Source organism: Mycobacterium sp. pW045, from assembly GCF_041287085.1.
Classification (GTDB): Bacteria; Actinomycetota; Actinomycetes; order Mycobacteriales; family Mycobacteriaceae; genus Mycobacterium; species Mycobacterium algericum_A.
In genome coordinates this window covers 1-55,678 of sequence record NZ_JBGGKU010000013.1, presented here as the reverse complement: position 1 = coordinate 55,678, position 55,678 = coordinate 1, and the positions used below count along the sequence as shown (strand labels likewise).

Annotated in this window: 56 protein-coding genes and 1 pseudogene (1 of these 57 cut by a window edge); 23 read left to right on the top strand and 34 right to left on the bottom strand. The window is 68.4% G+C overall.

Annotated features, from left to right (window positions below; all coding sequences use genetic code 11):
* Nucleotides 1-571, bottom strand: the beginning of a protein-coding gene (locus ACAG20_RS19065) for a hypothetical protein (protein WP_370493705.1). The gene continues 950 nt to the left of window position 1, outside the view; only the first 571 of its 1,521 coding nucleotides appear in the window; it begins with the start codon at nt 569-571; its stop codon lies off the left edge, out of view.
* Nucleotides 572-635: 64 nt separating this feature from the next.
* Entirely contained in the window at nt 636-2,012 is a 1,377-nt protein-coding gene (locus tag ACAG20_RS19060; RefSeq protein ID WP_370493704.1) for a PE-PPE domain-containing protein, read from the bottom strand.
* A gap of 206 nt (nt 2,013-2,218) precedes the next feature.
* Between ACAG20_RS19060 and ACAG20_RS19055 the strand changes: the two genes are divergently transcribed.
* Nucleotides 2,219-2,995 carry an SDR family NAD(P)-dependent oxidoreductase gene (locus tag ACAG20_RS19055; protein ID WP_112688398.1) on the top strand — a complete coding sequence of 259 codons (777 nt, stop codon included), beginning with the start codon at nt 2,219-2,221 and terminating at the stop codon, nt 2,993-2,995.
* A 253-nt stretch (nt 2,996-3,248) separates the two neighbouring features.
* Entirely contained in the window at nt 3,249-4,343 is a 1,095-nt protein-coding gene (locus ACAG20_RS19050; RefSeq protein ID WP_112688395.1) for a class I SAM-dependent methyltransferase, read from the top strand.
* A gap of 22 nt (nt 4,344-4,365) precedes the next feature.
* Here the strand turns inward: ACAG20_RS19050 and ACAG20_RS19045 are convergent, their stop codons facing one another.
* The 8 genes and pseudogenes from ACAG20_RS19045 to ACAG20_RS19010 form a co-directional block, all read right to left on the bottom strand.
* Entirely contained in the window at nt 4,366-4,776 is a 411-nt protein-coding gene (locus ACAG20_RS19045) for a DUF4267 domain-containing protein (RefSeq protein ID WP_112688392.1), read from the bottom strand.
* Nucleotides 4,777-4,812: 36 nt separating this feature from the next.
* Entirely contained in the window at nt 4,813-5,532 is a 720-nt protein-coding gene (locus ACAG20_RS19040; RefSeq protein WP_370493703.1) for a CoA pyrophosphatase, read from the bottom strand.
* A gap of 11 nt (nt 5,533-5,543) precedes the next feature.
* Nucleotides 5,544-6,515 carry a glycoside hydrolase family 6 protein gene (locus tag ACAG20_RS19035; protein WP_370493702.1) on the bottom strand — a complete coding sequence of 324 codons (972 nt, stop codon included), beginning with the start codon at nt 6,513-6,515 and terminating at the stop codon, nt 5,544-5,546.
* 64 nt (nt 6,516-6,579) lie between these two features.
* Nucleotides 6,580-7,839, bottom strand: a complete 1,260-nt coding sequence (ftsY, locus tag ACAG20_RS19030; RefSeq protein ID WP_112688386.1) for a signal recognition particle-docking protein FtsY — start codon at nt 7,837-7,839, stop codon at nt 6,580-6,582.
* 228 nt (nt 7,840-8,067) lie between these two features.
* Nucleotides 8,068-11,661, bottom strand: coding sequence for a chromosome segregation protein SMC (gene smc / locus ACAG20_RS19025; RefSeq protein WP_370493701.1), 3,594 nt, complete (start codon nt 11,659-11,661; stop codon nt 8,068-8,070).
* A 19-nt stretch (nt 11,662-11,680) separates the two neighbouring features.
* Nucleotides 11,681-11,959 carry an acylphosphatase gene (locus tag ACAG20_RS19020; RefSeq protein WP_370493700.1) on the bottom strand — a complete coding sequence of 93 codons (279 nt, stop codon included), beginning with the start codon at nt 11,957-11,959 and terminating at the stop codon, nt 11,681-11,683.
* Entirely contained in the window at nt 11,956-12,372 is a 417-nt protein-coding gene (locus ACAG20_RS19015) for an OsmC family protein (RefSeq protein ID WP_370493699.1), read from the bottom strand. Before ACAG20_RS19015 ends, ACAG20_RS19020 begins: the two co-directional genes overlap by 4 nt.
* Before the next feature lie 49 nt (nt 12,373-12,421).
* Nucleotides 12,422-12,810 (bottom strand): annotated as a pseudogene (locus tag ACAG20_RS19010) (nuclear transport factor 2 family protein).
* 128 nt (nt 12,811-12,938) lie between these two features.
* Here ACAG20_RS19010 and ACAG20_RS19005 point away from each other — a divergent pair.
* From ACAG20_RS19005 to ACAG20_RS18995, 3 genes are all read left to right on the top strand, one after another.
* The gene (locus tag ACAG20_RS19005; RefSeq protein WP_370493698.1) at nt 12,939-13,181 is read left to right on the top strand and encodes a helix-turn-helix transcriptional regulator; all 243 of its coding nucleotides are present in this window, start codon (nt 12,939-12,941) and stop codon (nt 13,179-13,181) included.
* Nucleotides 13,182-13,262: 81 nt separating this feature from the next.
* Complete coding sequence (locus tag ACAG20_RS19000; RefSeq protein WP_370493697.1) at nt 13,263-13,892, top strand: DJ-1/PfpI family protein; 630 nt, start codon at nt 13,263-13,265, stop codon at nt 13,890-13,892.
* Between the two features lie 17 nt (nt 13,893-13,909).
* Entirely contained in the window at nt 13,910-14,683 is a 774-nt protein-coding gene (locus ACAG20_RS18995; protein WP_370493696.1) for a PIG-L deacetylase family protein, read from the top strand.
* 112 nt (nt 14,684-14,795) lie between these two features.
* On the opposite strand, the gene mutM is transcribed toward ACAG20_RS18995, so the two are convergent.
* The 4 genes from mutM to sepIVA are packed head-to-tail and all read right to left on the bottom strand — an operon-like array spanning nt 14,796 to nt 17,707.
* Nucleotides 14,796-15,632: a DNA-formamidopyrimidine glycosylase gene (gene mutM / locus ACAG20_RS18990; protein WP_370493695.1), complete on the bottom strand. Its 837-nt coding sequence runs from the start codon at nt 15,630-15,632 to the stop codon at nt 14,796-14,798.
* Nucleotides 15,633-16,334, bottom strand: coding sequence for a ribonuclease III (rnc, locus tag ACAG20_RS18985; RefSeq protein ID WP_370493694.1), 702 nt, complete (start codon nt 16,332-16,334; stop codon nt 15,633-15,635).
* Nucleotides 16,331-16,930, bottom strand: coding sequence for a DUF177 domain-containing protein (locus ACAG20_RS18980; protein WP_370493693.1), 600 nt, complete (start codon nt 16,928-16,930; stop codon nt 16,331-16,333). The genes rnc and ACAG20_RS18980 overlap by 4 nt, the downstream gene beginning before the upstream one ends.
* A 39-nt stretch (nt 16,931-16,969) precedes the next feature.
* Nucleotides 16,970-17,707 (bottom strand): cell division protein SepIVA, encoded by a 738-nt coding sequence (gene sepIVA / locus ACAG20_RS18975; RefSeq protein WP_112687628.1) that lies wholly within the window; start codon nt 17,705-17,707, stop codon nt 16,970-16,972.
* A 142-nt stretch (nt 17,708-17,849) separates the two neighbouring features.
* Between sepIVA and purU the strand changes: the two genes are divergently transcribed.
* Nucleotides 17,850-18,752 carry a formyltetrahydrofolate deformylase gene (gene purU, locus ACAG20_RS18970; protein ID WP_370493692.1) on the top strand — a complete coding sequence of 301 codons (903 nt, stop codon included), beginning with the start codon at nt 17,850-17,852 and terminating at the stop codon, nt 18,750-18,752.
* 36 nt (nt 18,753-18,788) lie between these two features.
* Complete coding sequence (locus ACAG20_RS18965) at nt 18,789-19,343, top strand: DUF4334 domain-containing protein (RefSeq protein ID WP_370493691.1); 555 nt, start codon at nt 18,789-18,791, stop codon at nt 19,341-19,343.
* Here the strand turns inward: ACAG20_RS18965 and ACAG20_RS18960 are convergent.
* Genes ACAG20_RS18960 through ACAG20_RS18950 form a run of 3 tightly spaced genes read right to left on the bottom strand, consistent with a single transcriptional unit; the run spans nt 19,340 to nt 22,655 of the window.
* Entirely contained in the window at nt 19,340-21,325 is a 1,986-nt protein-coding gene (locus ACAG20_RS18960) for a 5-oxoprolinase/urea amidolyase family protein (protein WP_370493690.1), read from the bottom strand. The two genes, ACAG20_RS18965 and ACAG20_RS18960, sit on opposite strands and share 4 nt — an antisense overlap.
* Complete coding sequence (locus tag ACAG20_RS18955) at nt 21,322-21,927, bottom strand: urea amidolyase associated protein UAAP2 (protein ID WP_370493689.1); 606 nt, start codon at nt 21,925-21,927, stop codon at nt 21,322-21,324. Before ACAG20_RS18955 ends, ACAG20_RS18960 begins: the two co-directional genes overlap by 4 nt.
* Nucleotides 21,921-22,655, bottom strand: a complete 735-nt coding sequence (locus tag ACAG20_RS18950; RefSeq protein WP_370493688.1) for a DUF1989 domain-containing protein — start codon at nt 22,653-22,655, stop codon at nt 21,921-21,923. Before ACAG20_RS18950 ends, ACAG20_RS18955 begins: the two co-directional genes overlap by 7 nt.
* 74 nt (nt 22,656-22,729) lie before the next feature.
* On the opposite strand from ACAG20_RS18950, the gene ACAG20_RS18945 reads away from it, so the two are divergent.
* A complete protein-coding gene (locus tag ACAG20_RS18945; protein ID WP_370493687.1) occupies nt 22,730-23,419 on the top strand; it encodes a TetR/AcrR family transcriptional regulator in 690 nt (229 codons plus the stop codon).
* Nucleotides 23,420-23,566: 147 nt separating this feature from the next.
* Nucleotides 23,567-25,084 (top strand): DUF222 domain-containing protein, encoded by a 1,518-nt coding sequence (locus ACAG20_RS18940; protein WP_370493686.1) that lies wholly within the window; start codon nt 23,567-23,569, stop codon nt 25,082-25,084.
* 16 nt (nt 25,085-25,100) lie between these two features.
* Here the strand turns inward: ACAG20_RS18940 and coaD are convergent, their stop codons facing one another.
* Nucleotides 25,101-25,577, bottom strand: coding sequence for a pantetheine-phosphate adenylyltransferase (coaD, locus tag ACAG20_RS18935; RefSeq protein ID WP_112687410.1), 477 nt, complete (start codon nt 25,575-25,577; stop codon nt 25,101-25,103).
* A 211-nt stretch (nt 25,578-25,788) separates the two neighbouring features.
* Between coaD and ACAG20_RS18930 the strand changes: the two genes are divergently transcribed.
* Genes ACAG20_RS18930 through ACAG20_RS18910 form a run of 5 tightly spaced genes read left to right on the top strand, consistent with a single transcriptional unit; the run spans nt 25,789 to nt 29,096 of the window.
* Complete coding sequence (locus ACAG20_RS18930) at nt 25,789-26,094, top strand: hypothetical protein (protein WP_370493685.1); 306 nt, start codon at nt 25,789-25,791, stop codon at nt 26,092-26,094.
* Entirely contained in the window at nt 26,094-27,563 is a 1,470-nt protein-coding gene (locus tag ACAG20_RS18925) for a hypothetical protein (RefSeq protein WP_370493684.1), read from the top strand. The genes ACAG20_RS18930 and ACAG20_RS18925 overlap by 1 nt, the downstream gene beginning before the upstream one ends.
* Nucleotides 27,560-28,162 (top strand): hypothetical protein, encoded by a 603-nt coding sequence (locus ACAG20_RS18920; RefSeq protein WP_370493683.1) that lies wholly within the window; start codon nt 27,560-27,562, stop codon nt 28,160-28,162. The genes ACAG20_RS18925 and ACAG20_RS18920 overlap by 4 nt, the downstream gene beginning before the upstream one ends.
* Before the next feature lie 14 nt (nt 28,163-28,176).
* Nucleotides 28,177-28,452, top strand: a complete 276-nt coding sequence (locus ACAG20_RS18915; protein WP_133258957.1) for a hypothetical protein — start codon at nt 28,177-28,179, stop codon at nt 28,450-28,452.
* On the top strand, nt 28,449-29,096 hold the full coding sequence (locus tag ACAG20_RS18910; protein WP_370493682.1) for a metal-dependent phosphohydrolase: 648 nt from the start codon (nt 28,449-28,451) through the stop codon (nt 29,094-29,096). Before ACAG20_RS18915 ends, ACAG20_RS18910 begins: the two co-directional genes overlap by 4 nt.
* Nucleotides 29,097-29,106: 10 nt before the next feature.
* Here ACAG20_RS18910 and rsmD read toward each other — a convergent pair whose 3' ends face one another.
* From rsmD to ACAG20_RS18885, 5 genes are all read right to left on the bottom strand, one after another.
* Nucleotides 29,107-29,661 (bottom strand): 16S rRNA (guanine(966)-N(2))-methyltransferase RsmD, encoded by a 555-nt coding sequence (rsmD, locus tag ACAG20_RS18905; RefSeq protein ID WP_370493749.1) that lies wholly within the window; start codon nt 29,659-29,661, stop codon nt 29,107-29,109.
* Nucleotides 29,658-33,041, bottom strand: coding sequence for a pyruvate carboxylase (locus ACAG20_RS18900; RefSeq protein WP_370493681.1), 3,384 nt, complete (start codon nt 33,039-33,041; stop codon nt 29,658-29,660). Before ACAG20_RS18900 ends, rsmD begins: the two co-directional genes overlap by 4 nt.
* A 10-nt stretch (nt 33,042-33,051) precedes the next feature.
* A complete protein-coding gene (locus tag ACAG20_RS18895; RefSeq protein WP_370493748.1) occupies nt 33,052-33,609 on the bottom strand; it encodes a vitamin K epoxide reductase family protein in 558 nt (185 codons plus the stop codon).
* A 56-nt stretch (nt 33,610-33,665) separates the two neighbouring features.
* Nucleotides 33,666-34,421: a DsbA family protein gene (locus ACAG20_RS18890; protein WP_112687424.1), complete on the bottom strand. Its 756-nt coding sequence runs from the start codon at nt 34,419-34,421 to the stop codon at nt 33,666-33,668.
* Nucleotides 34,422-34,487: 66 nt separating this feature from the next.
* On the bottom strand, nt 34,488-35,612 hold the full coding sequence (locus ACAG20_RS18885) for an alpha/beta hydrolase (protein ID WP_370493680.1): 1,125 nt from the start codon (nt 35,610-35,612) through the stop codon (nt 34,488-34,490).
* Between ACAG20_RS18885 and ACAG20_RS18880 the strand changes: the two genes are divergently transcribed.
* Nucleotides 35,611-36,456 (top strand): aldo/keto reductase, encoded by an 846-nt coding sequence (locus ACAG20_RS18880; RefSeq protein ID WP_205868903.1) that lies wholly within the window; start codon nt 35,611-35,613, stop codon nt 36,454-36,456. The genes ACAG20_RS18885 and ACAG20_RS18880 overlap by 2 nt on opposite strands.
* A 1-nt stretch (nt 36,457) precedes the next feature.
* On the top strand, nt 36,458-37,297 hold the full coding sequence (locus ACAG20_RS18875; RefSeq protein WP_370493679.1) for an aldo/keto reductase: 840 nt from the start codon (nt 36,458-36,460) through the stop codon (nt 37,295-37,297).
* Nucleotides 37,298-37,332: 35 nt separating this feature from the next.
* Here the strand turns inward: ACAG20_RS18875 and ACAG20_RS18870 are convergent, their stop codons facing one another.
* From ACAG20_RS18870 to ACAG20_RS18860, 3 genes are read right to left on the bottom strand one after another with little or no spacing between them, the layout of a single operon-like run.
* The gene (locus ACAG20_RS18870) at nt 37,333-38,049 is read right to left on the bottom strand and encodes an HNH endonuclease family protein (RefSeq protein WP_370493678.1); all 717 of its coding nucleotides are present in this window, start codon (nt 38,047-38,049) and stop codon (nt 37,333-37,335) included.
* Nucleotides 38,046-40,274, bottom strand: a complete 2,229-nt coding sequence (gene recG, locus ACAG20_RS18865; protein ID WP_370493677.1) for an ATP-dependent DNA helicase RecG — start codon at nt 40,272-40,274, stop codon at nt 38,046-38,048. Before recG ends, ACAG20_RS18870 begins: the two co-directional genes overlap by 4 nt.
* A gap of 2 nt (nt 40,275-40,276) precedes the next feature.
* On the bottom strand, nt 40,277-41,956 hold the full coding sequence (locus tag ACAG20_RS18860; protein ID WP_370493676.1) for a DAK2 domain-containing protein: 1,680 nt from the start codon (nt 41,954-41,956) through the stop codon (nt 40,277-40,279).
* A 173-nt stretch (nt 41,957-42,129) separates the two neighbouring features.
* Between ACAG20_RS18860 and rpmB the strand changes: the two genes are divergently transcribed.
* Entirely contained in the window at nt 42,130-42,321 is a 192-nt protein-coding gene (rpmB, locus tag ACAG20_RS18855; protein ID WP_083039039.1) for a 50S ribosomal protein L28, read from the top strand.
* 90 nt (nt 42,322-42,411) lie between these two features.
* Here the strand turns inward: rpmB and ACAG20_RS18850 are convergent, their stop codons facing one another.
* The 3 genes from ACAG20_RS18850 to ACAG20_RS18840 are packed head-to-tail and all read right to left on the bottom strand — an operon-like array spanning nt 42,412 to nt 44,354.
* Nucleotides 42,412-43,092 (bottom strand): uracil-DNA glycosylase, encoded by a 681-nt coding sequence (locus ACAG20_RS18850; RefSeq protein ID WP_370493675.1) that lies wholly within the window; start codon nt 43,090-43,092, stop codon nt 42,412-42,414.
* Nucleotides 43,089-43,379, bottom strand: a complete 291-nt coding sequence (locus tag ACAG20_RS18845) for a DUF1330 domain-containing protein (protein ID WP_370493674.1) — start codon at nt 43,377-43,379, stop codon at nt 43,089-43,091. Before ACAG20_RS18845 ends, ACAG20_RS18850 begins: the two co-directional genes overlap by 4 nt.
* A gap of 9 nt (nt 43,380-43,388) precedes the next feature.
* Complete coding sequence (locus tag ACAG20_RS18840; RefSeq protein WP_370493673.1) at nt 43,389-44,354, bottom strand: thiamine-phosphate kinase; 966 nt, start codon at nt 44,352-44,354, stop codon at nt 43,389-43,391.
* A 38-nt stretch (nt 44,355-44,392) separates the two neighbouring features.
* Here ACAG20_RS18840 and ACAG20_RS18835 point away from each other — a divergent pair, with 38 nt between their 5' ends.
* The gene (locus ACAG20_RS18835) at nt 44,393-44,938 is read left to right on the top strand and encodes a DUF3515 domain-containing protein (protein WP_370493672.1); all 546 of its coding nucleotides are present in this window, start codon (nt 44,393-44,395) and stop codon (nt 44,936-44,938) included.
* A 69-nt stretch (nt 44,939-45,007) separates the two neighbouring features.
* On the opposite strand, the gene ACAG20_RS18830 is transcribed toward ACAG20_RS18835, so the two are convergent.
* The gene (locus ACAG20_RS18830) at nt 45,008-46,123 is read right to left on the bottom strand and encodes a D-alanine--D-alanine ligase family protein (RefSeq protein WP_370493671.1); all 1,116 of its coding nucleotides are present in this window, start codon (nt 46,121-46,123) and stop codon (nt 45,008-45,010) included.
* Between the two features lie 27 nt (nt 46,124-46,150).
* Nucleotides 46,151-47,149 (bottom strand): NAD(P)H-dependent glycerol-3-phosphate dehydrogenase, encoded by a 999-nt coding sequence (locus ACAG20_RS18825; protein ID WP_370493747.1) that lies wholly within the window; start codon nt 47,147-47,149, stop codon nt 46,151-46,153.
* Nucleotides 47,150-47,311: 162 nt separating this feature from the next.
* Here ACAG20_RS18825 and cofC point away from each other — a divergent pair, with 162 nt between their 5' ends.
* The 3 genes from cofC (at nt 47,312) to ACAG20_RS18810 (ending at nt 51,177) form a co-directional block, all read left to right on the top strand.
* Nucleotides 47,312-47,977 carry a 2-phospho-L-lactate guanylyltransferase gene (cofC, locus tag ACAG20_RS18820; protein ID WP_370493746.1) on the top strand — a complete coding sequence of 222 codons (666 nt, stop codon included), beginning with the start codon at nt 47,312-47,314 and terminating at the stop codon, nt 47,975-47,977.
* A complete protein-coding gene (locus ACAG20_RS18815; RefSeq protein WP_370493670.1) occupies nt 47,970-50,177 on the top strand; it encodes an RNA degradosome polyphosphate kinase in 2,208 nt (735 codons plus the stop codon). The genes cofC and ACAG20_RS18815 overlap by 8 nt, the downstream gene beginning before the upstream one ends.
* A gap of 67 nt (nt 50,178-50,244) precedes the next feature.
* Complete coding sequence (locus ACAG20_RS18810) at nt 50,245-51,177, top strand: NUDIX domain-containing protein (RefSeq protein WP_370493669.1); 933 nt, start codon at nt 50,245-50,247, stop codon at nt 51,175-51,177.
* Nucleotides 51,178-51,225: 48 nt separating this feature from the next.
* Here the strand turns inward: ACAG20_RS18810 and ACAG20_RS18805 are convergent, their stop codons facing one another.
* The 3 genes from ACAG20_RS18805 to leuC form a co-directional block, all read right to left on the bottom strand.
* Nucleotides 51,226-51,918 (bottom strand): HU family DNA-binding protein, encoded by a 693-nt coding sequence (locus tag ACAG20_RS18805; protein WP_370493668.1) that lies wholly within the window; start codon nt 51,916-51,918, stop codon nt 51,226-51,228.
* A 188-nt stretch (nt 51,919-52,106) separates the two neighbouring features.
* Nucleotides 52,107-52,703: a 3-isopropylmalate dehydratase small subunit gene (gene leuD / locus ACAG20_RS18800; RefSeq protein WP_370493667.1), complete on the bottom strand. Its 597-nt coding sequence runs from the start codon at nt 52,701-52,703 to the stop codon at nt 52,107-52,109.
* Nucleotides 52,704-52,731: 28 nt separating this feature from the next.
* The gene (gene leuC, locus ACAG20_RS18795) at nt 52,732-54,150 is read right to left on the bottom strand and encodes a 3-isopropylmalate dehydratase large subunit (protein WP_370493745.1); all 1,419 of its coding nucleotides are present in this window, start codon (nt 54,148-54,150) and stop codon (nt 52,732-52,734) included.
* A 56-nt stretch (nt 54,151-54,206) separates the two neighbouring features.
* Here leuC and ACAG20_RS18790 point away from each other — a divergent pair, with 56 nt between their 5' ends.
* Both ACAG20_RS18790 and ACAG20_RS18785 read left to right on the top strand, forming a co-directional pair.
* Nucleotides 54,207-54,908, top strand: coding sequence for an IclR family transcriptional regulator (locus ACAG20_RS18790; protein WP_370493666.1), 702 nt, complete (start codon nt 54,207-54,209; stop codon nt 54,906-54,908).
* Between the two features lie 120 nt (nt 54,909-55,028).
* Nucleotides 55,029-55,529, top strand: a complete 501-nt coding sequence (locus tag ACAG20_RS18785) for a pyridoxamine 5'-phosphate oxidase family protein (protein WP_370493665.1) — start codon at nt 55,029-55,031, stop codon at nt 55,527-55,529.
* The last annotated feature ends 149 nt before the right edge of the window (nt 55,530-55,678 follow it).

Here is a 55,678-nt window from a genome sequence, read left to right as displayed (position 1 = left end):
TTCCGGCGTCGCCACCGACACCGCCCATACCGTCGTTGATCCCGGCCACCCCCGCCACACCGGTGCCGCCGTCACCGAACAGGAATCCGCCGTCGCCGAGGTCGCCCAGTCCGAGCCAGCCGAACAGCGAGGTGTTGGTGCCGGTGAACCCATCGATCCCGTCACCGATCAGGTCCCGGCCGAACATCAGGACCCACGGGGTGTTGATCAGATCGATGGTGAGTTGGTTGCCCGCGTCGTGCATCCAGACCTGAATCGCACTGTGCAGCGGCAGGTAGAAGCTGTCGTGGTAGAGCTCGGACCAGTCGCCCGGCGAGAATATGTCGAAGTCGGCCGGCCCGATGTCGATCGGATCGGCGCTGGCCATGCCCACGTCGACCGGATCGAACACCGACGGGTCGAACCAGCTGCTGGGGTCCAGGAGGTCGAAATCCGCCTGCGCCGAGGGCGCGGTCGCCACCGGTGTCAACGCAACGGCGAGGGCCGCTGCGGCGCCACCCACCGCCCGACACCACCGACCGGTTGCGGTGACCCCACGCTTGCCGATTCCGCGGCGATGACGACGGTTCATTTTCCCAAGACCTTTCTGCGACAAATCCGTGGTGACGAATGCGTGGTAACGGGCCGGATCGACCTCAGGCGGGGCCGATCATGTCCAGCCCGAAGAGGTCGGCGATCCAGGACAGGTCGGGATTGCCGTCCACCAGCGAACCGAGGAAGTCGGTGAAGTCCGACGTGCCCGCCGGATCGGTGGCCATCGCCGAACCGCCGAACAGCGACGTGGGGTCCTGGATGTCGAAGTAGACGCGCTGCGCGGCGTTCCACACCGTCGAGAAGGGCTCCTCCGCCATGAATCCGCCCAGGAAGTAGGTCTTCGGGTCCTGCAGTTCCTTGATCGCGTCCTGAACTCCCTCGGTCCAGGCGTTGGCCAGTGCGGCGTTGATGTCCGTCCAGCTGATGTTGCTCGGCAGCAGGTCCCAGCTGATGGTGGTCGGCACGTTGGCCGGCCCCTGATTCCAGCCTTCGGTGAGACTGCCGTAACCCAGGTTCACCAGGACACGCATGCTGGGCTCCAACAGGGCCGCCAGCGGGCTGCCCCAGACCGGGTTCAGCCGCAACAGATCCAGGAGCGGCAGCGTCTCGGAAGGGATCATGTAGTAGTTGGTCAGGCTGTCGGGGTCGGTGGTTTCCAACGTGATCGCGTTTGCGATGTCGTCTTCGCTCAGCCCGAAATATCCGATATGGGTCACGAACATGCCGGCGATGGCATTGAGCGTTGACAGCAGGTTCAGCGGGTACCGGGGAAAATCGGCGTAGCCGTCGTATTCCATCGTGTAGACGTCGGTGGTGAAGTAGTCCGGAGTCGGATGACCAAGGGTCATTCCGTTCCAAAAGCTGAGGTTCCCGCCCCAGAAGTTGAGCATTTCGACAATACCGCCGTTGGGGTTGGCGGCGTTTCCGACCAGCACGAAGTGGACGTCCTCGGCCGGCACACCCTGGTGGTAGAGCTGCTCCATCGTCATCGACGACATCGCCGAGCTCTGCGAGTAGCCGAACACGTACACCGGGTTGTCGGGGCCGGCTTGGCCGGTGGCGATTTGCTCGTTGATCGCTGCGGCGAGGATCTGCGCCCCTTGGACTTCCGAGACATTGCCCGGGAAGTAGAGCTGGGGGGTGAACAGTGACTCCGCGGTCCCGGTGAAGCCGTGCGGCCGCAGGTACATGATGTCGGCGGCGTTGACGTATCCCTCCGACGGCAACGGAATACCGCTGCCGCCCATGACGAATGCAGTTCCTCCGCCGGCTGCCGCGGCGACATCATCGGAGGCGGCGAGCTGGACCTGGGGTGACACGGCAACCGCCGCTGACGCCGCCGACGACGGCGACGTCGCACCGCTGACGCCGACCACAACGCCGAGCACGACGAAAACGCTTATGGCGGCGAGGACCGCACGCAGGTGACGAGATGACCCTGTGCCCCGCAAGCCCGACATCGCCGTGATATCAGCCATGGAAACTCCCTGAAAGCGCTCGAACATGTCACCAACACGATGCGGAACTGCAACCGAAATTACATCACGCGCAACAGTTTTAGTCAGGGGAACCGCAGAAAGCCAGCCAACTGACATAACTTGCGTTATTGGGACGTGATGATAATTTTTTCTATTTCGCCGTGCCCGAAACATCGGAGGACTATCGTCCGCGTAAAGTGTCCAGCGTGGATATAACTGGAGCAAGCGCGATCGTCACCGGTGGCGCATCAGGAATCGGCGCGGCTACGGCCCGCCAGTTGGCCGACAAGGGTGCCCGGGTCGTCGTCGCCGACCTGCAGGCCGACAAGGGGGAGGCGCTCGCCCACGAGATCGGCGGCGTGTTCGTGTCCGTCGACGTGACCAACACCGACCAGATCATCGATGCGGTCAACACCGCCGCCGACCTCGGCCCGCTGCGGGCGCTGGTGAACTCCGCCGGCATCGGCTGGGCCCAGCGCACCATCGGCAAGGACGGCGAGTTCGAGTCGGCGCACAGCCTGGACGCCTACCGGAAGGTACTGGCGATCAACTTGATCGGCACCTTCGACTGTATCCGGATCGCGGCGACCGCGATGAGCCGCAACGAGCTCACCGACACCGGCGAGCGGGGCGCGATCGTCAACATGACTAGCGTCGCGGCCTTCGACGGTCAGATCGGGCAGGCCGCCTACTCGTCCTCCAAGGGCGGCGTGGTCGGGATGACTCTCCCGGTCGCTCGCGACCTGTCGGCCGTCGGGATCCGCGTCAACACCGTCGCGCCCGGCCTGATCGACACCCCGATCTACGGGGAGGGCGAAGCCTCGGAGGCATTCAAGGCCAAGCTCGGCGAGTCGGTGCTGTTCCCGCACCGGCTCGGCAAACCCGAGGAGCTGGCGTCGATGGTGATCGAGCTGCTCACCAACTCCTACATGAACGCCGAGGTCGTCCGGGTGGACGGTGGCATCCGGATGCCACCGAAGTAATCGCACCGCTGAGCAAGAGGGCCCCCGTTGCGTTTCTTTTTCGAAGGGGGCCTTCTTCGTCGGTCATCGGTCACCTCAGCCCGCGGCCCATAGGGTCGATGATCTCCACGATCCTGACATCGCCGTGCTGCAGCAGCCGGTTCTCCTTCCACCGACATCGCCACTGTAATCCGCCGACGCGGCCCCGTTCGTTACCGTGGGACGCGGCTATGACGACCTGCGGTCTGCGGCCGCAGTGAATTCGAGGAGCACGGTGACGACACCAGCGGCCGGGCACCAACCGGCGGAATCCACCGAGGACGCCGGCGCCTTCGCCGATCGGATCACCGATGCGCTCGATGCTGCCAGCCTCGCGTTGCTGCTGAGCCTCGGGCATCAAAGCGGCCTGTTCGATGCCATGGCCGGGCTGTCGGCACCGGCGACCAGTGCCCAGATCGCCGATGCCGCCGGCCTCAACGAACGCTACGTCCGGGAATGGCTGGGCGGCGTGACCGTTGCCGGCGTCATCGACTACCACGCTGCGACGGCAACCTATCGACTGCCCGAGCACCGCGCGGCGGTGCTGACCCGTGCCGCCGGTCCCGCCAACCTGGCGCGCGTCGCGCAGTACATCGCGCTGCTGGGCGAGGTCGAGCAGCGGGTGTTGGCCTGTTTCCGTGACGGCGGCGGGCTGGCGTACAGCGAATATCCCCGCTTTCACACCGTGATGGCCGAACGGAGCGGCGAAGTGTTCGACGCCGCACTTGTCGAGGTGGTGTTGCCGCTCGTCGACGGATTGCCCCAACGCCTGCGCGCCGGCGCGGACGTCGCAGATTTCGGCTGCGGCAGCGGCCACGCCGTCAACGTCATGGCGGCCGAGTTCGGCAACAGCCGCTTCACCGGCATCGACTTCTCGGCCGAGGGTATTGCGCGAGCGAGCCGGGAAGCCGGCCAACGGGGCCTGACGAATGCGACGTTCGAGCGCCATGACCTGAGCACGTTCGACCGGTCCGGCGCCTATGACCTCGTCACCGCGTTCGACGCCATCCACGATCAAGCGCAGCCGGCGCGGGTGCTGCAGAACATCCATCGGTCGCTGCGTCCCGGCGGCATCCTGCTGATGGCGGACGCCAAGGCGTCGAGTCACTTGGCGGACAATGTCGGTGTCGCCAGGAACACCTACCGGTACACGGTGTCCTTGATGCACTGCATGCCGGTGTCGTTGGGGTTGGACGGCGCGGGTCTGGGCACCATGTGGGGCCGTCAGCTGGCCATGTCGATGCTGGCCGATGCCGGCTTCGCCGATGTCGAATTCACCGAGATCGCCGAGGACCCGTCGAACTACTACTACATCGCGACCAAGAGCTGACGGTTGCTGGACTCCCCTACCGTCAACCGGCCGAGCTGATCGCCGCCGGTATCGCGCCCGATCGCCCCGGCCGTCGCGCGGCACCCCAGAGGCCGACGCCGATGCCGACTATCGCACCGCCGAGGCCGATGAGCTGCTGGCCGCGTTTGAGGTCAGCGTGCACGCTCATCCCGCCCAGCAGGTCGGCCGCATCAGCACCACCGGAGGCCAGAAACCAGCCGCGGGTGTCTCGGCCACGCACCCCGGCGTACAGCAGCAGGCCCCCGATCAGGGCGTCGCGGTAACCCATCGACCGCAGCAGCAGTCGCGCCGAAGGCCCCGGGTCGTCCGGCTCCCCCCAGATCCGGTTCGCCCGAAGGGGATCGACCAGGAATGAGACTCCCGAGGCCAGCCGAATGCTGCCGGCGACGAGCGCGGCGCGGTCCATCACCATGGACCGCAGCCTAGGGCGGGTTACGCGCGCCCGCAGCTATTTCCAGGCGAAGACGGGTTGCTCCAGCTCATCGACCGGGTCTGCGCGGCCCTCCAGGCATAACCACCGCAGTTGCAACAGCACCGCACCCGTCGGCGCGTGGATGAGGTCGTTGCCCAACGGGATCTGCACCACCGGACGCGGACTCTCCGGGATGGAGATGAAGCGCGGGGAATCGTCACGCTGCAACTGGTGCAGCCCGACCCGATAGACCGCCACCACCTCGTCGGGCGCGGGCCGCGGATCGAGCCGCCCCCCGCCCCAGATCACTACCGGGCTGATGACGTACCCCGAGCGGGTGGGGTAATCGTCGAGGAGACCCAGCACCGCCGAGTCGGGCAGCCGGACGCCGACCTCCTCGTCCAACTCCCGCAGCGCAGCGTCGACCGCGGTCTCGCCGGGATCCAGTCGACCGCCCGGCAGCGCCCACTGCGCGGCGTGCGAACTTAGGCGAGAGGCCCTGCGGCACAACAGGAAAGCAGCACCCCCGGAGACGTCGACCATGCGGCCGTCGAGGCCCGCCTCCGGCATGGGCCGCCCGCCGATCCAGTCGTCCACGGGTGCGGGGTCGACCCGGTCCTCGCCGATCTCGGAGTCCACGAGCACCACCGCGACGGCCGCATGCCGCTTCGACGGATCCGTCACGACGCGGCGGTCGTGCGCCACCAGGTGTGCCCGGATCCGGTCCCGCAGCGCGTCGTCGTAGCCGATGCTCACGGCGTGATCGGTCAGCCGGCGTTGCGGGCCAGGTTGATGGCGTACTCGCTGACGAAGTGCCCGGCGGCCGGTTCGCCGTGGCCGCAACTGCCGTCGGACTCCCCGACCCGCTTGACCCACAGGTAGGCGTCGGCGTGCGCGCCGGCGGTGTCGGTGGTCGGCGCCGTACCGAGGGCCCGTCCACTCGGGTTGCACCAGCCGTACGGATCGCCTTCGGCGGGACCGGCCCCGTTGCGGGAGGTGTCGATCACGTAGTGCTTGCCGCCCGTCATGCCGGAGATCTCTTCGCCGTAGCCGATCTGCTCTTCGGTGGTGAAGTAGTTCGTGGAGTTGAGCGCGAAGCCCCGCGCGCGTGCCACGCCGGCCTGGTTGAGCCGGTTGGCCATTTCACCGGCGCTGACCCAGCGCGAGTGCCCGGCATCGACGTAGACGGCGGTGGCCGGGTTGCGTCCCAGCGTGTCGACGGCGTAGCTGATCAGGTCGAAGCGCTCCTGGCGCTGGGCTCCGGAGAGGCAGTCGGCCATGGCCAGCGCGTCCGGTTCCAGGACGATCGCGGCCGGCGAACCACCGATGCCGTCGGCGATGCCGTCGATCCAGGCGCGGTAGGACGCACCGGAGGAGAAGCCGCCGGCGGCGTAGCTGCCGCAGTCACGGTGCGGGATGGCGTAGAGCACCAGCACCGGCATGGCACCGGCCGCGGCGGCCGCGCCGGTGTGGCGGGCCACCGTGGCACCGACGGATCCGACCCCGAATGCCTGGTCGAGCCAGTAGGCCTGCGGGGTGTTGGCCACCCGGGCCAGTTCGGCGCTCTCCGGCTGGGCGTTGGAGGCATGCATCGCCTTCGAGATCGGGTCGACGTAGAACGGCATTCCGGCCAGCGGGTTATCGCCGTCGGCCAGGGCCGGGCCGGCACCGGCGAGGGCCATGACGGCCAGGAACGGGACGAGGCAGCGCGCTACTGCGCCAAATGCTGAGGGGAGCACACCGAAAAATTACCCCACGGGCCGATCGGTGGTAACAGGACGGTCACGATCGCTGCCCGGGCGCTCAGCCCAGCAGCGCGTCGACGAAGGCCGCGGGCTCGAACGGCGCCAGGTCATCCGGCCCCTCGCCTAGCCCCACCAGTTTGACCGGCACACCGAGCTCCTGCTGCACCCGAAAAACGATGCCGCCTTTGGCGGTGCCGTCCAGCTTGGTCAGCACCACCCCGGTGATGTCGACGACGTCGGCGAACACCCGGGCTTGCGCCAGGCCGTTCTGCCCGATGGTGGCGTCGAGCACCAGCAGCACCTCGTCAACGGACGCACGGCGTTCCACCACCCGTTTGACCTTGCCGAGTTCGTCCATCAGGCCGGTCTTGGTGTGCAGCCGGCCGGCGGTGTCGACGACCACGACGTCGGCACCGGACGAAACGCCCTTGTCGACGGCGTCGAACGCGACCGAGGCCGGGTCCGCACCCTCGGCGCCGCGCACCACCTCGGCACCCACTCGCGCCGCCCACGTCTGCAGCTGGTCGGCCGCGGCGGCCCGGAAGGTGTCGGCGGCGCCCAGCACCACCCGCCGGCCGTCGGCCACCAGCACCCGGGCCAGCTTGCCGACGGTGGTGGTCTTGCCGGTTCCGTTGACGCCGACCACCAACAGCACCGACGGGTGCTCGTCGTGCGGCAAGGCCTTCACGGAGCGGTCCAGGCCGGGCTGCAACTCACCGATCAGCACCTCCCGCAGCACGGTGCGCGCCTGGCCTTCGGTGCGCACCTGACCGCCGGCCAGCTTTTCGCGCAGCTGGGTGACCACCGCTTCGGTGACCACCGGCCCCAGGTCGGCCACCAGCAGGGTGTCCTCGACGTCCTGCCAGGAGTCCTCATCGAGGTCACCCCCGCCGAGCAGCCCGAGCATGCTGCGCCCCAGCGCGTTCTGCGACTTGGCCAACCGGCCGCGCAGCCGTTGCATCCTGCCTTCCACCGGCTCGATCTCCGGTTCGACGGACGGCTCGACGGCTTCGGCGGGCGCTGAGGGGGGCTCAGGGGGAGCTTCGGGCAGTTCGATGTCGGTGATGGTGCGCCGGGGCGCGTCCCGGGGAACGGTCGCGTCGTCGCCGATGACTGGGGCAGACGGCTCAGTCGTTTCGGTCCGGCTGAACGTGATGCCGGAGGAGGCGGCGTAGCCACCCGAGCGGTCCAGGCTCTCGCGATGCGGCGCGGACAGGCTGATGCGCCGCCGGCGGTGGCGTACCAGACCGAAGATCAATGCGGCGATGACGACAAGTGCGGCGGCGACCGCTAGGGCAATCCAGAGACCTTCAGACACCCCGCCATTGTTTCAGGGCCGTAGTGGAGTTGGGTTGTCGGTGGTGCCCGGCAGACTGCGGACAACACGCCTTCGGGCGTAACCTGCCACTATTCGAACTGCCATCGAGCGGGGGCACCGTGTCCGCGCTGCTGGATGGGCCGTTTGACTTGATGACCCTGGAGCAGTGGGACGCACTTGAGGTCGCCCACACGTGGACATGGAGTTCACCCTGGGCGAGTTGACCGGCTAACTCGGGCTGGAGACCAACTCTTCGCCGCGGATGCGCTGGGAGATCACCGCGGTGATCCCGTCACCTTGCATGGTCACCCCGTACAGCGCGTCGGCGACCTCCATGGTCGGCTTCTGGTGGGTGATCACGATCAGCTGCGAACGGGCCCGCAGCATCTCGAACAGCGCCAGCAGCCGACGCAGGTTGGTGTCGTCCAGGGCGGCCTCGACCTCGTCCATGATGTAGAACGGCGACGGGCGGGCCCGGAAGATCGCGACCAGCATGGCGATCGCGGTCAGCGACTTCTCCCCGCCGGACAGCAGCGACAGCCGCTTGACCTTCTTGCCGGGCGGGCGGGCTTCGACATCGACTCCGGTGGTCAGCATGTCGCTCGGGTCGGTCAGCAGCAACCGGCCCTCCCCGCCGGGGAACAGCGCCGCGAACACCTCGCGGAATTCGCGCTCGACGTCGGCGTAGGCGTCGGTGAACACCTGCAGGATGCGGGCGTCGACGTCGGAGACCACGTCGAGCAGGTCCTTGCGGGCCGCCTTGACGTCTTCGAGCTGGGTCGACAGGAAGTTGTAGCGCTCTTCGAGTGCCGCGAACTCCTCCAGCGCAAGCGGGTTGACCCGGCCCAGTTCGGCCAGTTCACGCTCCGCGCGCTTGGCCCGGCGCTCCTGGGTGGGCCGGTCGAACGGCATGGGGGCCGGGGCGGTGACCTGCTCGCCGCGTTCGCGGGCCTGCTCGAACTCGGCCATCTCGAGTTCGGTCGGCGGCAGCGGGACATCGGGACCGTACTCGGCGATCAGATCCTGCGAGCTCATCCCGAACTGTTCGAGCACCATCTGCTCGAGTTGCTCGATGCGCAGCGCGGCTTGCGCCTTGGCGACCTCGTCACGGTGCAGCGACTCGGTGAGCGCGGTGATGCGAGTGCTCAGCGAGTTGACCTCGTCGCGGACGGCGGCCATCGCGGCGGCCCGCTGCTGGCGTTCGCCGGCCAGCCCGTCCCGGATACGTGACGCCGCTGCCACCACCAGTTGCAGGCGCCGGGCCAACGCAGACCCGGCGTCGGCCACCGCGGCCGCCGTGGTGGCCGCGAGCGCGCGGGCGGCCCTGGCCTGCTCGGCGCGCACCCGCGCCTCCCGTTCGGCGGCGGCTGCTCGGCGCAGCGAATCCGCCTTGCCCCGGACGGCGTTGGCGCGTTCCTCGGCGGTGCGCACCGCCAGCCGCGCCTCCACCTCGACACCGCGCGCCGCCTCGGCGGCGGCCGCGATCTGCTCCCGGTCCACCGGTTGCACGTCGGCGGTCGGCTGGTCCTGCTCGGCGTTGCGCAGCCGGGCCTCCAACTCGCCCAGTTCGGTGACCGTCTGCGCCCGGCCGGCCTCCAGTTCGTCGCGCTCACGTAACCGGCGACGCCATTCGGTCTCAGCGGCGCGGGCCTCCTGGCCGAGCCGGCCCAGCTGCTCGTGAGTCGCGGCGATGGCGGCGTCGGATTCGTTGAGCGCGGCCAGCGCCTGCTCGGTGGCATCCTGGCGAGCGGCCTGCTCGGTCAGCGCGCCGGACAGCGCCGCACCGAGCTGCCCGACCTGCGTTTCGGCGGCCGCAAGCTCGGTGCGGGCTCGGTCGATCTCGCTGTTGATCTCCAGGGTGGACGGCTTGCGGTCCGAGCCGCCGCTCACCCAGCCCGCGCCCACCAGATCACCGTCGCGGGTCACCGCACGCACACCCGGACGGGTGGTCACCAACTCCAGCGCCGCGGACAGGTCGGCGACCACCGCCACCGACGACAACATCGCCGTCATCGCGCCGCGCAGCCGGTCGGGGGCGTCGACCAGGTCCAGCGCCCACTGCGCGCCGTCGGGCAGGGCGGCGCGCTGCTCGGGGGCCGGCGGCAGCGGCCAGTCGCCCAACACGATCGCGGCCCGTCCGCCGTCGGCGCTCTTCAGCGCGTGCAGCGCCGCGCGGGCGGCGCCGGCATTCTCCGCGGCCAGCGCGTCGGCGGCCGACCCCAGCACCGCGGCCAGTGCCGCCTCGTACCCCGAGCGCACTTTGACCAGCTTGGCGATCGACCCGAAAAGTCCCGAACCGCTGTGGTTTTCGGCCAACCAAGCCGCGCCGTCGCGGCGTTCCAGCCCCATGGACAAGGCGTCGATGCGGGCGCGCAGCGAGGCCACCTGCCGTTCGGCGGCACGCTCGGCGGCCTGCAGTTCGGCGACCCGCTCGTCGGCCAACCGCAGGGCGGCCACTGTCCGCTCGTGCTGCTCGTCGAGGCCGACCTCACCCTGGTCGAGCTCACCGACCCGGCCCTGCACCGTCTCGAACTCCGCCTGCGCGGCCTCGGCGCGCGCGGCGGCCTCCTCGATGCGCCCCGACAACTGCGCCACATGGGCGTCGATCGACTCGACGCGCGCCCGGACGGTTTCCACCTGACCGGTCAGCCGGGCCAGGCCCTCGCGGCGGTCGGCTTCGGCACGCACCGCGGCCAGATGCGCCTTCTCGGCCTCAGCGCTGCGGCGTTCGCGGTCGGCCAACTCGGCGCGGGCGGCCTCCAGCCGGGTGCCGGCGTCGGCCAGTTCGGCCAGCAGCTGCTGTTCGGCGGCGGCCACCTGCTCGGCCTCGGCCTCCAGCGCGTCGGGGTCGACGCCGCCGGTGGTGATCGGCTCCTCGTCGAGGTGCTGAGCGCGCTCGCTGGCGATTCGCACCGTGGCGCTGACCCGCTCGGCCAGCGCCGACAACGAGAACCAGGTCTGCTGGGCGGCCTCGGCGCGCTGCGTCAAGGTGGCGACCGCGGACTCGTGGGTGGTCAACTCGTCGGCGGCTGCCGTCAGGCGCTCGGTGATCTGGTCGTGTTCGCGGCGCAACGTCGCCTCGGCGTCGCCTGCGCCGGCGAACTCGGTCTGTCGCGTGACCAGGTCGTCGGCGGTCAGCCGCAACCGGGCGTCGCGCAGGTCGGCCTGGATGGTGGCGGCACGGCGCGCCACCTCGGCCTGGCGGCCCAGTGGTTTGAGCTGGCGGCGCAGTTCGGTGGTCAGGTCGGTCAGCCGGGCCAGGTTGGCCGACATCGCGTCGAGTTTGCGGACCGCCTTTTCCTTGCGTTTGCGGTGTTTGAGGACACCGGCGGCCTCTTCGATGAACGCCCGGCGGTCTTCGGGCCGCGACTCGAGGATCTGCGCGAGCCGGCCCTGGCCGACGATGACGTGCATCTCGCGCCCGATCCCGGAGTCGCTGAGCAACTCCTGGATGTCCATCAGCCGGCAACTCGAACCGTTGATCTCGTATTCGCTGGCGCCGTCGCGGAACATCCGCCGGGTGATCGACACCTCGGCGTACTCGATCGGCAGCGCGTTATCGGAGTTGTCGATGGTGACGGTGACCTCGGCGCGGCCCAGCGGTGCCCGGGAGGACGTGCCGGCGAAGATGACGTCTTCCATCTTGCCGCCGCGCAGCGTCTTGGCGCCCTGCTCCCCCATCACCCAGGCCAGCGCGTCGACCACATTGGATTTGCCCGAACCGTTGGGCCCGACCACAGCGGTGATCCCCGGCTCGAAGCGCAGAGTCGTCGGCGAGGCGAAGGACTTGAAGCCCTTCAGCGTCAAACTCTTGAGGTGCACGGGGTGTGAGACTACCGGTCTAGCGTTCGCTGAATCCGTCGATCGGCGCCCCGGCGGCGCCCCAATCGGTGACGACGGTGTCCACCCGCCCCGGAGTGGCCCCGCTCTGCAACAGGTCCAGCAGCCGCTGACAGTCCTGCCGGGGCCCCTGCGCGACGACCTGTACCCGGCCGTCGGGGCGGTTGGCCGCATAGCCGGTCAGGCCCAACTCCAGCGCCCGCGAGCGGGTCCACCACCGGAAGCCGACACCCTGGACGTGCCCGTGCACCCAGGCGGTGAGCCGAACGGTCGCGGTCATCGGCCGTCGTGGCCAGTGATCTCGAAGCGCACCTCGGTGCCGGCCTGCAGTGTGCGACCGACCGTGCAGACCTCGTCGACGGCGCGGTGGACCACGGTCAGCAACCGCTGCTTCTCACTGTCGTCGAGGGCCGACAGGTCGACCTCCAGGGTTTCCTCCAGCAGCGGATAGCGTTCCTGCTCGCGATCGGCCGGACCGCTGACCTGGATCGTGGCCGGGTAGTCGTCGCCGAGCCGACGGGCCAGCGCAGCGTCGCCGGACATCCCGCTGCAGGCCGCCAGCGCGATCTTCAGCAGTTCGCCGGGGGTAAAAACACCGTCGACCTCTTCACCGCCGATCAGCACCTGCGCGCCGCGGGAACTGCGGCCGGTGTATCGCCGGGTCCCGGTTCGTTCCACCCACAGTTTGGTCATGGGCATATTTTTACCGCCAACCCGGCGTATCGCCACGCCGGCGGCGCGATCAGCCCGTGGCGGCGACCGGCTTCCTGCCGTATTGGCGTTCCATCATAGCGGTGTCCCCGTACACCTGGACCCGCACCGTCTTGCCGTTGCGGATGGTGTAAACCTCGGCGCTGTGGCCCGTTTCGCCACCGATGGACGCCTCGCTGAGCACGATGACCGTCTCGCCGTCGGCCAGGAACCGGCGCGGGGAGATCTTCGGCGCCTTCGCGGCCAGTGCCGCCAGGAACTCACCGAGTTCCGCCTTGCCCCGATAGGTTCCCTTACCGCGCTCTCCCCCGGCTGCACCCATTCGATGTCCTCGTCGAAGAGCGCCATCAACGATTGTGTGTCGCCGGTGGCGAAGGACTGATAGCCGGCCCGGACCAGCTCGATGTTCTGCTGAGACATCGTTTGCCTTCTTTTCGTAGGTGTTCTGTTGTCCCCGGCCGTATTTCGCCATCACAGCCGGTGCATCTCACGGGTCATCCGCGCGTTCTGGAAATAGCCCGACTCCAGGTGCGGAAAGGGCTCCCCGGGTGCTGTCCGGGCCGGCGGTGTCGCTGCTGCAGCGCCTGTACGGTCTGACGAAAAGCGAGGCGCAGGTTGCCCTGTTGGCGATGCGCGGCGAAGGCCTGAGCCCGATCGCCGAAAAGCTGTCCGTCTCGCTGACGACGGTGAGGACCCACCTGCGGCATGTCTTCGAAAAGACCGGCATTCATCGGCAGGCCGAACTCGTTCGCCTCCTGGCCACGATCGATCCCGCTGCACCGGTACGGTGACGGCACCGACGGATTCACCTCATCGGTCTATCATCGGTTTTTGTCGCAACTCGATTCGCTGGACAGCCGAGAGGACACCCGGTGCAGGTCGCGATTCCGCTCTTCGCCCGATTCACCGCACTGGATGCGGTCGGCCCCTACGAAGTGCTGCAGCGGGTTCCCGACGTCGAGACGGTCTTCATCGGTCACCGGCACGGCGAGGTCCGCAGTGACAATGGGATGCTCGGGATCACCTGTGACGCACGGTTCGACGAGGTGCTTCACCCGGATGTCGTCGTCGTTCCCGGCGGGGTCGGAACGCGGGTGTTGCTCGATGACGCCGAACTGCTCGATTGGTTACGCAGCGTCCACCCGCACACCAGGTTCACCACGTCGGTATGCACCGGATCGCTGCTGCTGGCCGCTGCCGGGTTGTTGGACGGCCTGACCGCGGCCACGCACTGGGGCGCCGTCGAACTGCTGGAGCACCTGGGCGCCCGTTATGTGGAGCAGCGCGTGGTCGAGCACCTTCCGCAACGGATCCTCACCGCGGCGGGGGTCTCCAGCGGTATCGACATGGCGCTGCGGCTGGTCGAGCTGCTGGTCGACACCGAGACGGCCCAGGCCGCGCAGCTGATGATCGAGTACGACCCGCAGCCGCCGTTCGACTGCGGCTCGCTGCCCAAAGCCGACGAGGCGGTTCGCAACCGCGCGGCGCAGCTGCGGCGCTGACGGCATACTGATCTTTCATGGCCACCGTCATCGCGTTTCACGCCCACCCCGACGACGAGGCGATCCTGACCGGCGGCACTTTGGCGCGGGCGGCCGCCGACGGACACCGGGTGGTTCTGGTGGTGGCGACCGACGGCCGCGTCAGCGACGACGATGTCGATCGGCTCGGCGAATTGCGTTCGAGTGCACGGATTCTCGGTGTCAATCGGGTGGAGTGGCTCGGTTACGCCGACAGCGGCTTCGGACCGGAGTTCTATCCCGACCCACCTGGCCGGGTCAGGTTCGGGCGCGCCGACACCGAGCGGGCGGCGCAGCAACTGGCCGCCATCCTCCGCGGCGAAGGCGCGGACCTGCTGCTGAGCTACCAGCCCAACGGCGGCTACGGCCATCGTGATCACGTCCAGGTCCATCACGTCGGCAAACGAGCCGCCGAGCTCGCGGGCACCGCGCGTGTGCTGGAGGCCACGATGCCCCGGGAGTCGCTGGTGCGGATCGCGCGCCTCACTCGGCTGTTGCGGCTGCCGGCCCCCTACCCGCTCGACGTGGCCCGTAGTGCATACGCGCCGCGGTCGGCGATCACGCACCGGATCAACGTATTTCGGTTCGCGCGACAGAAGCGTGATGCGTTGGCCGCCCATCGTTCCCAGATCAGCGGCAATGCCGCGGCAGCACGGCTGCTCACGGTGTTGCTGCGACTTCCCCCGCAGGTGGCCGGTCTGATGTTCGGCCGGGAGTGGTTCATCGACCCGACATTGCCGCCGGGGCGGGTCTACCGCGACATCTTCGAGTAGTGATCCTGTGCTGCGCGAACGTGCGCAAACCCGGGATTTCTCCCGGCGTGCCGGCGGCAGACACGCACCGTCGCGCGGTGGTGGGTGGTGGTGACGCGGGACGCCACCACGATCAGCGCTGGCACTTCGGGCAGTAGTACGACGAGCGGTTGGTGAATTTCTGCCGCCGGATGAGCGTCCCGCAGCGCCGGCAGGGTTCATCTTCGCGGCCGTAGGCGTCCAGCGACCGGCTGAAGTAGCCGGACTCGCCGTTGACGTTGACGTAGAGCGAATCGAACGAGGTGCCACCGGCGGCCAGCGCATCGCTCATCACCGCCTCCGCGGCCGCCAACAGCGCCCGCAACCGCGGCCGGGACAGCGCGTCGGCCATCCGGGTGCCGCGAATCCCGGCGCGCCACAGCGCCTCGTCGGCGTAGATGTTGCCAATCCCGGACACCACGGTCTGGTCGAGGAGTTGGCGTTTGATCTCGGAGTGCTTGCGCCGCAACACGTTCACCACCGATTCGGTGTCGAAGCGCGGATCCAGCGGGTCACGGGCCAGATGCGCCACCGGCAACGGCACCACGCTGCCATCCACCGCGACCAGGTCGGTGAGCTGCCAGCCGCCGAAGGTCCGCTGATCGACGAAGCTGACCTTGGTGCCGTCGTCGAGCACCGCGGCGATCCGCAGGTGCCTGGTGTCGGGCAACTCACCCAGCAGCATCTGCCCACTCATCCCCAGGTGCACCACCAGCGCCTCATCCGTGCTCAGCAGCAGCCACAGATACTTGCCGCGCCGGTCGGTGCCGACGATCCGGGCATCGAGCAGTCGGCCCGTCAGGTCGGCCGGACCGGCCTCGTGGCGGCGCACCGCACGCGGGTGGTGGACCCGGACTCCGGCGATGGTGCGGCCCACCAGGTGGGCGTCCAGGCCGCGGCGCACCACCTCGACCTCGGGAAGCTCCGGCATTTACCCGGCGCCCAGCGCGTCCAGCGCAGCCCAGGCCGCCGCCGCCGCTTTCTGCTCGGCTTCCTTCTTGGACCGGCCCACGCCGGATCCGTATTCGGTGTCGGACACCACAACGACCGCGGTGAACTCGCGGTCGTGATCCGGCCCGGTCGAGCTGACCTGGTAGCAGGGCACCCCGATGCCGCGGGCAGCGGTCAGTTCCTGCAGGCTGGTCTTCCAGTCCAGGCCGGCACCCAGGGTCGCCGCGGTGTCGAGCAACGGCCCGAACAGCCGCAGGATCACCTCGCGCGCGGTGTCGATGCCGTGCTGCAGGTACACCGCGCCCAGCAATGACTCCATGCCGTCGGCCAGGATGCTGGACTTGTCGGCGCCGCCGGTGTTGATCTCGCCTCGGCCCAGCCTCAGGTGGGCGCCCAGGCCATCCTCGGTCAGCCCGCGCGCCACATCGGCCAACGCGGCGGTGTTGACCACGCTGGAGCGCAGTTTGGCAAGGTCGCCCTCGGGCCGGTCGGGGTGGCGGTGGAACAGTTCGTCGGTGATGGTCAGCCCGAGCACGGCGTCGCCGAGGAACTCCAGGCGCTCATTGGTGGGCAGCCCGCCGTTCTCGTAGGCGTAGCTGCGGTGGGTGACGGCCAGCGTGAGCAGGTCGTCGGGCAGGTCCACGCCGAGCGCATCGAGCACGGCTTGCCGGGGACGGCTCACCGCTCACCGTCATCGCTCGACGGCGCCCCCTGGGACCGGCCCACCATCTCGGCGAGTTTGGCCCAGCGCGGATCGATCTTTTCGTGGTGGTGGCCCGGTTCGGCGTCGGCCAGTACCACTCCGCAGTCCGGGCACAGTCCCGGGCAGTCGGGATCACACAGCGGAGACAACGGCAGCATCAGCCCTACCGCGTCGACGATCGCCTGCTCGAGGTCCACCGCGTCATCGACCACCCGACCGATCTCGTCATCGTCGGTGGTCGCGTCGGTGGCGCTGTCCGGGTAGGCGAACAGCTCGGTCAGCTCGACCTCGACCTCGCCGGTCAGCGGCTGCAGGCACCGCGCACACTCACCGGTGGTGGTCCCGGAGACGACGCCGCTGACCAGCACCCCTTCGGAGACCGACTCCACCCGCAGATCCAGATCGACCGCCGTCTCCGGCGGTATCGCCACCAGATCCAGCCCGATGCGGACCGAGCTGGACCGCTGTTCCTGCAGCGACATCATCGCGCCGGGACGCCGACCCAGCCGGGCGACGTTGACCACGAACGGTGACGACGATGTCGCCTTGGTGCGTGCGTCCGGGTGCCTGGTCATGCCGCGATTCTACGCAGCGTTCGGCCGGGGCCGGCCGCGTCAGCGAGTTGCGTAGTCGTGGGTTCCCGCGGCGGTGCGAAGCTGGTGACGACCGCGGTTGATCGAGCGCAGGGTGCCGTTGAGGAAGTCCTCGAACTCGGCCAGCTTGGCATCGACGTAGATGTCGCATTCGCCCCGCATCCGGTCGGCTTCGGCGTGTGCCGAGTCGATCAGCCGGGTGGCCTCGGCGCGCGCGGAGGTCACCACCTCGTTCTGCGAGACCAGCCGCTGCTGTTCCTTGATGCCTTCCTGCACCGCCTTCTCGTAGGCGGCGTTGCCGTTCTCGACCAGCCGGTCGCATTCGGCCTGGGCGCGGCTGGTGGCGGTCTCGAATTCGCGCTTGGCGGTCGCGGTCAGCCGGGCGGCCTCCTCGCGGGCCTCGCCGAGCATCCGGTCGCTGTGGGCGCGTGCCTCGGCCACCATCCGGTCGGCCTGTCCCTTGGCGTCGGCCAGCAGCCGGTCGGCCTCGGCACGGGCGTGGCTGACCAGCGAGTCGGATTCGGTGGTGGCGGAGCTGACCATCGAGTCCGCGTGCTCCTTGGCCTCGTTGAGCACCGAATCGCGGGCGTCCAGCACATCCTGGGCGTCGTCGAGCTCGCCGGGTATCGCGTCGCGGATGTCGTCGATCAGTTCCAGGACGTCGCCGCGGGGCACCACGCAGCCGGCCGTCATCGGCACGCCACGCGCTTCTTCGACAATGGAGCCCAGTTCGTCAAGGGCTTCGAACACTCGGTACACGGCAGCACCCTCCAGGCATAGTTGTTGTTACTAGTGTGCCCTCTGTTACGCGTGTGACTGCGTTATCCGCCCGGTGTGTCGGATTCTCTTCCACTTCAGCGGTAGCCTGACCCGTTGAAATCCAGATCGGCGAAGGGCGGTCATGACTCAGGCCTATCCATCGCGTCCACCGCGAACCGACGGCCAGCCGCCCGGGGACATCGGGCGACTGCTGCTGCGCTGCCCCGACAGCCACGGCATCATCGCCTCGGTCAGCGCCTTCCTGGCCGACGCCGGCGCCAACATCATCTCGCTGGATCAGCACTCGACCGCCCCCGAGGGCGGCACCTTCGTGCAGCGGGCGATCTTTCACCTGCCGGGCCTGCCCGCTGCCATCGACGACCTGCAGCAGCGGTTCGGCGCCACGGTGGCCGAACGGTTCGCGATGGACTACCGCTTCGCCGAGGCCGCCAAGCCCAAGCGGGTGGCGATCATGGCGTCCAAGGCCGACCACTGTCTGCTGGACCTGCTGTGGCGCAACCGTCGCGGCGAACTGGAGATGACCGTGGTGATGGTGATCTCCAATCACCCTGAATTGGCCGAGCAGGTTCGCCCGTTCGGGGTGCCGTTCTTCCATATCCCGGCCACCCGTGAGATCCGCGCCGAGGCCGAACAGCGTCAGCTGCAACTGTTGTGTGGCAATGTCGATCTGGTGGTGCTGGCGCGCTACATGCAGATCATCACCGGGGAGTTCATCGACACGGTGGGCTGCCCGCTGATCAACATCCACCATTCCTTCCTGCCGGCGTTCATCGGTGCGGCGCCGTATCAGCGGGCGCGGGAGCGCGGCGTGAAGCTGATCGGCGCCACCGCGCATTACGTCACCGAGGTGCTCGACGAGGGGCCGATCATCGAACAGGACGTGGTGCGTGTGGACCACACCCACACCGTGACCGACCTGGTGCGACTGGGCGCCGACGTGGAGCGGGCGGTGTTGTCGCGGGCGGTGCAGTGGCACTGTCAGGACCGGGTGATCCGGGTGGCCAACGAAACGGTGGTGCTCTGAGGCCCCCGTTGACATCTGTCAAGTACGGTGATTCGCATGCTGGTGCAGGACTTGTTTGCGCGTGTTCCGACGACCGCCGCCGAGGCCACCGAGGTCTTCGATGCCTCCGAGGCCGTGGACCCCGACTTCATGCTCGGCACCTGGCGGGGCGCGGAGTTGCCGACCGGGCACCCATTGGACGGGCTGTTGGCCGCCACCGGCTGGTGGGGCAAGCAGTTCGTCGACGCCGAGACCGTCCATCCGCTGTTGTTCCCCACCCGGGACGGTTCCGCGCTCTGGGCGTTCAACCCGGTGCTGGCGTTCAGTGTCCTGGGCCCTGCGACGAAGCTGCCCGGGCTCAAGAAGCGCTCGTTCGCCGGCCCGATCACCAGGTTGCAGCCGCTGTTGCGGACCCGTTCGGCCAAGGCCCGGTTGCGCACCACGCGTTACCGGGGCGTCGACAGCGCGACGATGGTCTACGACCAGGCCCCGGTCAACGACGTCTTCCGTCGGCTCTCCGACGAAGCGGTAATCGGCGCAATGGATCTGCGCGGTTCGCCCCGACCGTACTTCTTCGTGCTGTACCGCGATGAATCACTGAAACTGGTTTAAGCGCGGGCGATCTCACCGGCCGCATGCCAGGCAGTGCGTTCGGTGGCGAAGGCGGCCGTCTGTCGCCGACGGAATTCGGCGATGGCCTCGGCGTTGCCGGCGAGAAACTGCTGGTGGTCTGCCAGCGAGAACTCGCCGTCGGTGATGGCGACCCGGCCGCGTCCGGCGGCGGTGTCGGCGCGTAGCTGCAACAGTTCGTCGGGGCCGACCGGATAGAAGCTGATGCGGTCGAAGTAGCGCAACAGCCATGGTGTTTCGGGATCGAAAAGGCCCGCGGTGGCGTGGCGGTGGTTCCACACCTGGGTGGTACGGCCGACGAACTGGTAGCCGCCGGGCCCCTCGATGCCGTAGATGCACAGGTAGGCGCCGCCGATCCCGACGGCGTTCTCCGGCGTCCAGGTGCGCGCCGGGTTGTACTTGGTCGTCACCAGTCGCTGCCTGGGGTCCAGCGGGGTGGCCACCGGCGCGCCGAGGTAGATGTCACCCAAGCCGAGTACCAGGTACTGTGCGCCGAAGACGATGTCGTAGACGGCCGCGATGTCGTCGAGGCCGTTGATGCGCCTGATGAATTCGATGTTCGACGGGCACCACGGTGCGTCAGGTCGCACACCGTAGGTGTAGCGGCGGATGGCCTCGTGGGTGGCCGGGTCATCCCAGCTCAACGGCAGCCGCACCGAGCGACTGGGCACCACGAGCTCGTCGCAGGGCGGCAGCGCCTCGTCGACGGCGGTCAGCTGGTCGATCACCTCGGCGCAGGAGATCTGCTCGGTGTCGAACTGGACCTGCAGGGACCGCACCCCGGGTGTCAGTTCCGCCAGCCCGGGCAGCCCCTGCCGGCGCAGGTTGTCGTAGGCCACCTGCACCCGTGCCCGTAACGCCAGATCCAGTGTCATGGACCCGTATTCGAGCAATACCCCGCCGTCGCCGGCGCGCCGCATGGTGACGGCCGTCCCGTCGCGACCGGTGTAACGCCGCAGCACCCCGTCGTCGCCGTCCCCGGAGCGGGACAACACCACTGGTGATGCCGCCCGCCGCCGCGCACCTAACGAGATCGGCGGCGGGGCGTGCTCGGCGCGCACCGGCACCAGGCGCACGGTGTCACCGGGGCTGAGTTGACCGAGCTTCCAGCGGTCGCCTCGCGCCACCGTCACCGGACAGACGAAACCGCCTAGGCTGGGCCCGTCCGGCCCCAGCAGGATCGGGGTGTCGCCGGTGAAGTCCAGCGCGCCAACGCAGTACGCGGTGTCGTGGATGTTCGATGGGTGCAGGCCGGCGTCTCCCCCGTCGGGGCGGGCCCACCTGGGCTTCGGCCCGATCAGCCGTACTCCGGTGCGGTCGGAGTTGAAGTGCACGGTGTAATCGGTGGTGGCCAAAGTGGTCATGTCGGTGCGGGTCAAGAACTCCGGCGCGGCGTGCGGGCCCTCGGTCACCGCCAGCTCCCAATGCGAGCCGATGCTGGGCTGGGTCTCGCCGGGAGCGCGGCCCAGCGCCGGTGCAGCGCCGCCCCGGCCGGAGGCGGTGAGCCGGTCTCCGCCGTGCAACGCCCTGCCGCGGTGGCCTCCGAACCCGCCGTGGGTGAAAGTCGCCACGCTGCCCAGGAATTCCGGTTCGGATAGTCCACCTTCGATGAGCAGATAGCAGCGCAACCCCGGGCCTGGGGCGGCGCCGATCTCGAGTAGGCCCCCGGCGGGCACCCGCACCGACTGCCACTGTGGCGCCGGGATGCCGTCCACGGTCACCGGCGCCGGCGCCCCGGTGACGCAGATCCATGCCGGGTCGGCGAACCGCAGGGCGGGCCCGGTTCGGGTGCACTCCAGACCGGCCGCGCCCTCCGGATTCCCCAGCACCCGGTTGCCGATGCGGAATGACAGGTCGTCCATCGGCCCCGACGGCGGCACCCCGACATGCCAGTAGCCGATGCGACCGGGCCAGTCCTGCACGGTGGTGAACATGCCCGGCCGCATCACCTCGATGCCGATCATTCGCGAGTGATCACCATGCGCACCGGGGTCGGGTCGAAGCCGTTGCAGGGGTTGTTGATCTGCGGGCAGTTCGACACCAGCACCAGCGTGTCGATCTCGGCCCGCAGGGTCAGGCTTTTGCCCGGCGCCGAGATCCCGTCGACGATGCCCAATGTGCCGTCGGGTTCGACCGGGACGTTCATGAACCAGTTGATGTTGGAGACCAGGTCGCGCTTGCCCAGGCCGTATCTGGCGCCCTCGGCGAGGAAGTTCTCCACGCAGGCGTGCTGGTGGGCGGTGTGATGGCCGTAGCGCAGTGTGTTGGACTCCTGCGAGCAGGCCCCGGCGATGGTGTCGTGGTTGCCGACGTCGTCGGCGACGACGGTCATCAGCGCGGAGCCGTCGGCGGTGCGCAGCACCGAACCGATGCCCACGAAGATGTTGCGCTGGGCGGCGACGGTGGCCTGGGCGCTGTAGCGCCGGGTGTGATCGGTTGCGTCGTAGAGCAGGCAGTCCACCGCCTGGTTGCCGTGCAGGTCGATGATCTGCAGTCGCTGCCCGGCGCGCACCACCTTCGACCAGGGCTCGCGGGCCGGCACCACCTCGTCGCTGACGGTCACCATGCCCGCACCACCGCGTCGGTGTTCTCCCAGGCGCGCAGATACTCCGGGTCCTGGTTGGTCAGCGCGGCCAGCTGCTCCTCGGCTTTCCAGCCCAGCACATCCATCGCGGTCGACGGCGGGTCGGGATCCAGCGGGTGCGCAGCGTTGGCCACCACCAGCACCGCCGGCAGGTGGACCAACAGGTCGACTGCGAGGCCCGGACCGCTTGAGCCGGTGAATTCCAGTGCGCCACTGGTCGAGTCGACTTTGACGCCCCGGAACAGCGCCACCGACGGCGCCACATCCCGGACGTCCATGCCATGCTTGAGCGCACCCAGCAGCAGCAGTCGCCGGCCGGTGGCGTCGGGTCCGCACAGCAGGTCGTGGCGACCCGAGGAGTCGGCGACGACGGTGGCCAGCAACCGGCCCTGATCGGACAGTAGCGGATGACCGACGCCCAGATATGCCTGCCACGGCACCTTCATGGTGTCGGCGACGTTGAGCCGCTCCCAGGGCGCTTCGGCGCGGTAGAGCAGCAGATGGGCGCAGGCGCCGCCGCCGGTGTCGATCAGCCGGATCCGGCTGCCGCGGGCCAGCACCTTGGTGGCGTAGCCATTCGCCGGGATGGACTCGGCCCAGAACAGCGTCGTCGGGTCGACGTCCGGCGGGGTCGCGGGTGTCCGCATCTCGGCGTGCTGCGCCTGGGCGCGGGCGTGTGCACGGGCCCCGCCGGTCGAGGCGGTGCTCATCGTGTGTCTCCTCTCGACATCCGGCACCCTAACATGGTTTCCTATCAGTCGACAGAAAGGCAGGGCGGAGGAGCGTGCAGACCGATCGACGCGGCCGTCCCCGGCTGGTGGCCTCTCGCCGGCCGGGCCACAGCGCGCGCGACGAGATCCTCGATGCGGCAGCGGAGTTGTTCACCACCATCGGCTATGCCGCCACCTCCACCCGACGCATCGCCGAGAGCGTCGGCATCCAGCAGGCCTCGCTGTATCACCACTTCGCCGCCAAGGACGACATCCTCGACGCGCTGCTGGCCGGCACCGTCGACACCTCGCTGCAGCTGGCCGCCGAGCTGCTGTCCGAAGGCGGCCCCGCGGCGCCCCGGCTGCACACGCTCGTCGTCGCCGACGCCACCCAACTGTGCGGCGGCCGCTGGAATCTGGGCACCTTGTATCTGCTTCCGGAGATTCGCGTCGAGCGTTTCGCCGAGTTCCGCCGGCGTCGGGCTCAGTTGCGGGATTACTACCGGGAGCTGTCCCGCGCGGTGATCGCCGAGCACGACGGGCCTGGCGAGGCCGACGACCTGCCGTTCCGCTTGGTGGAGTCGGTCATCAACCGCCGCTCCGATGACGGCGCATGCCCGAGTGCCCATCCGGGGACGGTGGCCGAGGCCGCTTTGCGGGCGCTGGGCTGCGGTAGTGGTTTCGCCCGGATGTCGAAGGCGACCACGCAGCGTTTGGGGCTTTGGCCGGACGAACCAAACACTCGTGTCGGCGACTCCGGATAGGTCCGGTGCGGCCACCAGGCGGTCGACTTCCGCGGTGCCCTTGATCCCCGCCGGCTGGTTATCCCCAGTGTGGGTCTTATCCACACTGCGACGGCTGATGTGTGCGGGCGGCCATCGACGTCGGCGAATCTCAGTATGATCGAAAATATGTTCGATGCCACGGACCTGCCCGACCTCGACACGCTGCGCGAGGTCGACGACGCGGCCTTGGTGGCGGCGATCGGTGGATGGGCGCAGGCAGAGGCCGCCGCCGCGGCGCGCCGGCTGGCGGCGATCGCCGAATTGACCGGGCGGTGCTGTTATGACGACCCTGGACGGTCGCGGTGGGCCGCCGACGGCTGGGATGGGGTGGCCGCGCAGGTCGGTGCCGCGATGGACGTCAGCCACGGCAAAGCCTCGTCGCAGATGTATCTGGCCCAAGCACTCGATGAACGGCTGCCCAAGATTGCCGCCCTGTTCGCCGCCGGGCAGCTCAACACCGCGCTGGTGGCCGGCATCGTCTGGCGCACCACCTTGATCCAAGACCCGCGCGCCCTGGCCGCCGTCGATACCGCGCTGGCGTTCGATGCCCTGCACTACGGGCCGCTGTCAGCGGACAAAACCGCCCAGGCCATCGACGCGGTCATCGAGGCCCACGACCCAGCCGCGCTGCGCCGCTACCGCCAATATGCGCGCTCCCGCGACGTGGTCATCGAGCAGCGCAGCACCGACCATGCCACCACCCCGATGTGGGGCCGGCTGTATGCCCACGACGCCGAAGTACTCGATCGGCGCCTGTTGGCCATGGCTCACAGCGTGTGTGATGACGACCCGCGCACCATCGCCCAGCGCCGCGCCGATGCACTGGGAGCGTTGGCCGCCGGTGCCGAGGCGCTGGCTTGTGCGTGCGGCAACGACGACTGCCCGCTGCGCACCGGGCACAAACGCCCCACCGGAGCTCCGGTGGTCCACGTGGTTGCCCACGCCGAGAGCATCGAGACGCCCGCCGACAACCATCGCAACGGCGAGGAGCCACCACCGCCACCGGTTGACCCAAAGAATCTGTTGGCCCCAACGCAGCCCGTGCCCGAGCCCGATCCGCCGGTCAACGCCCCACCGGCGCTGCTGCTTGGCGGGCCCCTGATTCCGGCTCCGTTACTGGCGGAGTTGATCGCCGCCGGGGCCATCGTCAAGCCGGTTCGCCATCCTGGTCCGGACAGCCTCCCCGAGTCGGGGTATCGGCCGTCGACGGCCCTGGATGAGTTCGTGCGCTGCCGGGATATGACGTGCCGCTGGCCCGGTTGTGATCGCCCGGCCCAGTCCTGCGATATCGATCATGCCGTCGCCTATGACGCCGGCGGGCTCACGCATCCGTCGAATCTGCGGACGTTGTGCCGAAAGCATCACTTGCTCAAGACATTTCACGGCTGGCGCGATCGCCAGCACCCGGACGGCACCATCGAGTGGACCAGCCCCACCGGGGCCAGCTACACCACCTACCCGGGTAGCCGCCTACTCTTCCCGGCGCTGTGCCTACCCACCGGCCGGCTCCCCGAACCGGCCGCCCGGAAACCCGATTGCCCCGGCCGGACATTGATGATGCCCACCCGCCGACGAACCCGGGCCCAAAACCGTGCCCAAGCCATCGCCGCCGAACGGGCCCTCAACACCAAACCCCCACCCTGACCTCGGCGGTAAACGGCTAGCGCCCCAGCTTCTCCGCCAGTCGCCGGTTCACCGGCTCGGGCAGCAGATCGGAGACGTTGCCGCCCATCGACGCCACCTCCTTGGCCAGCGACGACGACACGAACGAATACCGCGGCGTGGTCGCCACGAAAAACGTGTCCACCCCGGCGATGTGCTTGTTCATCTGGGCCATCTGCAGCTCGTACTCGAAGTCGGTACCGGTGCGCAGGCCCTTGACGATCGCGGTCAGCCCTCGCTCGCGGACGAAGTCGACCACCAGCCCCCGGCCCGACTCCGCGCGCACATTGGGCAGGTGCGCGGTGGCTTCGGTGATCATCTCGAGGCGCTCCTCCAGGCTGAACATGCCCTTTTTGGCCGGGTTGATCAGCACCGCGGCCACCACCTCATCGAACTGCGCGGCCGCCCGCTCCAGAATGTCGACGTGTCCCAGCGTCACCGGGTCGAACGAACCAGGGCACAACGCACCGCTCATGACTCAAGACGCTAGCAGTCCCAGCCGGACCATTCGGCCAGCTCCAACCGGGTGTCGCCGTAGCGACGAGCCGGCCACACCTCCCACCCGCCGACAGCAGCGAGGGCCATCACACCAGCCGATCTGACCCCCGTCCCTCGACGTACCAATTTGCTTCTCACGCCGCCCGCTACGTAAACCCGAGCGTGAACGAATCGCTAATATTTCGTCTATGCCCGCCGACACACCCGGCCGTCGCGTGAAAGTGCTGGCCGCCGGCCTGCGGCAACTGGGTCTTCGCTGCGAAGCCGTGAGCGGCGAGTTGTCCGCTGCTGCCGCGGTGCCGCCAGCCTCCGCGTCGTCCTGGCAGACGAACGCAGCAGTGGTGAACGCGTCACAAGCCGAGGCGTGTGCGGACTTGGCCATCGCCGCCAGTCGCCTGGGGGCTCGCGCGGAGATGTACACCAAAGCCGCGAGCGACTACACCACAAACGAACAGCACGCCGCCGTACAGTTCACCGTTCTCGTACGACGCTGATGGCCGCTCTCGGTGCGCTGCCTGCGGGGTTTCCGACGCTACCGGAGGTGCGCTCAGCGACATTCGACCACCTGAGCTCATTCGCCGACTGGTGCGAAAAGGTTTCGGCGAAAGCACAGTCGGGGTTCGCTGAGATAGCCCAGCAAGTGCGCACGCCGGGCGGTATCGAATGGGAGGGTGCCGGCGCCGACGGGGCGATCCACCAGGCTGACGCCGATGTGATGAAGCTACGCAGTTGGGGGTGGGCACACGGAGATGCCGCAGCCGTCACCCGGCGAGGCAAGCAGACTTTGGAAGCAAGCAAGCAGCTGGTGCTCGACGCGGTCGACGATGCCGAGCGTGACGGCTTTGTGGTGAGCGGGCATTACCGGGTCGTCGACACCCGACCGGTGTACACGGAAGAACAACTTGCCGAACGCCAGACCCAAGCGGAAGGGCATGCCAGCTTCATCCGCCACCGCGTCGCCAACCTCGTCGCCGAGGACAGCGCGCTCACCTCCCGACTCGAAACGGCGACCGCCGATTTCGGCAACCTGCGATTCAACGAATCCCCTAAGGCTTCCGACCAACGCAACCGCGGGGTGCAGCTGGTGGACAACAAGTTCCGAAAAGATGCCCCTCCGCCACATCTACCGCCGTCGGAGCCTGATCCGGTAGGCAAGCTCGGGCTTCCCGACTACAACCCTGGGTCGTTGTCTGGGGAGGAGGCCCGTGCTGTTTACGCACAGGGAGAGTTGCGGATGCGCGACCTCAACGAGCAGCTCATCAGACAAGGGTTGAGTCCCGAAGAGCGGGCGAGGATTATGTTCGACCAACGTAATTCGCTGCGAAGCTGGGTTCGCGACCTGATGAGTAACCGTGAGAAGGCCACCGAAATCACGGAGAAAAATCCCAACTACACGTGGGACGACATCGTGGCGCAGCGGAAGGCAAGAGGCCTCTCTGGCAACGATCTTTACGACTCGATCATCGAAAGCTCGACCCGCAGCCGGGCCAGCGTCAACGAGGCGGCCGGGGTTGATCCGGAGCATCCGCCGCCGTTACCGCCCATACGCCCGCCCGCGACGGGCGGTTCCGGGCCGGGCGGTGCGCCGGTGATTAACTCGCCGCCCGTTCTGCCGCCCATCGGCGACCATCCTCCGATTGCCGTTCCACCGCCTGTTGCTGATCATCCGCCGGTTGCAGTGTCACCGCCGGTGCTTGACCATCCTCCGCTCCCGCCTTGGCTGCAGGATCCTTCACCTCCGGGATTTCAAACCGCGCCTCCAGGACCCGCACCGATTTTTGGTTCAGATTTGCCGGAACCCCCGGCGATGCCGCAGCCGCCGGCCCCGCCGATGACGATCCCGCCACCGCATCCTCCAGCCTCCGGTGACCTTGCAAAGGGAGGCGTGCTCGCCGGGGCCGGGGCGGTCGGAGCGTGGATCTTGACCCAGTTACCCAAGCTTGCACACCCATTCGCCCGATGACCACTGAAACACCGGATTCTTCCGACGAATGGGCGCGGTTAGTGGCGGTGTCGTCGCTGGCGGATGTGGTGGCCCGCGACGTGAACGATTTCAGCCCAGTTCCCGGTAAGGAGTCGCCGGAGTGGTTGGCGAAATTGGGACTGCCGGCCGGTTGGCTTCTTGCGCGCCTGGATGGCGAAAGTGTGCAGCCTGCACGAATCGCAGTGTGCAATCTGCCGCGAGACAGCGGCGGAGGTGTAGGTTGCGAAACGATCAGCGCCTGTGCCTTCACCGGTGTTCCCCCGCTCGATGCAGTCCGCGATAACGCTGACTGCGCTCTACGCGATCTCCATGCCCATGGCATCAACACTCGAGACTTACCTCTCCCGGTGCCGGGCAGCATCGCGCTACGCAGCAGCGGATATTTCGACACCGGCGGGCTGCAGGTTTGGGCACAACAGAGCACCTACCTCGCAGGCAGGGAAAGTGCGCGAGGTCTTTTGATCCTGCATAGCTTGTTCATCGAGGCGAGATGTCTTACAAAACTCCGTGGCGACATCGTCGATCTCAGTGACGCCGTTTACCATGCGTTCCTCACCACCCTCTCCGAGCATCGATGAGGGATAATCAGGGGATGAGCCGATCAGATCAGGTTTCAGGCCCTAAGGGACAGTTCCGACAGTTTCGCTACGATACAACCGGCTTGCGAGGTAAGAAACTGCGCTTACTGGCGGCCTACCCTACAGATGATGCTGGCATAGACGCCGATCTGCCAGCGGGCGTCACGGATGTGATTGCGGTTGATGACACCCCTAACGTCACGCTCAGCGTCCAAGTCCACCCCGTGGACGATCCGACGAGGACCGCATTCGTGGCCTTCGACCAACTCGCTCTCTATACCGACGAGTGATTCCACCGGAAGAGTTTGCGGATCTGCTGGCCACTTGGCAAACACTCATCCAGAAGCACAGCGCTGCAACCGAAACGGCGGAGATCGGGCAGGCGCTGTTGACGTCTTGGGGCGAGCCACATCGGCGATACCACAACACTGCCCACCTTCGTGAGGTACTGCTCCGCGTCGACGAACTCGCCGCACACGCGGATGACCCCGATGCGGTACGACTTGCAGCCTGGTACCACGACGTCGTTTACCGCGGCCGGCCCGATGACGAGGAAAACAGCGCGCGCCGCGCCGAATCCGACCTCGATGCCCTCGGGCTAGCGCCTGTCTTGGTCCGCGAAGTTTCTCGCTTGGTGCGGCTCACCGCTTCTCATGCCCCTGCGCCCGGCGATCGCAACGGTGAAGTCCTCTCCGATGCCGACTTGGCGATCCTCGCCGCACCACCGGACCGATACGCGGCCTACACCGCCGCGGTCCGCGCCGAGTACGCCCACGTTCTGGATGAGACCTTTCGGGCCGGGCGCGCAAATGTCTTGCGCGCATTGCTCAACGGACCCGCTATATACCGGACGCCGTACGCCCACGCGCAGTGGGAAACACGGGCACGCGTGAACCTGAGCAACGAACGTGACGGCCTTACGTCCAGCGCCTGAAGTCGTCAGGTCAGCCCAGCTCGGCCAGCTCCAACCGGGTGTCGCCGTACCGGCGATCCGGCCACACCTCCCATCCGTCCGGCCATGCCACGGCCGGGCTCGTGGCGGCGCGCTCGATCACCACGACGGTGCCCGGACCGGCCCACCCGCCGGCGACCAAGAGACCCGGAAGCGCATCGATGTCGGCGGCGGAAACCTCATAGGGCGGATCGGCCAGCACCAGATCCATCGGCCGATCAGTGCCGGCGGTCAGCACCGCGGCCACCGTGCCGCGCCGCAGCGTCGCACCGGACAAACCCAGTGCGGCGATGTTGGCGGCCAGCACCTCGGCGGCGCGACGGTCCGATTCGACGAACAGCGCCGTGGCCGCGCCCCGCGACAGTGCCTCCAAGCCCAGCGCCCCCGACCCGGCATACAAATCCAGCACTGCCATCTCGGTCAGGTCCAACCGGGCGGCCAGCACGTTGAACAGTGCCTCGCGTACCCGGTCGGTGGTCGGCCGGGTGCCGCGCGGCGGCACGGTGATGCGTCGTCCGCCTGCGGTGCCGCCGATGATGCGGGTCAGCTCAGCACCACCAGCAGGTCACCGCCTTCGACTTGGGCGGTCTGGGCGACTGCTACCCGCTGCACGGTGCCATCGGCCGGCGCGGTGATGGCGGCTTCCATCTTCATCGCTTCGATGGTGGCCACGGTCTGCCCGGCGCTGACCTGTTCACCGTCGGTCACCCCGATGGTGACGACGCCGGCGAACGGTGCGGCGATGTGGCCGGGTTTGGTGCGGTCGGCCTTTTCGGCGACCGGTGCCTGGCTGGCCACACTGCGGTCGCGTACCTCGACCGGCCGCAGCTGGCCGTTGATGATGCACATCACGGTGCGCATGCCGCGTTCGTCGGGCTCGGAGATGGCTTCTAGGCCGATCAGCAGTTCCACGCCGCGCTCGAGGCGGACCCGGTGCTCTTCGCCTTGCCGCAGCCCGTAGAAGAACTGGTTGGCCGACAGTTGTGAGGTGTCGCCGTAGAGGTCGCGGTGTTCCTCGAATTCCTTGGTGGGTCCGGGGAACAGCAGCCGGTTGAGGGTGGCTTGGCGCTTGGGTCCGGTCAGCGCCAGGGCGGCCTCGTCGTCGGTGGATAGTGTCTGCACCTCGCGTGCTGGCCCTCGTCCGGCTAAGGCCGTGGTGCGCAACGGTTCGGGCCAGCCGCCGGCCGGCTCGCCGAGTTCCCCGCGCAGGAAACCGATCACCGAGTCGGGGATGTCCACGCGTGCGGGGTCGGCGGCGAAGTCTTGCGCGGTGATGCCGGCGCCGACTAGGGCCAGGGCCAGATCCCCGACCACCTTGGAGCTCGGGGTGACCTTGATCAGCCGGCCCAGCACCGCATCGGCTCCGGCGTAGTTGGCTTCGATCTCTTCGAACCGGTCGGCCAGTCCCAGCGCCTTGGCCTGCTGGTGCAGGTTGGACAGCTGACCGCCCGGGATCTCGTGGCGGTAGACCCGACCGGTCGGTCCTGCCAGACCGGATTCAAACGGCGCATAAACCTTTCGCACCCCTTCCCAATAGGGCTCCAGGTCGCACACCGCCGACAGGGACAGGCCGGTGTCGTAGTCGGTGTTGGCCGCCGCAGCCACGATCGAGCTCAGCGCGGGCTGGCTGGTGGTGCCGGCCAGCGGTGCGGCCGCCCCGTCGACGGCGTCGGCGCCGGCATGCCAGGCCGCTTCGTAGGTGGCCAACTGCCCACCCGGGGTGTCGTGGGTGTGCACGTGGATCGGCAGGTCGAAGCGGGTGCGCAGCGCAGCGACCAGCGTGGTGGCCGCCGCGGGCCGCAGCAGCCCGGCCATGTCCTTGATGGCCAGCACGTGTGCGCCGGCCTCGACGATCTGCTCGGCGAGCCTGAGGTAGTAGTCCAGGGTGTAGAGATTCTCGGCCGGGTTGGTCAGGTCACCGGTGTAGCACATGGCGACTTCGGCGACCGCGCTGCCGGTTTCGCGCACCGCCTCGATCGCCGGGCGCATCGAATCGACATTGTTGAGCGCATCGAAGATCCGGAAGATGTCAATGCCGGTTGCGGTGGCCTCTGCCACGAACGCCGAGCACACCAGTTCCGGGTAGGGGGTGTAGCCGACGGTGTTGCGGCCCCGCAGCAGCATCTGCAGGCAGATGTTGGGCAGTGCTTCGCGCAGCACGGCCAGCCGCTCCCACGGGTCCTCTTTCAAAAAGCGCAGCGCCACATCGTAGGTCGCCCCACCCCAGCACTCCATTGACAGCAGTTGCGGGGTGGTCCGGGCGATATAGGGCGCCACATTGAGCAGGCCTTTGGTGCGCAACCGGGTGGCCAACAGCGACTGGTGCGCGTCGCGAAACGTCGTCTCGGTGACCGCGACGGCCGGCGACTCCCGCAACCAGCGGGCAAACCCCTCGGGCCCCAGCGTCATCAGCCGCTGTTTGGATCCCGGCGGCGGGGTGCTCGACAAGTCGATCTCGGGCAGCTTGTCGCGCGGGTAGACCGCCGAGGGCCGCGCACCGTGGGGCTGGTTGACGGTGACATCAGCCAGGTAGGTCAAGATCTTGGTGCCGCGGTCAGCCGAGGCGTGTGAGGTCAACAGTTGCGGGCGCTCATCGATGAACGACGTGGTGATCTTGCCGGCCCGGAAGTCCGCATCGTCGAGCACCGCCTGCAAAAACGGGATGTTCGTCGAGACCCCCCGGATCCGGAACTCGGCGATCGCCCGGCGTGCCCGGTTCACCGCAGTCGCAAAATCCCGGCCCCGGCAGGTCAATTTGACCAGCATCGAGTCGAAATGCGGGCTGATCTCCGCGCCCAGGTGGGTACCACCGTCGAGCCGGATACCCGCACCACCCGGGCTGCGGTAGGCGGTGACCCTCCCGGTGTCGGGCCGAAACCCGTTCGCCGGGTCCTCGGTCGTGATCCGGCACTGCAGCGCCGCGCCGTGCGGGACGATGTCGTCTTGGCGCAGGCCCAGGTCGTCAAGGGTCTCCCCGGCGGCGACCCGCAGCTGAGCCGAGACCAGATCCACATCAGTGATCTCCTCGGTGACCGTGTGCTCCACCTGGATCCGCGGATTCATCTCGATGAACACATAATGGCCACGCTCATCAAGCAAAAACTCCACCGTGCCCGCGCAGCTGTAGCCGATGTGACGGGCGAAGGCGACCGCATCAGCACAAATCTTGTCCCGCAATCCCGGATCCAGGTTCGGCGCCGGCGCCAACTCGACAACCTTCTGATGCCGGCGCTGCACACTGCAGTCCCGCTCAAACAGGTGCACCACATTGCCGTGAGTATCAGCCAAGATCTGCACCTCGATGTGACGCGGGTTGATCACCGCCTGCTCCAGATACACCGTGGCATCCCCAAACGCCGACTCGGCCTCCCGACTGGCCGCCTCGACCGCCTCGGCCAGCCCATCACCGTCGGCGACCCGGCGCATCCCGCGACCGCCCCCGCCGGCAACCGCCTTGACGAACACCGGAAACGACATATCGGCTGCCGCCGCGACCAACTCCTCGACCGAACATGACGGCTCCGAGGACGCCAGCACCGGCAACCCCGCCTCACGCGCCGCGGCCACCGCATGGGACTTGTTGCCGGCCAGCTCCAGCACCGCCGCACTCGGCCCGACAAAGGCGATCCCGGCATCTGCACAGGCCTGCGCCAGCCGCGGGTTCTCCGCTAAAAAGCCATACCCGGGATAAACCGCATCAGCCCCACACCGCTTCGCGGTGGCAACGATCTCCTCCACCGACAGGTAGGCGCGCACCGGATGGCCCGGCTCACCGATCTGATACGACTCATCAGCTTTGAGGCGATGCACCGAATTACGGTCCTCGTAGGCATAGACCGCGACCGTCTCGATCCCCAGCTCATAAGCGGCACGAAACGCGCGGATCGCGATCTCTCCACGGTTGGCGACCAGCACTTTGGAGATCACACCGCACCCCTTAAACCAACGTCAACCAGTAACCCTGAAATCTGATGAATACCAACAGGAATAACCCGATAAACCATAATGCAATCAACGTCCACCGCCACCGGAGCAAAAGCTGCAAACTTTTGTGTATGCGACCGGACTGCAATGCCAAGGCTGCGAAGGTCACCAGCAGCAGCATGGTGACAGCCCAGACCACCATGCAGTAGGGGCACAGCGCGCCGATTCGATACAGACTCTGGAAGATCAGCCAGTGCACGAAGCCGGCACCGCCCAGCGTCCCGATCGCCAGACCGACCCAATACCAGTGCGGTAGCGGCACTTTCGTCACCGCCAGCACACCGGTGACCACCACGACGGTGAACGCCACGATGCCCAACAGCGGGTTCGGAAAGCCCACCACCGATGCCTGCGGAGTGGCCATCACCGGTCCGCACGACAACACCGGGTTGAGATTGCACGAGGGCACATAGGCGGCATCGGTGAGCAGCCGGATTTTCTCCACGGTCAGCGTGACCGAGGCGGCCAACCCGATGACCCCGGCGATCAGCGTCAGCCAGGCCGTGGACAGCGCCGACTGCGTCCCCGGTGCCGGCGGCGCGGGTGATTCCGTCGGAGCGGCGATGCTCACGACTCCTGGGCCGGCACGTCCATACCCGGCAGGTCGCCGACGATCTCGCGGATCTTCGAGACCAGGGCTTCCGGGGTCGACGGGCGGTAATCCTCGCCGTTGATGCGTAGCGTCGGGGTGGCGTGAATGCCGGCGGACTGGGCCATGCCGCCCACCATCTTGAGGTACTTGCCGCTGTTGATGCAGGCCGGAACGCTGCCGGCGGCGCCGGCTTGGCGGGCCAGCTCGATCAGCCGTTTGTCGTCGGGAAATTCCGTGCCGATCTCGGAGGGCTGCAGTTCGGCGGTGAAGAGCGCGGTGTGGAACCGGCGGAACGCGTCGATGTTCTCGTCGGCGACGCAGTAGGCCGCGGCCCCCGCCCGCGAGGAGTAATTGTCGTTCTGCGGCCGGTCCAGGATCGCGACCATGTGGTAGTCGGCTGCGATCGCCCCGCTGTCGATCAGCCGGGACACTGTCGGGCCGAGCACCCGTTCGAGGTTGCCGCAGGCCGGACAGAGGAAGTCCTCGTAGAACGTCAGCACCGCTTTGGGCTCGTCGGTGCCGTCCTTGGTGACCAGCTTGCTCGAGGTCACCCGGACCGCTTCACCGGCCCCGGCGCCCTTCTTGTGGCTGTTGGACACCACGATGTAGCCGATCAGCCCCACCGCGAACACCACCACGATGGCGATGAGCCCGATCTGCATGGCAAGGTTGCGTTTGTGATCGCCGGCCTTCAAGCCGGAGGCGCCGGGGCGTTTGGGTTTGCTGGCCACAGTCGGTTGATCCTCGTGTTCGGTGGTCGGTTTTGCGGTTCAGCGTACCGGCGCGGGCCCGGCGGCTCAGCTGCGGCTGAGGTGGGCGCGCAGCGCCGAGATCAACGCGGCCGTCGCGGTGGCGCTGCCGCCGCCCAGGCCGAACAGATTGATGAATCCGTGCGTCAACGACCGCATCCGTCGCAGATCGACCACGACCCCGGCGTCGCGCAGGGCCGCGGCGAACAGTTCACCCTCGTCGCGCAGCGGGTCGAAGCCGGCGACCGTGATCAGCGCGGGCGGTAACCCGGACAGGTCGCCGGCCAGCAGCGGTGACACCCGCGGGTCGGTCGGCTCCAGCTGCGACCGGCCCACGTACTGGGCAGTGAACCAGTCGATGTCGTGCTTGGTGAGCAGGTAACCATCGCCGTAGAGCGTGCGCGAGCGGGTCACCGCCGCGGAGTCCGTCACCGGGTAGATCAGCCACTGCAGGATCGGCGCCGGACCGGAGTCGTCGCGGGCCAGCAACGCCACCCCGGCAGCCAGGTTGCCACCGGCACTGTCGCCGCCGACGGCGATTCGCCCCGGGATCGCGCCCAGTTCCGCGGCATGCTCGCAGGCCCACCGGAACGCCGCATAGGCGTCGTCGAGGGCGGCCGGCGCCGGATGTTCCGGGGCCAGCCGATAATCGATCGACAGCACCGCGACATCGGCGTCGCGGCAGGTCAGTCGGCATACCGCGTCGTGGGTATCCAAGTCCCCCACCACGAATCCGCCGCCGTGATAGAAGACCAGCAGCGGGTGGGCGGTGGCCTCGGGGCCGTCCGGCCCACCGATCGGCCGGTAGTGCCGGGCGGCGATGTCGCCGGCCGGGCCGGGCAGCGCGATGTCACGAACCTCGCAGCCGTGGATGTCGCCCCCGCCGAGCCCCTGGGTCAGCTCGCGCATCTGGGCCCGGGAGGCGGCCGCGTCGTCGTCGACGATGATGCCGTTGATGCCCAGCGCGCGCTGCCCGGCCAACGCCAGTCGCAACGTCGGGTCCAGCGTGTTGCCGTCGATGGTCACCGACCGCCCACCGGTCATCAGCCGCTGCAACCCGATCGGCAGCATCGGCGTCACCTTCATGCCGACGTTGAACACGGTGCTCTGCAGCTGTTCGGCCCATCGCGTGGCCGCCCCGGGGCCGGTCCCGGCTGGCAGACTGCGTGGCATGGCTGTTCGAAGTAACTTGCGCTCGGTCACGCTCAACGACGGTAATTCGATCCCTCGCGTCGGTTTCGGGGTTTACAAGATTTCGCCCGCCGATACCGAACGGGCAGTGAGCACCGCACTTGCGGCCGGATACCGTCACATCGACACCGCGGCGCTGTACGGCAACGAGCGTGAGGTCGGTCGTGCGGTCGCGGCGTCGGGGCTGCCACGCGACGAGGTGTACCTCGTCACCAAACTGTGGAACGCCGATCAGGGATACGATTCGACGCTGACGGCGTTCGAGAAAAGCATGGACCGGCTCGGCCTGGACGTCCTGGACCTCTACCTGATCCATTGGCCGCTTCCAGCACGTGGCAAATTCGTCGATACCTTCCGGGCGCTGGCCCACCTGCGCGATCAGGGCCGGATCCGCTCGATCGGGGTGAGCAACTTCGAGCGCGAACACCTCGAGTTGCTCATCGACGGAACCGGCATCGTGCCGGTGGTGAACCAGGTCGAACTCCACCCGCGATTCAGCCAGCCCGAGCTGCGTGAAGTGCACGCCCGCCTGGGTATCGCCACCGAGGCGTGGGCGCCGCTGGGACGCGGCTCGCTGCTGGCGCATCCGGCGGTCACCGAGGTCGCGCAGCGTTGCGGTAGGACCCCGGCGCAGGTGCTCATCCGGTGGCATCTTCAGCTCGGTAATATCGTGATTCCGAAATCGGTGAACCCTGAGCGCATCATCAGCAACCTCGAAGTCTTCGACTTCGAACTCGGCGCGGCCGAGATGGCCGCGATATCCTCGCTCGACGACCGCGCCCGACTGGGACCCGATCCACGCACATTCGATTACACAGGTAGGTGAGATGACGCCGGGAACTGCGATCCCCACCGTTGCGCTCAACGACGGCCATTCCATGCCGACGCTGGGCCTCGGGGTGGCCGAATTGTCGGACGCCGAGACCGAGCGCGCGGTCGGGGCCGCGCTCGAGTCGGGCTGCCGGTTGATCGACACCGCCAAGGTGTACGGCAACGAGGCCGCGGTGGGCCGGGCGATCGCCGCGTCGGGCGTCCCGCGCGAGGAACTGTTCGTCACCACCAAGCTGGCCAACGCCGACCAGGGGCTGACCGCCGCCATGCAGGCCTGCCAAGCCAGCCTGGAGCGGCTCGGACTGGACTATGTGGACCTGTACCTGATCCACTGGCCGGCCCCCGCCCTGGGCATGTACGTCGACAGCTTCGGCGGCCTGATCCAGGCCCGGGAGCAGGGCCTGACCCGTTCGATCGGGGTGTGCAACTTCACCCCCGCGCACCTCGACGACGTCATCGATTTGGCGTTCGAGACGCCGGCGGTCAACCAGATCGAGCTGCACCCGCTGCTCAACCAGGCCCAACTGCGGGCCGTCCACGCCGAGCGCGGCATCGTCACGGAGGCCTACAGCCCGCTGGGCGTGGCCCGATTGCTCGACCATCCGGCGGTGACCGCGATCGCCGGCGAGTACGCCAAGACCCCGGCGCAGGTGCTGATCCGCTGGAGCCTGCAGCTGGGCAACGTGGTCATCCCGCGGTCGTCCCAGCCCGAACGCATCGCGGCCAACCTCGACGTCTTCGGCTTTGAGCTGGCCGACGAACACATGGCCAGCCTCAACGGGCTCGACGACGGCACCCGCTTCCGCGAAGACCCGCTCACCTACACCGGAGTCTGATCCCGCCCGTCCCGGCTTGTCTCGGCATCGCAGCTCTATCCGGCCGGACAGCTGGCCGCCGCTTCGCGCAGCGCGTCGGCCGACGGCTGGTCAAGGCGCAACGCGTAGCCACGCAGCACGGCGATGTAAGCGACGGCGTACTGGCAGGCGAACGATTTGTTCGGCGGCATCCACTGCCCCGGCCCGGCATCGCCCTTGTCCTGGTTGGCCTGCCCGGCGACCGCCAGCAGGTTGGCAGGGTCGTTGGCGAAACGCAGCCGCTGCCGGTACGGCCATGCCGCAGCACCCATGTCCCAGGCATAGGCCAGCGGCACGATGTGGTCGATCTGCACCGCCTCACCGATCTTGGCGCCGCGGGTGAAGGCGATCGTGGCGTTGGTGTAGGGATCGTGCAGGGTCCCGGTCGCCACCGCGGCCGCGCAGCGTTTCGTCGAGACGTGGGTGATGTCGACCAGGTCGCGGTTGAGGATGTCGTTGCGGGTGTCGCAGCCGTTGCGCCCACCGGGGGCGTCGTTGTCGTCGTCCCAGGCGTCGCCGAACAACGGCCGGCGGTAGTCGTAGCGGTGGGTGCGCGCCGGCACCACCGTGATCCCGGCCAACACGTCGGCGCCGGGCGCCACGGTGGGCATGCCGGCCTGCGCGGCGATGGCACGACCGCGATGATTCGCCGCGGACACGGTCTGCAAGGCGACGACGACGGCTAGCAGCGCCGCCACGGCCAGCCACAGCAGGGTCTTGCGGCTGGGATTCATGCCTTGTCCAGATAGTCGATGTCCACGAAAGGCTCGGCCAGCAGTGCCAACCCGGGATCGGACGGGTCGGCAGCCCAGGCCCGCACGCAGAAGTCGCGGGCGGCTTCGATCAGCTCACCGTGATCAGCCAGCGATAGCAGTTTCAGGCCGCCGCGCCAACCAGACTGGTTGCGGCCCAACACATCTCCCTCGCCGCGCTCGCGTAGGTCCAGGTCGGCGAGTGCGAACCCGTCCAGCGTTGCCGCGACGGCCGACAACCGTCTGCCGGCTTTGGATGTCGGGTTGGCGGAGGTCACCAACAGGCAGAGGCCGGCGTGCTCACCACGGCCGATCCGGCCGCGCAGCTGGTGCAACTGGCTGATGCCGAACCAGTCGGCATCGGCGATCAGCATGACGGTGGCGTTGGGCACATCGACGCCGACCTCGATCACAGTGGTGCACACCAGCACGTCCACCGCCCCAGAGCGGAACGCGGCCATCACCGCGTCCTTCTCGTCGCCGCTGAGCCGTCCGTGCATCAAGCCCAATCGCAACCCCGACAGCGGCCCGGCCCGCAGCTGATCGAACAGGCCCACCGCGGTGGCCGAGGTTCGGCCGTTCTGCTCGGCCGCGCCGGACTTGGCGCCGTCGTCGGACTCGTCGATGCGGGGCGCCACCACGTAAGCCTGCCGGCCGGCGGCGACCTCCTCGCGGATCCGCGCAAAGGCCCGCTCCAGCCAGGCCGGCTTCTCCTTCTCGAAGATCACCGAGCTGACGATCGGCTGGCGGCCGCGCGGGAGCTCACGCAACGTGGAGGTCTCCAGGTCACCGTAGACGGTGAGCGCGACGGTGCGCGGAATCGGTGTCGCGGTCATCACCAGCAGGTGCGGGGTGATGCCGTCAGGGGCTTTGGCGCGCAACCGGTCTCGCTGCTCGACGCCGAACCGGTGCTGTTCGTCGACGACCACCATGCCCAGCTTGGCGAACTCGACCGCGTCGACCAGCAGGGCATGGGTGCCGACGACGATGCCGGCCCGACCGTCCGCGATCTCGGCGCGAGCCTGCTTCTTGGCAGCAGCCGCCATCGAACCGGTGAGCAGCGTCACCGCGGTGGCATTGTCCGACCCGCCCAGCTGACCGGCGAGTGCCAGCGGTCCGAGCATGTCGCGAATCGATCGGACATGTTGGGCGGCAAGCACTTCGGTGGGCGCCAGCAATGCGCACTGATAGCCGGCATCAACCAGCTGCAGCATCGCCAGCAGCGCCACGATCGTCTTCCCCGATCCGACTTCGCCCTGCAGCAGCCGGTTCATCGGGCGGGTCTGACCCAGCTCGGCCTGCAATACGTCGAGCACATCACGCTGTCCGGCCGTCAGCTCGAACGGCAGCCGCCGCAGTAGTTCTGCAACCAACCCGTCCGCACGGCGTGGCGCAGGCAAGCCGGATTCGGATAGTTCACTGTGCCGGCGCATCGCCAGCGCCCATTGCAAACCAAAGGCTTCGTCGACGGCCAGCCGCTCGCGGGCACGGTCCCGTTCGGCTGCCTTCTCCGACAGGTGGATCGCCCGCAGCGCATCGTCTTCGCTGAGCAGACCACGTTCGGTACGCACCGCGGCCGGCAGCGGGTCGGGGACCGGATCGAGCACCGCGAGAACCTGCCGGACACAGGCGAAGATGTCCCAGCTCTGCAGTTTCGCGGTGGCCGGATAGATCGGATAGCAGCTGCGCTCGAAGTCCGCCTGGGTGATCTGCCCGCTGACCCTTTGCGATGCGTCGGCGATGTTGCGCAGCGAACTGCTGCCGAAGTTGCGATCGTGGGCTGCGCCGTCGGCTTCCTTGAGTACCAGGAAGTCCGGATGAGTGAGCTGGATCGCGCCCCGGTACAGCTTGACCTCGCCGGACAGCATCACCCGGGTGCCGGGCGTCAGCCGCCAACGCAGACCTTTGGGGTTGAAGAACGTCGCACTGACCTTGTTGCGTCCACTACCGACGGTGACGGCGAGGTATTTGCCCTTGCGGCGCTGCATGTCTCTGACCACCGCGGAACCGATGGTGTCGACGATGGTGATGTGGTCGCCTTCTTCGGGGCGGCTGTCGGCCGCGCTGCGGACCCCGGTGCCTTCGACGTAGCTGCGCGGATAGTGCCGCAGCAGGTCGCCGACGGTACGGATGCCGAATGCATCTTCGAGCTTTTCTGCGGCATCGGCGCCGATGGTGAAATCCAGCCGGTCAGCCAGCGTGACCATCGCTACTCGACCCCGATCAGCAACACGTCGCCCCGGTGCCCGGTGACATAGGCCGCCAATTCGATGCCCGGATGTCGGTCGTGCACATGCTTGGCCAGTACGTCGACGACATCGCCCGCCACGCCGTCGCGCTCGGCCCCGATCAGCACCGTGACGAGTTCACCACCGGCCGCCAGCAGCAGGTCGATCAGGCCGATCGCGGCGCCACCGACGTCACCGGCCACGATCAACACCTCGTCGCCGGCGATGCCGAGCCCATCGCCGGGACTGCAGGTCCCGGCCCAGGTCAGCGCCTGCTCGGTGGCGACACGCACCGAGCCGTGCCGGGTGGTACCGGCCACCCGGGCCATGGTGTAGCCGTCGTCGACGACCGGCCGGCCCGGATCGTGGACCGCCAGTGCGGACAACCCCTGCACCATCGACCCGGTCGGAACCGGGACCACATCGATGCCCCAGCCGATGGCCGCCGTGCACCCGGCCACCAACTCCTCGGCGGCGACGTAGCCGTTGGGCAGCAGCATCACCTGGGCCGCACCGGTGTCGACCACCGCCCGCAGCAACTGCTGGGCGGTGACCATCATGGTCGGGTCGGCGCTGTGCGCGTCGGGCCGCAGCACGCAGGCGCCCTCGCCGTCGAACAACTCCTGGGCGCCCTCGCCGTCGACCACCGCCAGTACCGCGCGCTCGCGCGCCCAGCTGCCCGGCGCCAGGCCGGTGGCCCCGGCCAGCGCCGAGATCTGGATGCGCCGGGGCCGACCGAACGCCAGGCCGGCTTCGACGGCGGCACCGGCGTCGTCGGTGTGAACGTGCACCGAATAGCCGCCGACCACCCCCGAAGTCGCGATCGCCACCGATTCGCCGAGCTGCGTCAGCCGTTCGCGCAGCGCTTCGGTGTCTTCGGGCGCGCATTCGCCGAGCAGGTACATCACCTCGAACTGCGGTGCGGGTTGCTCGCTGACGACTTCCGCCGAACGCGGCCGCGGCGACGGCTGGTAAACCGGCCGCACGGGTGCCTGGCCGGTGATCGTCGAGCGCAGCGCGTCGAGCAACACCAGCAGGCCGCGGCCACCGGCGTCGACGACGCCGGCCTGGGCCAGCACGTCGAGTTGCTCGGTGGTCTTCTCCAGCGCGGCGGCGGCAGCATCGGTGGCGTCGGTCACCGCCGCGGCCAACCCCGCCCCCCGGGCGGCGCACTGTTCGACGGCGGCCGCCGCGGCCTGCAGCACCGAGACGATGGTTCCGGGCACCTCGCGACCGCCCATCGAGGTGATCACCAACTCGACCCCGTGCCGCAGGCCGGCGCCGAGCAGCGCGGCGTCGACGTCGCCGGCCGCTCCGGTGCCGTCGGCGGCGGTCACATCGGCCAGGCCGCGCAGGATCTGCGACAGGATCACCCCGGAGTTACCGCGGGCCCCGTGCAGCGCCCCGGACGACAGCGCGGCGGCGACCCGGGCCACCTCGCCGGACGCGGCCTCGGTGTTGGCCTCGGCCAACGCCGAACGCATGGTGAACAGCATGTTGGTGCCGGTGTCGGAATCGGCGACCGGGAAGACGTTGAGCTGGTTGATCTCGTCGGTGTGGGTGATCAGATCGCCGACCGCGGTGTGCGCCCAGTCCCGCAGGGTGGCCGCATCCAGCCGACGATCCGGGTTGCCCACCTGCACGCACCTTCCTGCCGCCATCTCCGGTGGCTGCAAGCCTAATCATTCCGGGCGACACCACAGCTCACACCGCGTCGAGAGCCGGGGCGGGGCGTTTTGGTGTTGCCCGGCCCGGCGGGTATCCTGATCAGGTTGTCGGGCCACCCGCTCTGAGGTTGTTGGCCCTCAAGCAGACGTTTTGAGGAGTGTCACATATGGCTGCGGTGTGCGATATCTGCGGAAAGGGACCGGGCTTCGGCAAGTCGGTGTCCCACTCGCATCGTCGGACCAGCCGTCGCTGGGACCCGAACATCCAGGTGGTCCACGCTGCCCGTCCCGGCGGCAACAAGCAGCGCCTCAACGCCTGCACCTCCTGCATCAAAGCCGGCAAGGTCCTCCGCGGCTAAGTCGCCCCCTTTGCGCGAGCGTGCGTGTCCCCGGCCGCCACGCCGTGGTCGGCACCGTTTCCGCGCACCCTCGCTGACGACTGATCGGCGCTAGGGCAGCCGCCAGTCGATCGGCTCGGCTCCCAGCTGTGCCAACAGTTCGTTGGCGCGACTGAACGGCCGGGATCCGAAGAACCCCCGCGACGCCGACAACGGCGACGGGTGCGGTGACTCGATCGCGACACAGTTGTCGGCCAGCATCGGTTTCAGCGTCCCCGCATCGCGGCCCCACAAGATCGCCACCATCGGCTGACTGCGGGCCACCAACGCGCGGATCGCGCATTCGGTGACCGCCTCCCACCCCTTGCCCCGGTGCGACGCGGGATTGCCCGGCCGCACGGTGAGCACCCTGTTGAGCAGCAGTACCCCGCGTTGCGCCCACGCCGACAGGTCACCGTTGGCCGGCCGGGGATAACCCAGGTCGGCGGTGTATTCGGTGAAGATGTTCTCCAGGCTGCGCGGCAGCGGCCGCACATCGGGGGCGACCGAGAAGCTGAGTCCCACCGCGTGACCGGGAGTCGGATACGGATCCTGCCCGACGATCAGCACCCGCACCGCGTCGAACGGAAAGGTGAACGCCCGCAAGATGTTCTGCCCGGCAGGCAGGTAGTGATGTCCGGCTGCCGTCTCCTCCCGCAGGAACTGGCCCATCGCGGCGACGTGCTCGGTCACCGGCGCCAGCGCGGCGGCCCAACCGGTCTCGACGAGTTCAGCAAGTGGGCGCGGAGTCACGCCAGCCCTTTGGCCAGCACCACAACCGCGTCGGCGCCGGCCTGCCGATCCTTGGAAATACGCCGGTATTCCGGCGATTCGGCCCACCGCCGGAAGGCATCCTCGTCGGGAAACGACATCAGCACCACTTTCTCCCGGTCCCAGTGACCCTCGACGACCTGTGGCGACTCATCGGCGGCCAGCAAGGTTCCCGAGTAGCGGCGAAAGACACCGGCGAACTCCGCCTGGTACCGGTCGTAAGCGGCGCGGTCGGTGAACCTGAGCTGGGCGATCACGTAGACGCTCACCGCGCCACCCTAGCTCTGGTAGGACTGCCAGCCCGCATCCCCATCCCATGGCGTCCCGTCGACCAGCACCCGGGCCGGCCCGTCGGCGACCCGACCGATCGCGCGCCAGCCGGCCGGAACCGTTCCGGGAAACGTGGCGACCAGCGCATGGTCCTCTCCCCCGCCCAACACCCACGCCCAGGCGTCCGCGCCGAGTGCCGTGGCGGCCGCGGCCAGCACCTGCTGATCGGCCGCCAATGCGGCGGTGGACACCTCGACCGTCACCTTCGACGCGGCGGCCAGGTGGCCCAGATCGGCGACCAAGCCGTCGGAGACGTCGGTCATCGCCTGTGCCCCGGCGTCCGCGGCCGCCGCTCCCTGCCCGTAGGGCGGCTCCGGGACGAGGTGGCGACGACGCAGCTCATCGAAGTTCTGCCGGCCGGCCACACCGCGCTCCCAGAGCCGATAACCGGCCGCTGAGCGGCCCAGCCCGCCGGCCACCGCCACCACCGCGCCAGGTCGCGCCCCCGAGCGCAGCACCGGCGCCCGGCCGGCCAGCTCACCGAGCACCGTCACCGAGACCACCCAGGAGTCGGCCTGCACCAGATCACCGCCGACCACGCCGGCACCCAATCGCCCGGCTTCGTCCCACATCCCGTCGGCCAGCGCCGCGGCATCGGCGGCCGCGGTATCCGCCGGCGCGCCGAAGCCGACGACGAACGCGGTGGGCCGCGCGCCCATCGCCTCGATGTCGGCGGCGTTCTGCGCGATCGCTTTGCGGCCGACGTCGTGCGGGCTCGACCAATCGAGCCGGAAATGCCGGCCTTGCACCAGCATGTCGGTGGAGATGACGGTGCGACCGTCGGGGCAGCGCACCACCGCCGCGTCGTCGCCGGGCCCCAGCTCGGTGCTGGCGGGCTGACGCCGACCGGCCACCAGCCGGTCGATCATGGGAAACTCTCCAAGCTGACCCAGCGTGGGCTCGTTACCGCGCACAGCCTGGAGTGTAAGTGCGAACAGATAGGTGGGCGGGTTTGATCGATCCCGGGGAGGACGCCGACGGGCCGCCGCGTGTCGCGCTGATCGCTGCGTTGGTGGTCGCCGTCGCCGCGGTGGCGGCCGCATTGGCCGTCGCGGCCGCGCACCGGCCGGAAAGTCAACCGGACGAGCCGCTGCGCGTCGCCACGGTGCCGGCCCCGCATGCCGGCGGCGCGGCCTGCCGTGCCGTGCTCGACGGGCTGCCCCAGCAGCTGGGCGATTATCACCGAGCCGAGATCGCGGACCCGGCGCCGACGGGGGTGGCGGCGTGGACGGCCGGCGCCGACGGGTCGGTGGTGCTGCGATGCGGGCTGGACCGACCGACCGACTTCGTGGTGGGTTCGCCCATCCAAGTGGTCGATCAGGTGCAGTGGTTCGAAGTGCGCGAAGGCGATCGCGCCACCTGGTACGCCGTGGACCGGCCGGTCTATCTGGCGCTGACACTGCCCCGGGGCTCGGGGCCCACCCCGATCCAGGAGCTGTCGGATCTGATCGCCGAGCACCTGGAGGCGGTGCGGATCAGGCCGGGACCGGCGACCTAGCGAACGTGCGCAAAAACGGTTGTGCCCGCGGCGCGTCGGCCGGGGACACGCCCGCTCGCGCGCGGATTCCTAGCGCAGGCCGACGCCGCGGGCCAGTGCGGTGTCGACCATCGTCGCCAGCAGCGTCGGGTAGTCGACACCGCTGGCCTCCCACATCCGCGGGTACATCGAGATCGTGGTGAACCCGGGCATGGTGTTGATCTCGTTGATCACCGGACCGGCGTCGGTGTGAAAGAAGTCCACCCGCGCCAGCCCCTGGCAGTCCAGCGCGGCGAACGCACGAATCGCCAACTGCCGCACCGTGTCCGCGACCTCGTCGTCGATCTTTGCGGGCACGTCGAGTTCGGCGGCGTCATCGAGGTACTTGGTGGCGAAGTCATAGAAGGAGTCGTCACGCTCGGCGCAGCCGCGCACCACCCGGATCTCCCCCACCGTGCTGGCCGCCACGGTGCCATCGGGGAATTCGAGCACGCCGCACTCGAGCTCGCGGCCGACGATGGCCGCCTCGACGATGACCTTCGGGTCGTGTCGGCGGGCCTCGGCGATGGCGGCGGGAAGCTCGTCATGTGAGCTCACCCGGCTGACCCCGATCGACGATCCGCCGCGCGCGGGTTTGACGAATAACGGCAGCCCCAGGCGCTCGCGGTCCTCGATCGACAGCGTCGCCTGGTGGGCCCGCAACACCGCGTACGGACCGATCGGCAGCCCATCGGCCGCCAGCAGCTTCTTGGTGAACTCCTTGTCCATCCCGGCGGCGCTGGCCAGCACCCCGGCACCGACATAGGGCACCCCGGCCAGCTCCAGCAGCCCCTGCACGGTGCCGTCCTCGCCGTAGGGGCCATGCAGCACCGGGAACACCACGTCCACCGACGCCAGCAGTTCGGTGGGCGCCCCGCCGGACAACGCGACCAGCTGGCCGCTTCGCTGCGGATCAGCGGGCAGCGTCAGTTCGGCGCCGGACGCCTTGCTCACCGCGGGCAGTTGCCGGCCGCTGATCGCCCAGGCGTCCGGGTCGCCGCTGGTGAGCACCCACGACCCTTCCGGCGTGATCCCCACGGCGATGACCTCGAAACGCTGCGGATCCAGGTTGCGCAGGATGCTGCCCGCCGACACGCAGGAGATCGCGTGCTCGCTGCTGCGGCCGCCGAACACGACGGCCACTCGGGTGCGTGCGTGGGAATTCACACGCCAGAGGGTACGGCAACGCCGGACTCACTCCGGTTTGGTGCGTCGCCCCAGCAGCAGCGCCACCGCCTCGTTCACCGACAGACCGGTGTGGCAAACGCGGTGAACGGCCTCGGTCAGCGGCATCTCCACGTCGTAGCTCGACGCCAGCGCCAGCACCGACTGGCACGACGTCACACCTTCGACGACGTGACCATCGGTGGTACCCGCCAGACCCGCCGGCCCCGGGAGCGGCGGCATGGCCTCGCCCTGGCCGAGCCGCTCACCGAACGACCGGTTGCGTGACCGCGGCGATGTGCAGGTGGCCACCAGGTCGCCGACTCCGGCCAGGCCGGCCAGCGTGGCACCTTTGGCGCCCAGCGCCACACCCAGCCGGATGATCTCGGCCAGCCCGCGGGTGATGATCGCCGCGGCGGTGTTCTCGCCCAGCCCCACCCCGGCGGCCATCCCGCAGGCCAGGGCGATGACGTTCTTGCAGGCGCCGCCGATCTCGGTGCCGATCACATCGGCGTTGGTGTACGGGCGAAAGTAGCCGGTGTTGAGCATTCGCTGCAGCGCCACGGCGCGCCCCGAGTCGGTGCAGGCGACCACCGTCGCGGCCGGCTGCTCGGCGGCGATCTCGGCGGCCAGGTTGGGGCCGGACACCACCGCGACCTGCCCGGGGTCTACCCCGGTCACCGCGGCGACCACCTGGCTCATCCGCATCAGGGTGCCCAGTTCGATGCCCTTGGCGACGCTGACCAGGGTCGCACCGTCGGTCAGCTGCGGCGTCCACGCCTCGAGGTTGGCCCGCATGGTCTGCGCCGGCACGGCGAGCACCACCGTGGTCAGGCCGTCCAGCGCCTCGGCGGCGTCGGTCGTGGCGCGGACCGCCTCCGGGACGGTGAAACCCGGCAGATAGTCCGGGTTGCGGCGGGTCTCGTTGATCTGGGCGGCGATGTCGGAGCGGCGCGCCCACAGCCTGACCTGGCTGCCCGCGTCGGCGAGCACCTTGGCCAGTGCCGTGCCCCACGCCCCGGCTCCCATCACTGCCACAGTGCCCTCGGTCCCGACCACCTTCACACCACCTCCCTGTAGGGGGTTCACCCTAGCGGGGCGCAGCCGGGAAACCGGTCCACCGCCGGCTGTCGCGACCACGATGCGTCGGTCGGCGAACCCGGCGCTGGCAGGATGTCGGTTGTGAACGCCATGGCCGAGGAATCCGGGATCGGCCTGATCATCGCCGTCAAGCGGCTCAGCGTGGCCAAGACCAGGCTGGCGCCGGCGTTTCCGGCACCGCTGCGAGAGACCGTCGTGCTGGCGATGCTGGTCGACACCATCACCGCGGCGTCGGCGGTCCAAGGCGTGCAGCACATCACCGTGGTCACCCCCGACGCGGCCGCTGCGGCGGCCGCGGCCGAGCTGGGCGCAGCGGTGCTGGCGGATCCGACGCCGGACGGACACGGGGACCCGCTGAACAACGCGCTGGCCGCTGCCGAACGCGCGGTGGCCGACTCGGTGCGCAATATCGTTGCGTTGCAGGGCGATCTGCCGGCATTGCAGTCCTACGAGCTCGACGAGGCGATCGCCGCAGCCCGCGCCCATCCGCGCAGCTTCGTCGCCGACCGGCACGGCATGGGCACCGCTGCACTGTTCGCGTTCGGCACCGCCCTGGAGCCGCGGTTCGGCCGGGATTCGTCGACGCGGCATCGACAATCCGGCGCATTGGAGCTGACCGGAGTCTGGCCGGGCTTGCGCTGCGACATCGACACCCCCGAAGACCTGGCGGTGGCACGGCGGCTGGGGGTCGGTCCGGCGACGGCGCGCGCACTCGCGCAGGCCAAGACCGGTGGCAGTGCCACCCGCGATGAGTAATGATCTCGTAGTGGATGAAACCGAGGTCGGCCAACGCACCGAGCCGCGCACCGACGAAACGGACTGGCGCCCCAATGACGCCACGCCGAGCGCCCCGCCGGCCGCCACCGCGGTCCCGCCGACCGAACCCGGCGACGAGCTGCCCGCGCACCGCTACCTGAACCGGGAGCTGAGCTGGCTGGACTTCAACGCGCGGGTGCTGGCACTGGCCGCCGACACCTCGCTGCCGTTGCTGGAGCGGGCCAAGTTTTTGGCGATCTTCGCCTCCAACCTCGACGAGTTCTACATGGTCCGGGTCGCCGGGCTCAAACGCCGCGACGAGATGGGGCTGTCGGTGCGTTCGGCTGACGGGCTGACACCACGCGAGCAACTGCGCCGGATCGGCGAGCAGACCCAGCAGATCGCCACCCGTCACGCCCGGGTGTTCCTCGAGTCGGTGCGACCGGCGCTCGCCGACGAAGGCATCCACATCGTGACCTGGGCCGACCTGCAACCGGACGAACGCGAGCAGTTGTCGGAGTACTTCCAAGAGCAGGTGTTCCCGGTGCTGACGCCGTTGGCGGTCGACCCGGCGCACCCGTTCCCGTTCGTCAGTGGCCTCAGTCTGAACCTGGCGGTCACGGTCAAGCGCCCCGAGGACGGCGGGAGCCATTTCGCCCGGGTGAAGGTTCCCGACAACGTCGACCGGTTCGTCGAACTCGACACCGGCGCCAAGGGCGGCGAGGGCCGCGGTGAGATCCGTTTCCTGCCGATGGAAGAGTTGATCGCGGCGTTCCTGCCGGTGCTGTTCCCCGGCATGGAGATCGTCGAGCATCACGCCTTCCGCATCACCCGCAACGCCGATTTCGAAGTCGAAGAGGACCGCGACGAGGATCTGCTGCAGGCGTTGGAACGCGAGTTGGCGCGACGCCGATTCGGATCACCGGTGCGCCTCGAGGTCGCCGACGACATGACCGAGAACATGCTCGAGCTGCTGCTGCGGGAGCTCGACGTGAATCCCGGCGATGTCATCGAGGTGCCCGGGCTGCTGGATTTGTCATCGTTGTGGCAGGTGTACCGGCAGGACCGTCCGGACCTCAAGGACCGTACCTTCGTCCCGGCCACCCACCCGGCATTCGCCGAACGTGAAACTCCCAAAAGCATTTTCGCCACCCTGCGTGAGGGTGATGTCTTGGTGCACCACCCCTACGACTCATTCGCCACCAGCGTCCAGCGGTTCGTCGAACAAGCCGCCGCCGACCCGGGTGTGCTGGCGATCAAACAGACGCTGTACCGCACCTCGGGTGATTCGCCGATCGTCACCGCCTTGATCGACGCCGCCGAGGCCGGAAAACAGGTGGTGGCGCTGGTCGAGATCAAAGCCCGGTTCGACGAGCAGGCCAACATCAAATGGGCCCGCAAGCTGGAACAGGCCGGCGTCCACGTGGTGTACGGCCTGATCGGACTGAAGACGCACTGCAAGGTCTCCTTGGTGGTGCGCCGTGAGGGTTCGGCGATCCGGCGGTACTGCCATATCGGCACCGGCAACTACAACAGCAAGACCGCACGGCTTTACGAGGACATCGGGCTGTTGACCGCCGACCCGGACATCGGGGCCGACCTCACCGACCTGTTCAACTCGCTGACCGGTTATTCGCGCAAGGACACCTACCGCAACCTATTGGTGGCCCCGCACGGCGTGCGGGCCGGCATCATCGAACGCATCGAACGCGAGGTCGCCGCGCACCGTGAAGGCGGCCAGGGCAGGATCCGGCTGAAGCTCAACTCCTTGGTCGACGAGCAGGTGATCGATGCGCTCTACCGCGCCTCGCGCGCCGGTGTGCAGGTCCAGTTGGTGGTGCGCGGGATCTGCGCACTGCGTCCGGGTGTCGAAGGCTTCTCCGAAAACATCGTCGTTCGGTCGATTCTGGGCCGTTTCCTGGAGCACTCGCGCGTCATCGAATGCAGTGCCATCAACGAATTCTGGATCGGCAGCGCCGACATGATGCACCGCAACCTGGACCGGCGGGTCGAAGTGATGGTGCAGGTGAAAGATCCGCGATTATGCGCGCAATTGAGCGACATGTTCGATTCGGCGATGGACCCGGCCACCCGCTGCTGGGAACTCGGGCCCGACGGCCAGTGGACCGCGGCACCGCAGGACGGTGCGACGGTGCGCGACCACCAGGTGTCCCTGATGGAACGACACCGCAATCCCTGAACCGAGACCGCCGGCAACCGCCATCGACCTTCGTCGATGACGCCCGAATCCAGCTGCAGGAGTGAACGTGCCCCCAAAGTCCTCGTCGAACGGCTCGGTGCCGCCGGACAGAACCGTCCACGCCGCAGGCGGGGTGCTGTGGCGCACTCGGCGTAAGACCGTCGAGGTGGCGCTCATTCACCGGCCCCGCTATGACGACTGGTCACTGCCCAAAGGCAAAGTCGATCCCGGGGAGACCGAACCGGTGACAGCGGTGCGGGAGATCCTCGAGGAGACTGGCCAGCGTGCCGAACTCGGGCGTCGACTGGGCTCGGTGAGCTACCCGGTCAGCCAGGGCGTCAAGAAGGTGCGCTATTGGAGTGCGCGGGCGCTGGGCGGTGATTTCGTGCCCAACCACGAGGTCGACGACCTGGTCTGGCTACCGGTCGGCGCGGCACTCAAGGAACTGCACTATCCCTACGATCGGAAGATATTGCGGCGGTTCGCCAAGGCTCCCGCCGACACCCGCACGGTGTTGATCGTGCGGCACGGCACGGCCGGGCGCCGGTCCCGGTTCTCCGGCGATGACACCCTGCGGCCGTTGGACAAGAACGGCCGCGCGCAGGCCGAGGCGCTGACTGAGCTGTTGCTGGCCTTCGGCGCTACCGACGTATACGCGGCCGACCGGGTCCGCTGTCATCAGACCGTCGAACCGCTGGCAGCCGAACTGGGCGTGGTCGTGCACAACGAGCCGACGCTGACCGAAGAGGCTTACTCCACTGCGCCCAAGAAAGCCCGCCGCAGGGTGCTGGAGATCGCCCGACTGGGCGGCACACCGGTTATCTGTACGCAGGGCAAGGTGATTCCGGACCTGATCGCCTGGTGGTGTGCCCGCAACGGCGTGAGCCCCGACAAGTCGCGCAACCGCAAGGGCAGTACCTGGGTGCTGTCGCTGGCGGACGGGCGACTGATCGCCGCGGACCACATGGGCAGTCCGCTGGCGACCCAAGTGCTGGTGTGAACAACCGAGCGCCGCGGGACTGACCCGCGGCGCTCGGCTTATTCGTGGTTACTTACGGCCTTTTCGTGCTGTGGCCTTGGTCGCCTTGCGGGCCGGGGCCTTCTTGGCCGCGGTCTTCTTGGCGGTCACCTTCTTGGCCGGAGCCTTCTTGGCTGCGGTCTTCTTGGCGGTCGCCTTCTTGGCCGGCGCCTTGGTTGCCGCCTTCTTGGCCGGAGCCTTCTTGGCTGCGGTCTTCTTCGCGGTCGCCTTCTTGGCCGGAGCCTTCTTGGCTGCGGTCTTCTTGGCCGGAGCCTTCTTGGCCGCGGTCTTCTTCGCGGCCGCCGGGGTGGCCTTCTTCGCCGCGGTCTTCTTGGCCGCGGCCTTGGTGGCCTTCTTGGCCGGCGACTTCTTCGCAGCCTTCTTCGCCGCCGTGGTGCCGGCGCCGGCGCCACGCTTGACCGCGAGCCCCTCGGCCGGGACACGCTGCGCACCAGAAACAATCGCCTTGAACTGCGCGCCCGGGCGGAATGCGGGGACCGAAGTCGGCTTTACCTTGACCGTCTCACCCGTGCGGGGATTGCGGGCCACGCGCGCGGCGCGCCGACGGCGCTCGAACACGCCGAACCCGGTGATGGTGACGCTCTCGCCCTTGTGGACGGCGCGCACAATGGCATTGACGAAGTGCTCGACGGCGTCGGTCGCCGACCGGCGGTCGGTGTCCAATTCCTTTGTGAGCACCTCGATGAGCTCTGCTTTGTTCATCCAATCCCTCCGAGACCAGTGGCCCTACTTGAGCCGACTAGAGCACACGGTAAACCCTGATACCACTGATATCCAAGAGCCACGCGCAATTTCAGATGAGATTATCGGCGAATTCCGCAATCCGGTTACTGCCCTTGGGTGCTGACCAGACCGCGCGATCGACCGGAATTAGGCGCCGGTACCTGCCGTCAGGAAGCCGGAACGGTGCGCGGTTTCCAACTCGGGCGGTCCGCCTCGAAGGCGGCGATCTCGTCCAGTTTCCGCAGCGTAAGGCCTATATCGTCAAGCCCTTCGGACAGTCGCCAAGCGGTGTAGTCGTCAATAGTGAACGCCACCACCGCCGTTCCGGCGGTGATATTCCGATCTTGAAGATTGACAGTGATTTCCAGCCCCGGGCTGGCCTCGATGAGTTTCCAGAGCAGTTCCACGTCGCCTTGGGCCACCTGGGCCGCCAGCAACCCCGCCTTGCCGGCATTGCCACGGAAGATGTCGGCGAAGCGTGAAGAGATCACCACCCGGAACCCGTAGTCGAGTAGGGCCCACACCGCGTGTTCCCGCGACGATCCAGTGCCGAAATCCGGCCCCGCCACCAGCACCGAACCCTGGTCGAACGGCTTGAGATTCAAGATGAACGACGGATCGGTGCGCCAGGTGGCGAACAGGCCGTCCTCGAATCCCGTCCGGGTGATGCGCTTCAAATAGACCGCGGGAATGATCTGGTCGGTGTCGACATTGGACCGCCGCAGCGGGACGCCGATTCCAGTGTGGGTGCGAAAGGCTTCCATGAGTAAACTCCTTTAAATACCGTGGCGGTCAGTTCAAGTCGGCGGGCGCCGACAACGTCCCGCGCACGGCGGTGGCGGCGGCGACGGCCGGAGAGACCAGGTGGGTCCGTCCGCCCTTGCCCTGTCGGCCCTCGAAATTGCGGTTGGAGGTCGACGCGCACCGCTGGCCCGGTGAAAGCTGGTCGGGGTTCATTCCCAGACACATCGAGCACCCGGGTTGGCGCCATTCCGCACCCGCGGCGGTGAAAACCTCGGCGAGGCCTTCGGCTTCGGCCTGGTTTCGCACCCGCATCGATCCCGGCACGACGAGCATCCGCACGCCGTCGGCGACCCGCCGGCCGCGCAGCACGTCGGCCACCGCGCGCAGATCCTCGATGCGGCCGTTGGTGCACGACCCGACGAATACCGTGTCGACCGCGATGTCCCGCATCGGCGTCCCCGGGCGAAGGTCCATGTAGGCCAACGCCTTCTCCGCGGCCCGCCGCTGGGCCTCGTCGCTGATCGTCTCCGGGTCGGGCACCGCCGCGCCCAGCGGCACGCCCTGGCCGGGGTTGGTCCCCCAGGTGACGAACGGGGTCAGCGCGGCCGCATCCAGGAACACCTCGGCGTCGAATTTCGCGCCCGGATCGGTGCGCAGGCTGTCCCAGTGGGCGACGGCGGCATCCCAGTCCGCACCGGCCGGTGCGTGCGGCCGGCCCCGCAGATAGTCATACGTGGTGTCATCGGGAGCGACCATGCCAGCTCGGGCACCGGCCTCAATGCTCATATTGCAGATCGTCATCCGAGCCTCCATCGACAACGCCTCGATGGCGCTGCCCCGGTATTCGATGACATAGCCCTGGCCACCGCCGGTGCCGATCTGGGCGATCACCGCCAGGATGATGTCCTTGGCCGTCACCCCTTCGGCCAGCACACCCTCGACGTTGACGGCCATCGTCTTGAAGGGCCGCAGCGGCAACGTCTGGGTGGCCAGCACGTGCTCGACCTCCGAGGTGCCGATACCCATCGCCAGCGCACCGAATGCGCCGTGGGTGGAGGTGTGACTGTCGCCGCAGACCACGGTCGTGCCCGGCTGGGTGAGACCCAATTGCGGTCCGATGATGTGCACGATTCCCTGTTCGATGTCGCCCATCGGGTGCAACCGGATGCCGAACTCGGCGCAGTTGTGCCGCAGCGTCTCAACCTGGGTGCGCGATACGGGATCGGCGATCGGCTTGTCGATGTCGATCGTCGGCACGTTGTGGTCCTCGGTGGCGATGGTCAGATCCGGGCGCCGGACACCACGGCCGGCCAGGCGCAGGCCTTCGAACGCCTGCGGACTGGTGACCTCGTGCACGAGGTGCAGGTCGATGTAGATCAAGTCGGGTTCGGTCCCGCCTCCGGAGACCACGACATGGTCGGCCCAGACCTTTTCGGCCAGGGTGCGAGGCTGCTGCGTCTTGGACATCACTGCCATTCCCCAAATCTGCGGTGTCTCACAATATGAGACGCTAGTATCTGTATATGGGACAGCATAGCGGCATCGGCGTTCTTGACAAAGCCCTGGTCGTGCTCCACACAGTCGCCGAATCACCCTGTGGCCTGGCCGAACTGTGTGAGCGCACTGGGTTGCCCCGCGCGACGGCACACCGGCTGGCCGCCGGGCTGGAGGCCCACCGGCTGCTCGGCCGCGACGACGACGGGCGCTGGCAGATCGGTCCGGCGGTCAGCGAACTGGCGGCCCGCGCCGACGATCCGCTGCGGGCGGCCGGTGCGGCGGTGCTGCCACGCCTGCGGGAGATCACCGGCGAGAGTGCGCAGCTATATCGTCGCGAGGGGTCCTCGCGGGTCTGCGTGGCGGCACTGGAACCCCCTGCGGGGCTGCGTGACACGGTTCCGGTCGGCGCCCGGCTGCCGATGACGGCCGGTTCGGGCGCCAAGGTGCTGCTGGCCTTCGCCGATCCGGCGCTGCAGCAGGAAGTGCTGGCGCAGGCGAAGTTCACCAGCCGCACCCTGTCGGAGGTGCGCCGGCGAGGCTGGGCGCAGAGCATCGCCGAGCGCGAACCGGGTGTGGCCAGTGTCTCGGCGGCGGTGCGCGACCGGCGCGGCGCGGTGGTGGCGGCCATCTCGGTGTCCGGCCCCATCGACCGGATGGGACGACGTCCCGGGGCGCGCTGGGCCACTGACCTGCTGGCAGCCGCCGACGCGCTCACCGCCCTGCTCTGATGCCGGACAGTCCCCGCAAGCGGGAGGCGCCCCCCCAGTGAACGCCCCCGTCTCATGCCGAGATCAGGTGCTTTCGCGTCTGCTCGCCGGGTCTTGGTGACCACCTGCCAGACTGCTGACATGGGAACCAAGCAACGCGCACAGATCGTTATGACCGACGCCGAGATCGCCGACTTCGTCACCACCCACCGCACCGGGACGCTGGCCACGATCGGCCCCGACGGACAACCGCATCTGACGGCGATGTGGTACGCGGTACTCGACGGCGAGATCTGGCTGGAGACCAAGGCCAAGTCGCAGAAGGCGGTCAACCTGCGGCGCGACCCGCGCGTCAGCTTCCTGCTCGAGGCCGGCCAGACCTACGACACGCTGCGCGGGGTGTCCTTCGAGGGTGTCGCGGAGATCGTCGACGACCCCGACACGCTCTTCCGGGTGGGCGTCAGCGTCTGGGAGCGCTACACCGGCCCCTACACCGACGAGATGAAACCGGGCGTCGACGCCATGATGAACAACCGGGTGGCTGTGCGGATCGTCACACGCCGCGCCCGGTCCTGGGACCACCGCAAGCTGGGCCTACCGGCGATGCCACTGGCCGGGTCGACCGCACCGGCGGGTGACTGAGTCCACACCGAAAGCACGACGGCCCGCGTCTTGGCAAAGACGCAGGCCTTGTGTGACGAGTACCCCCGATGGTGTGTGGTTCCAGGACATAGGAATGGCGTGTCTCAGGACATCGGAATAGGTTCAGGCCGCACCGTCAGCGGGTGTCG

Excerpts from the sequence above, each read along its gene's own strand:
- ACAG20_RS19060 (WP_370493704.1), bottom strand. The coding sequence starts at position 2,012 with ATGGCTGATATCACGGCGATGTCGGGCTTGCGGGGCACAGGGTCATCT.
- ACAG20_RS19045 (WP_112688392.1), bottom strand. The coding sequence starts at position 4,776 with ATGGTGATGGACCGCGCCGCGCTCGTCGCCGGCAGCATTCGGCTGGCC.
- ACAG20_RS19020 (WP_370493700.1), bottom strand. The coding sequence starts at position 11,959 with ATGACCGCGACCGTTCGGCTCACCGCCTGGGTGCACGGGCACGTCCAG.
- ACAG20_RS19015 (WP_370493699.1), bottom strand. The coding sequence starts at position 12,372 with ATGACCAAACTGTGGGTGGAACGAACCGGGACCCGGCGATACACCGGC.
- ACAG20_RS18995 (WP_370493696.1), top strand. The coding sequence starts at position 13,910 with ATGGCCACCGTCATCGCGTTTCACGCCCACCCCGACGACGAGGCGATC.
- mutM (WP_370493695.1), bottom strand. The coding sequence starts at position 15,632 with ATGCCGGAGCTTCCCGAGGTCGAGGTGGTGCGCCGCGGCCTGGACGCC.
- ACAG20_RS18980 (WP_370493693.1), bottom strand. The coding sequence starts at position 16,930 with ATGACCAGGCACCCGGACGCACGCACCAAGGCGACATCGTCGTCACCG.
- purU (WP_370493692.1), top strand. The coding sequence starts at position 17,850 with ATGACTCAGGCCTATCCATCGCGTCCACCGCGAACCGACGGCCAGCCG.
- ACAG20_RS18965 (WP_370493691.1), top strand. The coding sequence starts at position 18,789 with ATGCTGGTGCAGGACTTGTTTGCGCGTGTTCCGACGACCGCCGCCGAG.
- ACAG20_RS18960 (WP_370493690.1), bottom strand. The coding sequence starts at position 21,325 with ATGATCGGCATCGAGGTGATGCGGCCGGGCATGTTCACCACCGTGCAG.
- ACAG20_RS18955 (WP_370493689.1), bottom strand. The coding sequence starts at position 21,927 with ATGGTGACCGTCAGCGACGAGGTGGTGCCGGCCCGCGAGCCCTGGTCG.
- ACAG20_RS18950 (WP_370493688.1), bottom strand. The coding sequence starts at position 22,655 with ATGAGCACCGCCTCGACCGGCGGGGCCCGTGCACACGCCCGCGCCCAG.
- ACAG20_RS18940 (WP_370493686.1), top strand. The coding sequence starts at position 23,567 with ATGTTCGATGCCACGGACCTGCCCGACCTCGACACGCTGCGCGAGGTC.
- coaD (WP_112687410.1), bottom strand. The coding sequence starts at position 25,577 with ATGAGCGGTGCGTTGTGCCCTGGTTCGTTCGACCCGGTGACGCTGGGA.
- ACAG20_RS18930 (WP_370493685.1), top strand. The coding sequence starts at position 25,789 with ATGCCCGCCGACACACCCGGCCGTCGCGTGAAAGTGCTGGCCGCCGGC.
- ACAG20_RS18925 (WP_370493684.1), top strand. The coding sequence starts at position 26,094 with ATGGCCGCTCTCGGTGCGCTGCCTGCGGGGTTTCCGACGCTACCGGAG.
- ACAG20_RS18920 (WP_370493683.1), top strand. The coding sequence starts at position 27,560 with ATGACCACTGAAACACCGGATTCTTCCGACGAATGGGCGCGGTTAGTG.
- ACAG20_RS18915 (WP_133258957.1), top strand. The coding sequence starts at position 28,177 with ATGAGCCGATCAGATCAGGTTTCAGGCCCTAAGGGACAGTTCCGACAG.
- ACAG20_RS18880 (WP_205868903.1), top strand. The coding sequence starts at position 35,611 with ATGGCTGTTCGAAGTAACTTGCGCTCGGTCACGCTCAACGACGGTAAT.
- ACAG20_RS18885 (WP_370493680.1), bottom strand. The coding sequence starts at position 35,612 with ATGCCACGCAGTCTGCCAGCCGGGACCGGCCCCGGGGCGGCCACGCGA.
- ACAG20_RS18875 (WP_370493679.1), top strand. The coding sequence starts at position 36,458 with ATGACGCCGGGAACTGCGATCCCCACCGTTGCGCTCAACGACGGCCAT.
- ACAG20_RS18870 (WP_370493678.1), bottom strand. The coding sequence starts at position 38,049 with ATGAATCCCAGCCGCAAGACCCTGCTGTGGCTGGCCGTGGCGGCGCTG.
- recG (WP_370493677.1), bottom strand. The coding sequence starts at position 40,274 with ATGGTCACGCTGGCTGACCGGCTGGATTTCACCATCGGCGCCGATGCC.
- ACAG20_RS18860 (WP_370493676.1), bottom strand. The coding sequence starts at position 41,956 with ATGGCGGCAGGAAGGTGCGTGCAGGTGGGCAACCCGGATCGTCGGCTG.
- rpmB (WP_083039039.1), top strand. The coding sequence starts at position 42,130 with ATGGCTGCGGTGTGCGATATCTGCGGAAAGGGACCGGGCTTCGGCAAG.
- ACAG20_RS18825 (WP_370493747.1), bottom strand. The coding sequence starts at position 47,149 with ATGGGAGCCGGGGCGTGGGGCACGGCACTGGCCAAGGTGCTCGCCGAC.
- cofC (WP_370493746.1), top strand. The coding sequence starts at position 47,312 with ATGGCCGAGGAATCCGGGATCGGCCTGATCATCGCCGTCAAGCGGCTC.
- ACAG20_RS18815 (WP_370493670.1), top strand. The coding sequence starts at position 47,970 with ATGAGTAATGATCTCGTAGTGGATGAAACCGAGGTCGGCCAACGCACC.
- ACAG20_RS18805 (WP_370493668.1), bottom strand. The coding sequence starts at position 51,918 with ATGAACAAAGCAGAGCTCATCGAGGTGCTCACAAAGGAATTGGACACC.
- leuD (WP_370493667.1), bottom strand. The coding sequence starts at position 52,703 with ATGGAAGCCTTTCGCACCCACACTGGAATCGGCGTCCCGCTGCGGCGG.
- leuC (WP_370493745.1), bottom strand. The coding sequence starts at position 54,150 with ATGTCCAAGACGCAGCAGCCTCGCACCCTGGCCGAAAAGGTCTGGGCC.
- ACAG20_RS18790 (WP_370493666.1), top strand. The coding sequence starts at position 54,207 with ATGGGACAGCATAGCGGCATCGGCGTTCTTGACAAAGCCCTGGTCGTG.
- ACAG20_RS18785 (WP_370493665.1), top strand. The coding sequence starts at position 55,029 with ATGGGAACCAAGCAACGCGCACAGATCGTTATGACCGACGCCGAGATC.